Origin of the sequence: Variovorax atrisoli, assembly GCF_014195185.1 — a bacterium.
Lineage (GTDB): Bacteria > Pseudomonadota > Gammaproteobacteria > Burkholderiales > Burkholderiaceae_C > Variovorax > Variovorax atrisoli.
Window position 1 is genome coordinate 1 of sequence record NZ_JACIBG010000004.1, and the last position, 56,533, is coordinate 56,533.

Sequence of the window (56,533 nt, forward strand, 5' to 3'; positions counted from 1 at the left end):
AGCCGTCAGCGTGGTCTTGCCGTGGTCGACGTGACCGATCGTGCCCACGTTCACGTGCGGCTTGGTGCGGGTGAATTTACCTTTTGCCATTTTTCGACTCCGAAAAAAACGTTTCCAACGTATGCAGATGGGTTGCAGTGCAGCTTTTGCAACCCCCAAAAACTGGTGCCCTTTGCGGGAATCGGACCCGCGACCTCTCCCTTACCAAGGGAGTGCTCTACCACTGAGCCAAAAGGGCTTTGTCTAACCATTCGCTTCCGGCGCCGAACCGGGTCTCTGGAGCGGGAGACGGGAATCGAACCCGCGTCATCAGCTTGGAAGGCTGGGGTTCTACCATTGAACTACTCCCGCATCAGGAGCACTCAAGGCACCCAAAGCGCGATATCCAAACGCTCTTAGAAACCAAATTCATCGCTGGTGGAGAGGGCTGGATTCGAACCAGCGTACTCGTAAGAGGGCAGATTTACAGTCTGCTGCCATTAACCACTCGGCCACCTCTCCGGCGAACCTCGAAATATAGCACGGTTTTGTGACTACCCGGAAATCCATGCATCAACGAAGATGCAGAAAAACCGCTCGAGGCGTTAGCCCACGATTATCGCCTAAGTTTTCACCCCTCCGACCGCTGCGCCTCACGCCAGGCACGTGCTTCGCCGAAATGACCGCAGCCGATGAACGGCACAGGCGGTCGCTGGGCCGAGAGAGGAGACGGATGGTTCGACATTAGCACCTTATGGCGCTTAACGTCGATCAACGCACGCTTACTTTGCGCATGCGAGCCCCACAGCATAAAAACAACAGGTTTGGCACCGTTCGAAACATGCTGGATGACGGCATCTGTCAGCACCTCCCAGCCGCGACCGGAATGGCTCGCCGGCTGCGCCTCCTCTACCGTCAGGCAGGTGTTGAGCAGCAAGACGCCATGCGTAGCCCACTTCACCAGGCTGCCGCCCGGATTCGGAAACGGCGGCGGCGCCGTCCCCAGGTCGCGCTGCAGTTCCTTGAAGATGTTGCGCAGCGAGGGCGGCAGCGCCACGCCCGGCGCCACGGAGAACGCCAGACCCTCGGCCTGCCCGCGGCCGTGATACGGATCCTGGCCCAGGATGACGACGCGCACGTCTTCCGGCGGCGTGAGTTCCAGCGCCCTGAGCGGCTGCGGCGGAAAGATCACCGCGCCCGCGTCGAGCCGCTCGCGCAGGAATGCCTGCAGCTTCTGCCCGACGGCGCTGCCGAAGAACTCGTCGACCAGCGGCTGCCAGCCCGGCGCCACCGGCCAGTCGGCGGGGTCGCTGCTCGACAGCTGATCGGGCCGGCTCATTTGAACAATGCGGCGAGGGCCTCGCCGGGTTCCTTGGCGCGCATGAAGGTTTCGCCGACCAGGAAGGCGTGGACGCCCGCTGCCCGCAGGGTAGCCACGTCCTCGCGCGTGCCGATGCCCGACTCCGTCACCGGCAGGCGATCGGCCGGCAGCCTCGGCAGCAGGCCGATGGTCGCCTGGATCGACACCTCGAAATTGCGCAAGTTGCGGTTGTTGACCCCGATCAGCGCCGTCTTCAGCTTGAGCGCGCGATCGAGCTCGGCCGCATCGTGCACCTCCACCAGCACCGCCATGCCCAGGCCGCGCGCGATGGCTTCGTAGTCCTTCATCTGCGCGTCGTCGAGGCAGGCGGCGATCAGCAGGATCGCGTCGGCGCCCATCGCGCGCGATTCGTACACCTGGTAGGCATCGACGATGAAGTCCTTGCGCAGCACCGGTAGCTCGCACGAGGCGCGCGCCTGCTTGAGATAGTCCACGCCGCCCTGGAAGAACTGCCTGTCGGTCAGCACCGAGAGGCAGGCGGCGCTGATCTGGCCGTCGCCTTCGGCGTAGCTCTGCGCGATGTCGGCGGGAATGAAGTCCGCGCGCAGCACGCCCTTGCTCGGACTGGCTTTCTTGACTTCGGCGATCACCGCGGCTTGTCCGGCGGCGATCTTGGTGCGCAGCGCGCCTTCGAAGTCGCGCGTCAGCACGCGGCTCTCTGCATCGAGGCGCACGGCTTCGAGCGGGGTGCGCTTCAGTGCCGCAGCCACTTCCTGGCGCTTGACGGCAACGATCTTGTCGAGGATGTCGGACATGGCTTCTCGGTTTCCTGTTCTCTTGAAGCTCAGACGGTGGCGGAGGCCTTGACCAGCTCGGCCAGCTTGGCCTTCGCGGCGCCTGATGCGATGGCGGCGCGCGAGCGATCGACGCCCGCCTGCACCGAGTCGACCACGTTCGCCGCATAGAGCGCCGCACCGGCATTCAGCAGCACGATGTCGAGCGCGGGGCCGGCCTGATTGTCGAGCACGCCCAGCAGCATTGCCTTCGACTGCTCGGGCGTCTCCACGCGCAGCGTGCGGTTGCTCGACATCTGGAAACCGAAGTCTTCGGGGTGCAGTTCGTACTCGCGGATCTCGCCGTTCTTCAGCTCACCCACCATGGTGGCCGCGCCGAGCGAGATCTCGTCCATGCCGTCGCGTCCGTAGACCACCACCGCATGCTCCGCGCCGAGGCGCTGCAGCGCGCGCACCTGGATGCCCACGAGGTCGGGGTGGAACACGCCCATCAGGATGTTCGGCGCGCCGGCCGGATTGGTCAGCGGCCCAAGGATGTTGAAGATGGTCTTGATGCCCAGTTCCTTGCGCACCGGCGCCACGTTCTTCATTGCCGGATGGTGGTTCGGGGCGAACATGAAGCCGATGCCGCACTCCTCGATGGAGCGCGCGATCTGCTCGGGCTTGAGGTTGATGTTCACCCCCAGCGACTCCAGCACGTCGGCGCTGCCCGACTTGCTCGACACGCTGCGCCCGCCGTGCTTGCTCACCTTGGCGCCCGCGGCGGCGGCCACGAACATCGAGCAGGTCGAGATGTTGAAGGTGTGGGAGCCATCGCCGCCGGTGCCCACGATGTCGACGAGGTTCGTCGTGTCCCTCACCGGCACCTTGGTCGACACCTCGCGCATCACCTGCGCGGCGGCGGTGATCTCGCCGATGGTCTCCTTCTTCACGCGCAGGCCGGTGATCAGCGCGGCCATCATCACGGGCGAGCACTCGCCGCTCATGATGAGCCGCACGATGTGCAGCATCTCGTCGTGGAAGACCTCGCGGTGCTCGATGGTGCGCTGCAGCGCTTCCTGGGGGGTGATCATGGAAAGTCTCCTCGGAAAGAATCAGCGGCCGACGCGGACCGCGGCGGGCGCGTCGGTGAACGCGAGCTTGAGGCCGAAACCGATGAACAGCACGCCGGCGACACGGTCGAGCCAGTGCATGCCCTTGCGCACCGCGCTGCGGCGAGCCATCCAGCCCGCCGCAAGGGCCCATCCCACGTTGACAGGGATGGCATTGACGTTGAACAGCACGCCCAGCAGCACGAAGGCCAGCGCCTTGTTGTCTGTGCCCGGCGCGATGAACTGAGGCACGAAGGCCAGGAAGAACAGCGCCACCTTCGGGTTGAGCACGTTGGTCCAGAAGCCGCCCAGGAAGATCGCCTTGAGGCTGCGCTCCCCGCCCGCCGCCGCGGCGGCCGCGTCCAGGTCGGCGGGCGGCCCCGCCTTCGACACCAGCATGCGCACGCCCAGGTACAACAGGTAAGCCGCGCCGATGTACTTGAGCACCGTGAAGGCCGCGGCCGACGTCGCCATCAGCGTGCCCACGCCGACGGCGGCGGCGAAGATGTGTACGAAGCAGCCGGCCGTGATGCCGAGCCCGGCCACGATGCCGGCGCGAACGCCACAGCGCAGCGAATTGGTCACGACGTAGAGCACGTCGGGCCCCGGTGTGAGATTCAGCAGCCAGCCGGCGGCGATGAATGCGAGCAGATGGGGAAGGTCGGGCATCGCGCGCTCGCGGTTTTCAGGACTTGAAGAAGGCGCGGATCGCCGCGACGGCCCGGTCGACGCCGGCGGCATCGACATCGAGGTGCGTCACGAAACGCAGCCGGTAGAGCCCCGTCGCAAGGATGCCCTGCGCATTGAGGCTCGCCAGCAGCTCCGCAGAGCGCGACTGCGCGGCGCCGACGAGGTCGACGAACACGATGTTCGTCTGCGGCGCCTCAACCTTCAGTCCCTCGATGCCTTCGAGCCCCTGCGCCAGGCGCTGCGCCAGCGCGTGGTCGTCGGCGAGGCGGTCGACATGGTGGTCGAGCGCGTGCGAGGCCGCCGCCGCCAGCAGGCCGGCCTGCCGCATGCCGCCGCCCGCCATCTTGCGGATGCGGTGCGCGCGGGCGATGAACTCGCGCGAACCGACCAGCGCCGAGCCCACCGGTGCACCCAGCCCCTTGCTGAAGCACACCGACACGCTGTCGAAGCACTGCGCGATGCGGCGGGCTTCCGCGCGGATGTCGCTGTGCCTGTTCAGTGCGGCCTGCGCCGTCGCGGCATTGAAGAGCCGCGCACCGTCGAGGTGGCGCTGCAGTCCCTTGCCCTTGGCAAGGTCGGTCGCGGCCTGCACGTATTCGAAAGGCAGCAGCTTGCCGCCCAGCGTGTTCTCCAGCGCCAGCAGCCGGGTGCGCGCGAAGTGCGCGTCGTCGGGCTTGATGGCCGCCTCGATCTGCGCGAGCGGCAGCGTGCCGTCGCCTGCGTGGTCCAGCGGCTGCGGCTGCACGCTGCCGAACACCGCGGCGCCACCGCCTTCCCAGCGGTAGCAGTGCGCCTGCTGGCCGACGATGTACTCGTCGCCGCGGCCGCAGTGCGACAGGATCGCGCACAGGTTGCTCTGTGTGCCTGTGGGCACGAACAGCGCCGCCTCGAAGCCCAGCATGGCCGCGATCTTCTCCTGCAGCGCGTTCACGCTCGGATCGGTGGCGAAGACGTCGTCGCCCAGGGGTGCCGCCATCATGGCCTCGCGCATCGCGGGCGTGGGTTGCGTGACGGTGTCGCTGCGCAGGTCGACGAGGGAATCGGAGGTGGGCATGTCTTTGGGTCCTTAGTGGGAATACCGCGGAACCGGCTCTGCCGGGCCGCCGGTATCGCTCCCGGCGAGGGGGTTGGCAAAGCGACACGAGGTGCGCGAAGCCTGCAGGAGCGCCATGCTATTCCAGGAAGTTCTTGAGCATGGCGTGGCCATGTTCGGTCAGGATCGATTCCGGATGGAACTGCACGCCCTCGATGCGCACGTCGTGCGCGAAGCCGGTGTGCCGCACGCCCATGATCTCGCCGTCGTCGGTCCAGGCCGTGACAGCCAGTTCCTTCGGGCAGCTCTCGCGCTCGATGGACAGCGAGTGGTAGCGGTTGACGACGAAGCGCCTGGGCAGCCCCGCGAACACGCCTTCCTGCGTGGTCGTGATCTCGCTGGTCTTGCCGTGCATGAGCTGCTGCGCGCGCACGATCCTGCCTCCGAAGGCCGCGCCGATGGCCTGGTGGCCGAGGCACACGCCCAGGATCGGCAGCTTGCCCGCGAAGGCCTCGATGGCAGCCACCGAGACGCCAGCCTCCGCCGGCGAGCACGGCCCCGGCGACACCACCAGCCGCGTCACGCCCGAGCCAATCAGCTCGCCGATCTGCTCCACGGTGATCTCGTCGTTGCGATGCACCTGCACGTCCGCACCCAGCTCGCCGAAGTACTGGACGATGTTGTAGGTGAAGGAATCGTAGTTGTCGATCATCAGCAGTTTCATGGCTTGCTCACAATCCGGTGCACGCCCTTGACGACGGGGAACACGTTGAAGTTGATCAGAAGGCCCAGCTTGAGGCCCGAGAGGCGCAGCGCGGCCTGCACCTGCGCGCGATGCAGGTCGGTCAGCACGTCGACCGCCCTGAGTTCGACGATGACCGATTGCTCGACCACGAAGCCCGCGCGGTACACCTCGCCGAGCGAACGGCCCTTGTAGCTGGCGGACAGCGCCACGTCGCGCGCGAAGCCGATCTCGCGCTCCGCGAGCTCGATGGCCAGCGCCGCGGCGTAGGCCGCTTCATCGAGCCCCGTGCCGAGCACGCGCTGCACCTCGACTGCCGCGCCGATGATCTCGTGCGAGAAGTCGCTCTGGGTATCAGGCAGGGCGCTCATTCCAACCCCTCCTCGACCAGTTCGGCCGCGCGCAGCAGCGCCCGCGCCTTGGCCTCGGTTTCCTTCCACTCCAGCTCGGGCACCGAGTCGGCCACCACGCCGGCCGCGGCCTGCACGTGTAGCATCTGGTCCTTCACGATGCCGGTGCGGATGGCGATGGCCACGTCCATGTCGCCCGCGTAGCTGATGTAGCCGCATGCGCCGCCGTACAGGCCGCGCTTGGTGGGCTCGAGCTCATCGATGAGTTCCATCGCATGCACCTTCGGCGCGCCGGTCAGGGTGCCGGCCGGGAAGGTGGCCTTGAGCACGTCGATGGCGGTCATGCCGTCCTTCAGCGTGCCTTCGACGTTGCTCACGATGTGCATCACGTGGCTGTAGCGTTCGACCGCGAAGGCCTCGGTCACCTTCACGGTGCCGGTCTTGGCGATGCGGCCGATGTCGTTGCGCGCGAGGTCGATCAGCATCACGTGCTCGGCGCGCTCCTTGGGGTCGTTGATCAGCTCGATCTCGGCCGCCTTGTCGAGCTCGAGCGACGCGCCGCGCGGGCGGGTGCCGGCCAGCGGGCGGATGGTGATCTTCTGCTCGCCCTCGCCCGTGTTCTCCTGTCGCACCAGGATCTCGGGCGACGCGCCCACCACGTGGAAGTCGCCGAGGTTGTAGTAGTACATGTAGGGCGAGGGGTTCAGCGAGCGCAGCGCGCGGTACAGCGACAGCGGCGACTCGGTGTAGCGCTTGCTGATGCGCTGGCCCACCTGCACCTGCATGAAGTCGCCGGCGGCGATCATTTCCTTGGCGCGCTCCACCGCCGCGAGGTAGTCGGCCTTGGCGAAGCTGCGCTCGGGCGGGTGCGGCTGCGTCGGCTTCACGACGGGCGCGCTCACCGAGTACTTGAGCTTTTCCTTCAGCTCGCGCAGGCGGCGCTTGCCCGTGGCGTAGGCCTCGGGCTGCTTCGGATCGGCATAGACGATGAGGTACAGCTTGCCCGAGAGGTTGTCGATGACGGCCAGTTCCTCGCACTGCAGCAGCAGGATGTCGGGGCAGCCCAGCGCATCGGGGGGGCAGGACTTCTCGAGCTTGCGCTCGATGTGGCGCACGGTGTCGTAGCCGAAGTAGCCGGCAAGGCCGCCGCAGAAGCGCGGCAGGCCCGGCCGCAGCGCCACCTTGAATCGCTTCTGGTACTCGGCCACGAAGTCGAGCGGATTGCCCTTGACGGTCTCGACCACCTGCCCGTCGGTCACCACTTCGGTGAGGGCCTCGGCGCCGAAGCCGCTGGCGCGAAGCAGCGTGCGCGCCGGCAGCCCGATGAAGCTGTAGCGCCCGAAGCGCTCGCCGCCCACCACCGATTCGAGCAGGAAGCTGTGCTTGCCGCCGCCTTGCGAATGGGCCAGCTTGAGGTAGAGGGAAAGGGGAGTCTCGAGGTCGGCGAAGGCCTCGGCCATCAGCGGAATGCGGTTGTAGCCCTGGGCGCTGAGGCTCTTGAATTCAAGTTCGGTGATCACGGATACGTTCTCCAGTTGCCTGCGGCGCTCCTTCGGCCGACGGCAAGGTCATTCACGGGTGGCCTGGTGCCGGCGAGCATGCCGGTCCTGAGCCGCGGGCGCACGGCGTGCGCCGTGCAATCAAACAGTCAGCGAAGTATGGCGACGCCAGGGCCAGGCTCCCCGGCTGCCTTCACCTGTTTGAATGACGTGATGAACGAACATATGAGCTGCGGAGTTTAGCCCACGAAAACGCCAGGACGCGCAATCGCCCGCATCGGCAGCGCTTCAGGGTTCCCCCGAAGCCGGGCAAGTAGAACAAAAAGATACATTCGAACGATCGTTCGCAAAACTCCAAGGAGACAGCGTTGCCCACCCTTTCGTTCACGACCGTGTTCCCTCGCCTCGCCCTGGCAGCCTGCCTCGCCGTCGCCAGTCTCGGTGCCTCGGCCGCGCAGGTCGACGTGGGCGGCGTCAAGCTCGACGACCAGATGGACCTGCGCGGCAACCCCCTGCTGCTCAACGGCGCGGGCATCCGCTACAAGGCCATCTTCAAGGTCTACGCGGCCGGCCTCTACGTGGGCAGGAAGGTCTCGACCCCCGAGGAAGCGCTGGCCGCACCCGGCCCCAAGCGCGTGTCGATCACGATGCTGCGCGACATCGACGCGAACGAGCTCGGCAAGCTCTTCACCAAGGGCGTGGAGGACAACTCGCCCAAGAGCGAGATGGTCAATCTCATCCCGGGCCTTCTGCGCATGGGCCAGATGTTCGCCGACCAGAAGCAGCTGAAGGCCGGCGACACCTTCACCGTCGACTGGCTTCCCGGCACCGGCACGCTGATCACCGTGCGCGGCGTGCCCCAGCCCGATCCGATCAAGGAGCAGGCCTTCTTCAATGCGCTGCTGCGCATCTGGCTGGGACCGAACCCGGCCGACTGGAAGCTCAAGGACGCACTGCTCGGCAAGCAGTAGGCATCGCAGCGGGCCTGCTGGCGTCAGCGCCCCGTGGCCGGCAACAGCTCGGCCAGCGAATCGACGAAGCCGTCAGCATCCACGCCGCGCACCGGCTCGCCGTGGTTGTAGCCGTAGGTCACCAGGATCACCGGGCAGCCGGCCGCACGCGCGGCGCGCGCGTCGTTGCTCGAGTCGCCGATCATCAGCGTGCGCGCGGGCTCGGTGCCCATCGCCTCGCAGGTCTTCAGCAGCGGCAGCGGATCGGGCTTCTTGCGGTCGAAGGCATCGCCGCCGAACACCAGCTCGAAGAAGCCGTCGAGCCCCTTGTCGGCGAGCAGCGGCTTGGCGAACGAGGTCGGCTTGTTGGTGAGACAGGCCAGGCGCAGGCCCTGCGCGCGCAGCGCCTGCAGCCCCTCGATCACGCCGGGGTACACCGCCGAATGCCGGCCGTTGATGGCAAGGTAGTGATGCTGGTAGCGCTCCCAGGCTCGGTCGAACAGCGCTCGCGCCTTCGCATCGGCCTCGGCTTTGGAGAGGGCCGGAGACAGCACGTGCACGAGCGCCGAATGGATCAGGTGCTCCGAGCCCTTGCCCACCATGGTCTCGATGGCGGCGGGCGCCACATGCCCAAGCGAAAGGTCGTCGAGCATGCGGTTCAGCGAGGCGGCGAAGTCGCCCAGCGTGTCGACCATGGTGCCGTCGAGATCGACGATGGCGGCATCGAAAAGGGCTCGGTCAGGGCGTAGGAAGTTCAAGGCAGGCGCGGGTGGTTGTGGAATCGCCCGACACTTTACAGAGCAGCGCCGGTGCTGCAGCCGCACCCGGCGCCGATGAGGCTTTCAAACTGTTTCAAAACCGTCGCCCGCGCGCCTCGGAAACTTTTCGGGGCTTTTTGCACACCTATGCCCCATCGTTTGAAAAACCCAACAACGAGGAATACTCCATGCGTCTCACGACGAAGGGCGGCTTCGCCTTGACGGCCATGATCGATGTCGCGATGCGCGAGCAGGACGGCCCCGTGCCACTGGCGTCGATCAGCAAGCGCCAACACATTGCCCGCTCGTCGCTCGAACTGCTGTTCAGCAAGCTGCGCCAGCACGCGCTGATCAAGGCAACCCGTGGACCGGGCGGCGGCTACACACTGACGCGCAGGGCGTCCGAGATCACGGTGGCGGACATCCTCGCCTCGGTCGACGGCCAACCGCTGTCCGACGCGGAAGACTCGTCGAGAAAGGGCGAGGCCGGCGGCAAGGGCTGCTATTCCACCGAAGCGCTGTGGGCCTCCGCCAAGCACCATGTGATGGAGTTCCTGGGCTCCGTCACGCTGCAAAGCCTGGTCGAGGACCAGTTGGCCAAGGGCGTGCGCGTGGAACACGAACCTTCGCAGCCGAAGAAGAAGGAAACCCCGTTGAGCCCCGCCGCCTTGCCGCTGCGCGTGAACGCACCCAACTCGGTGTTCGCGTGGAACGGCGTCTTCGCAAAGCGCTGAAGAAGAACGCCCGCCTTCCTTTCTCTCTCCTGATGATTCCCCGCTGGCTCCTGTCTCTGCTGCTCGTGTTCGCAGTGGGCTGCCAGAGCTTCGCCGCGCTGGCCAAGTCGCATGACGCGGCCAGGGCACCGGTCGACGCTGCGGGGCTTCATCATCTGTCGAACATCCACTGCGAGGCCCCCGCGGGGCCGTTCACCACACTCGAAGAACGCTCCCCGGCCACCGACCTCGCGCCGGACCTCTCCGAAATCTGCGGACTTCGCAATGCCACGCTGCACCATGCAAGGTGGCATGACGCATCGCCGCCGCAGGACATCCACGCGCCCCCATCGCGCGTGCCACCGGTTCCCCTGAAGCCGCCACGCACGCGCATCGCCGCGTAGGCGAAGGTGCGGGCCCAGCCGCTCGCGGCCGCCCTCCTTCCTCACCTTCTTTCCCGCAATACGCGACGTCGGGCCGCCGTGCCCGCGCGTCGCGTTCGTCGTCGTCCTGCGCGGCCATGGCCGGCGCGGGCGACGGCGCGTCACGCACCCGATTCCCAAATTCATTAGCTCATGAACGAACTCACCTGGATCATCTTCGGCGCCAGCCTTCTGCTGCTGTATCTCGCCTGGCGCGAACGCCTGGTCTCGAACCATCGCGATGCCGGCCTGCTCGCCGGCGTGGCCGCCTGCACGGGCGTGGCCGGCATCGTCTCGCTGGTGGTATGACGGTGCACGAGGCCAGGCGGCGATGGCGCTGGATCGCGGCCGGGCTCGCCATCGCGGCGATGGCGGGCGCCTGCACCGACGGCTATCCGACCAAGGACGCCCCCACCGCCAGCGACATGAGCGCCGCGGAGCACGTACACGCACTCAACGGCATGCTGCGGCACGAGGCGCGCACCCTGGATGCGAGGATGACGCTGGCGACGCCCTGCATCCTGCGGCTCGCGACCACCGCGCATGGCGGGCGCGAGTCCATCGCCTCGCTGCGGCTGGACACGCTGCAGGTCGCCTTCTCGGCCGAGGAGCGCTACCGGGTGAGCGTGGCCCCGGCCGCCGGCATGCCGGCCGCGCCCGACCATCGCTTCGTGGTGGACGGCTGGCAGGACGCGGTCGCCTTCCGCTCGCACCTGCAGCAGCTGCAGATGGCCTGCGTGGCGTCGAAGAGTTGAGGCAGTGGCGCCTTCCGCAGCCGCGCCGCACGGCGGACGGCATGCGGCAGGCGCGGGCCGATCAGGCCTGCTGCGCCTCGGTCAGCGCCTGGGCGGCCACCACCGCCTCGGTGCGGTTGCGCACGTTGAGTGCGCGGAAGATCGCAGCCAGGTGGATCTTCACGGTGCCTTCGCTGATGCCCAGGCTGCGCCCGATCAGCTTGTTGGGCTTGCCTTGCGACAGCAGCTGGAGCACCTCGACCTGCCGCTCGGTGAGCACGCTGCGCAGGTGCTCCAGCGTCTGGCCGCCGCCGCCGCCGCCGGCAGCGCCGCCACGCACGAGCGACTCGGTGCCCGGCTGCTGCGCCATGCCGGCCACGATGCCCGGCGGCACGGCCGTCAGCATCATCGGCGGCACATACACGCCGCCGGCCAGCACCAGCCGCACGGCCGAGAGCATCACGTCGGGCGAATAGGCCTTGGGAATGAACCCGAGCACGCCGCGCTCGAGCGCGCTGCGCATGATGGCCGGGTCTTCGTAGCCCGACAGCACGATCACCGGCACCGCAGGATGGCGCTGGCGGATCTCGTCGATGTGGGCCTGGCCATCGGCGCCGGGCATGTTGAGGTCGATCAGGGCCAGGTCGAGGTCGTCGGTGGCTCCGGCAAGCAATTCGTCGACGCTCATCGCCAGGACGAATTCGATGCCGGGCTCCAGCTCCGAGAGCTTGGCTTTGACCGCCTCGATGACGAGCCGGTGGTCGTCGGCGATCAGTATTTTCATGATGTCTTTTCCCCGTATCCCAGCGTGCAATGCACCGCAGGCGCAGAAGATACCGGCGAAATCCCCGCGCAGCAAGGCCGGCGGCCCCACCAACGGCATAGACCCCAAGCGATATGGCGCCCGCCGCAAGCCCTTTGAAAGAATGGACGCCTACTCGAAGGAACCGGGGACATGGGCATGTGCCATCGCTGCAGACGCCGGTGCAAGGCATCCTTCGCAACGCATGAATGAGCGGGCCCGTTCATGGCCCGCCTCCTCGACTGTTTCTCCAGCTTCATCTCGTCCGGCCTCGCGCTGGATGCGTCCATCGCCTCCGGCGCGCCCCTGCTGCCGCACGACGCGGCGCAGCAGCGGGCCCGCCGGCTGCTCGACGCGGCACGCGCGGGCGCCGAGACCGCCGGCACGCCCGCCGCGCAGATCGAGTCGGCCTCCTTCGCGATGGTCGCCTGGATCGACGAGATCCTCGCGCGCCATCCGGACGCCGCCGGCACCACGGGCACCTCGGGCGCTGGGGGCACCGCGGCCGCGCTGCAGGTGCAGCTCTTCAACTCCAACAACGCGCACAGCGAGTTCTTCCATCACCTCTCGGCGCTGGGCCCCGGGGACGATGCGGTGCGCGAGGTGTACTGGCACGCGCTGGCGCTCGGCTTCAAGGGCCAGTACTACTTCGAGGAAGGCGACCACGGCGAACTCGGCAAGCTGAAGGATCTGCACGGCCGCCAGCTGCTGCTTCGCCCGCTGTCGACCGGCAGCCTGCTGCAGGACCACATCACGCCACAGCCCTACGAGGTGCCGGACCCGCGCGGACCCAACGACACGCGCCGGCGCGACCGCACCCTGCTGCTCGGCGCCGCCGCCCTGGCCCTCGCGCTACCGCTGCTGTACCTGACGTGGCTGTGGCCCGGCCGCCCTCCGGCTGCAGACACAGGCCTGGCGCAGCGCATCGAGCAGCACCTGCAGACCTTCGCCTGCGCCGACCTCACGGCCAGCATCGACCCCGAAGGCGGCACGCGGATCACCGGCTTCGTCTCGCAGCCAGGCGACCTGCCGCGCGTCGAGAGCGAGGTGAGCGCCCTGTCCGGCGTGGGATCGCCGCGCTTCGACATCGGCCTGCGCGTATGGCCGCACTGCGAGGTGTTCGCTATCCTCAAGCCCTACCAGGTGCGCAACGCGGAGAAGTCATACGGCCTGGACGTGGGCTCCCCCACCGCCCATGAAGGCCGCCTGCGCGAGGGCGACAACGTGCGCGTGCAGGTGACCGCGCCGCGGCACGACAGCTACATCTGGGTCGACTACTACACGGCCGACGGCTCCGTCATGCACCTCAACGCCGGGCAGGCGCCCACGCGGCTGCGCGCGGGCGAGACGCTGGAGCTGGGCCGCGACATTCCTTCCAGCTGGCTCGTGAGCCCGCCCTTCGGCAGCGTGCTGATCACCGTGCTCTCGTCGCCCACGCCCCTCACCGAGACCGCCGACAGGCCCCCCTTCGAGCTCGCCTCCGCCTACCTGCTGCGGCTGCGCGAATCGCTCGCGGCCAGCAAGAACAGTGACCGGCTCATCGCCGACTTCGTCTTCCTGGAGACCGTCTCGCGATGAATGCCCTGCTCCTTTCGCCCGCCCACCGCTTCTGGCTGCTGCTGTCGCTGTGCCTGCTGGGCTTCGGCCTGTTGTACGCGGTGGTGCGCGACGCCGGCCGCGGCGCGCGGCGGCGCGGGCTGCAGAAGCGCCTCGCGGCCATGGGCGAGCCTACGGCCGACGCGGGCGCGCCGGCGATCGCCATCGACACGCTCAAGGAAGGCATGGCGCAGGCACAGCAGGCGATGCGCCGCACGCCATGTGCAAGGCCTCCCGTTCCGTGGCTGCTCTTCTTCGGCGACGCATCCGCCAACCTTCGCGGGCTGCTGGAGACCGCGCACGCCGAGCGCGCGGATGACGCATCCCAGGCCGCCTGGTGGCACTGGTGGCTGACCCGACGGCTGGTGGCCATCGAGATCGATCCGGGCGCGGTCGGGGACACCGCAGATACGCCACGGCAGTCGCGCAGCCTGTGGCTGCACTCGCTTCTGGCACTTGCTGAGCGACGAGATCGCTTGCCGCTCAACGGCCTCGTGGTGGCGGTGGCAGCCGGCGAACTGCTCGATGCCGAAGCCTCGCAGCTCAAGTCGCTCGCCGAGCGAACGCGTCGCCTGCTCGACGAAGCCAGCGACGGCCTCCGGCTGCTGATGCCCACCTATCTCGTCGTGACCGGGCTCGAACGGCTTGCGGGCTACGCGACCTTGCGCGGCGCCCTGCCGCCAGAGGTGCTCGCACAGGCGCTGGGACATCGGCTGACCGATCCTTCCGCCTTCATCGAGACTCCTGCGGGCGAGCGGCTCGACGCCGTGTTCGAGCCCATCGCGCAGCAGCTGCACGCGCTGCGCATGTCGCTGTTGCGCGAGCAGCCGGGGCCCACCGGACGGCTCGCGATCCATGAGTTCGTGGAAGCGGTCCGCGCCCTGCAGCCGGGGCTGCGCGAGTTCGCGCAGGTACTGTTCGAGAACCACGGCAAGGGGCTGCAGCGCGCGCCGCGCTGGCGCGGCCTCTATCTCACGGCATCCGCATCGGATGCGGCCGGCGGAGCCTTCGTGCACGACCTCTTCGAGCATTTCCTTCCGGTCGACCAGCCCCTGGTGCGTCCCGGAAGGCCCTCCTGAGCGGGAGCGATAGAGAAGGCGTTACTTCGAGTCGATGCGCATCGCGCGCGCGCCGAGAGTGACGTCCAGCGACTGCGCCTTGCCGGTGACCACCGGACGCACCTCGCGCCAGCGCGCGCGGTCGAGATCGCGATAGGCCGCCATCACGCCCATCGACTTCGCGTCGGGCGGCAGGTTGAAGTCGAGCTTCTTCGTCTCGCCGGGCCGCAGCAGCACTTCCTCGCGTTGCACCAGTTCCGCGCCGAGCGTGGCCTGGTCCTTCTCGAAGAGCGAGAAGAAGTCGGCGCCTTCGAACGGGCCGGGCGACTTCAATGCATATACGCGCACCGTGAGCGGCGATGCGCGGCCGCGCGCATCGGGGTTGGCGTCCGCACCTGCCGTGAGCGTGACGGCCACGGTGGTGACCACGGGCTTCGCCGCGCAGCCCGCAAGCAGAAGACCGGCTCCAGCAAGGCCAAGAACGGCGATGTGGCGCCGCGTTGCTGCGGCAAGGAAGCCCTCATAGGACGAATGGTGTGTACCCAGCGTGCGCATGCTATTCCCTTCGTTGCATTGACCGGTCAAGACGCATCTTTGATTATCACCAGCGAACTCCGATAGGCAACATGCTGACCAACGAACTCGCTGCAACACTGCTCGCGCCCATCGGCGATGCATCGCCTTGCGGCGACGATCTCGAGTACGACGCGGACTTCATGGCGCTGGTCGCGGATGCGCAGGGCAAGCCCGAGCAGCAGTTCGGCGACACGGTGATCCCCGCAGTCGAGCCCGAGTGGCGCGAGGTGGGCGAGAAGGCCGAGAACATCCTTCGCCGCAGCAAGGACGTGCGCGCCGCCGTGCTGCTGCTGCGCGCGTCCACCCGCATGCAGGGCGTGCAGGGCTTCGCCGCCGGGCTGCGGCTGCTCAATGCATTGCTCGACACCTTCTGGGACGGCATACATCCAAAGCTGGATGCCGACGACGACAACGACCCGACGATGCGCCTGAACGCGCTCGCGCCGCTGACCGACGAGGCCACGGGCCTGCGCGACCTCTACGAGGCGCAGGTCGGCAATGCGCGCGGCGTGGGTCCGATTCGCGTGCGCGACATCGCCATCGCGCACAACGCGCTCACCGCCGTGGGCGGCGAGGCCACCTATTCGATGGCGCAGGTGCAGGGCGGGCTGGAGGCGATACAGGCCGAGCGGCCCGATGCCGTCGCGGCCGCGCTCGAGGTGCCTGCGCTGGTGGAGCAGCTGAGGAAGCTCATCGCCGAGCGCACCGGCCGCACCGATGCCGTCGACCTCGACCCGCTGCGCTCCATCGCGCGCGTGCTGCAGAAGGCATGCGCCTCCGCCAGCGGATCGACTGCCGATGGCGCCGCCGCGCAGGACGCGGGCGCGGGCGCCGAAGACACGCAGGCCGGCGGCACGGCATCCGTACGCCCTGCCGCGGCGCGCGGCGAGATCCAGAGCCGCCAGGACGCGGTGCAGATGCTCGACCGGGTGATCCGCTACCTGGAGCAGGCCGAGCCCGGCAATCCGGCGCCGCTGCTGATCGAGCGCGCCAAGAAGCTCATCGGCGTGAGCTTCCTCGAGATCATGGCCAACCTCGCGCCGAACGCGATGGACACCATCGAAACGGTCACGGGCCGACGTCCTTCCGAATAAGCCCCGACCACCCCGCATCCGTCCCCATTCACACCCGCAAGGAGCATCTCCATGGCCAAGAGCAGTCAGAAATTCATCGCCCGCAACCGGGCGCCCCGGGTCCAGATCGAGTACGACGTGGAGCTCTACGGGGCCGAGAAGAAGGTGCAGCTGCCCTTCGTCATGGGCGTGCTGGCGGACCTCTCCGGCAAGCCGGCCGATCCGCTCGCGCCGGTGGCCGACCGCAAGTTCCTGGAGATCGACGTCGACAACTTCGACTCGCGCATGAAGGCCATGAAGCCGCGCGCGGCCTTCGCGGTGGAGAACTCGCTCACCGGCGAGGGCGACCTGAAGGTGGAGCTCACCTTCGAGAACATGGACGACTTCTCGCCCGCCGCGGTGGCGCGCAAGGTCGGCGCGCTCAACAAGCTGCTGGAGGCGCGCACGCAGCTGTCGAACCTCGTCACCTACATGGACGGCAAGGGCGGCGCAGAGGAACTGCTGGCCAAGGTGCTCGAGGACCCGGCCCTGCTGCAGACGCTGGCCGCGAGCAAGAAACCCGAGGACGGCGGCGCACCCGCTGCCTGATTCCGACAACCATCAGAGCACACGAGGAGTAGATCACCATGGCCGAAGCACTCGAACAGAGCGCGCTGAAAGACGTCGAATATGCGGGCAGCGACTTTTCCTCGCTGCTGCAGAAGGAATTCAAGCCGCGCAGCGACGAAGCCAAGAGCGCCGTCGAAGCCGCCGTGCTCACGCTGGCGCAGCAGGCGCTGGCCAACAGCACCGTCATCGGCAAGGACGTGACCAAGTCGATCCAGGCCATGATCGCCGCGATCGACGCCAAGCTCACCGACCAGGTCAACAAGATCATCCACCACCCCGACTACCAGAAGCTCGAGAGTGCGTGGCGCGGCCTGCACTACATGGTGAACAACACCGAGACCGACGAGAACCTCAAGATCCGGGTGATGGACATCTCCAAGCAGGAGCTGGCCAAGAACCTCAAGAAGTTCAAGGGCGCGGCCTGGGACCAGAGCCCGATGTTCAAGAAGATCTACGAGCAGGAGTACGGCCAGTTCGGCGGCGAGCCCTTCGGCGCGCTGGTGGGCGACTACCACTTCGACCAGAGCCCGCCCGACGTGGAACTGCTCGGCGAAATGGCCAAGATCGCCGCGGCCGCGCATGCGCCCTTCATCACCGGCGCGAGCCCGAACCTGATGCAGATGGAGTCTTGGCAGGAGCTCGCGAACCCGCGCGACCTGACCAAGATCTTCTCCACGCCCGAGTACGCCGCTTGGCGCTCGCTGCGCGAGTCGGACGATTCCAAGTACCTCGGCCTGTGCATGCCGCGCTTCCTGGCGCGCACGCCCTATGGCGCCAACACCAATCCGGTGGAGGAGTTCGACTTCGAGGAAGACACCGCCGGCGCCGACCACAACAAGTATTCGTGGGCCAACGCTGCCTACGCGATGGCGACCAACATCAACCGCTCGTACAAGCTCTACGGCTGGGGCTCGCGCATCCGCGGCATCGAGTCGGGCGGCGCGGTGGAGAACCTGCCGCTGCACACCTTCCCGAGCGACGACGGCGGCGTGGACCAGAAGTGCCCCACCGAGATCGCCATCAGCGACCGCCGCGAGGCCGAGCTCTCGAAGGCGGGGCTGCTGTCGATGATCCACCGCAAGAACTCCGACTTCGCGGCCTTCATCGGCGCGCAGTCGCTGAACAAGCCCGCCGAGTACGACGACCCCGACGCCACCGCCAACGCCAACCTGGCGGCGCGCCTGCCCTACCTGTTCGCCTGCAACCGCTTCGCGCACTACCTCAAGTGCATCGTGCGGGACAAGATCGGCAGCTTCAAGGAGCGCGAGGACATGCAGCGCTGGCTCAACAAGTGGATCATGAACTACGTGGACGGCGACCCCGCCAACTCCTCGGAGATCACCAAGGCCCAGAAGCCGCTGGCCGCCGCCGAGGTGATCGTGGAGGAAGTGGAAGGCAACCCGGGCTACTACACCTCCAAGTTCTTCCTGCGCCCGCACTACCAGCTCGAGGGACTCACGGTCTCGCTGCGCCTGGTGTCGAAGCTGCCCTCGGCCAAGGGCGGCGCGTGAAGGCCTGAAAAAACGGGCCGGACTTTCTTGAAATTCCGGCTCCCGTTTCGTTCTATCCACAGCTGCCGGGGACCGGCCCCGCCGACAAGCCACCGGCAGCACAAGCATCCGTCTCGATCATCAACAGCAACTGCCCGAACGCAATCGGGTTCCAAGGAGTAGGAACATGTCTTCTGACTTTCACATCAAGCTCGACGGCGTCAAGGGCGAGTCTTCCCACAAGGACCACAAGGACGAGATCGAGATCTCGTCGTGGACCTGGAACGTCAGCAACGCCTCGGGCGCCGGCTCGGGCGGCGGCTCGGGCAAGGGCAAGGCCACGCCGGGAGAGTTCCACTTCACGCACACCTACGACAAGGCCTCCCCCGTGCTGGCCAAGAACTGCGTGAGCGGCAAGCACTTCAAGGACCTGGTCCTGACCTGCCGCAAGTCGGGCGAAGGCCAGCAGGAGTACCTGAAGGTCACGCTCAAGGAAGTCTTCATCGCCATGGTCGGCCCCGGCGGCGCGCAAGGCGGCGACGTGCAGGAACAGGTCTCCTGCTCGTTCAAGGACATCGAGTTCGCCTACAAGGCCCAGGACGACAAGGGCGCCGCCGGCGGCGAAGTCAAGTTCGGCTGGAACGTGGCCACCACCGAGACCCGCTGACGGACGACGGACCCGCGGGGCACGGCATCGGGCGCGCCTGTGCCCGATGCGGTTTCCATGCGTCCTCACCGGAGCAATGCAATGGCATTCAGCACCCCACTCATCGGCAAGAGCGGCGATCTGCTCACCGCCTACAACATCGACTGGTCGGTCGGCAGGATCGGCTCCAACACGCGTGAAGACGTGATGCTGGTGCAGGCGCTGTTCAAGATCTTCTACTACGAGCTGCTCGGCTTCAACCACGACCTGGACCCGCCCCCGGGCCAGACCGAGGTGATCGTCGTGGACGGCTACTACGGCCCGATCACGCAGAAGCACATCACGCACTTCCAGGCGCAGGCGATCGCGCTCGGACAGAAGGTGCTGCCGGACGGCATCTTCGATCCGTTCCGTGCGCCCGGCGCATCCAGCACGCTGAGCAAGTCGCGCTACGCGCTCGACCTGCTCAACAACGGCTGTGCCAACTGCTGCAAGGAACAGGGCATCGACAACTACACGAACCTGCCCAACCGCGCGGACATGCCCCTGCTGCTGCGCAGCGCGCTGAAGAAGGTCAAGAAGACGGCGAGCAAGTACACCTACGTCGCGCCGCAGACGGTGCCGACCACGGGCGGCGCCTGAACGAAGGACCGAAGGAACAGCCGCACCGGCTGATGCAGAAAGGGCCCGGCGCGATCGCTGCGGGCCCTTTTCCTTTCTGCGCTGGCTTGCCGGCTTCTTTCGCTGCGCAGGCGAGAGGATTCAGGAATCCGTCGGCATCGCGTTCTCCGGCATCAACCGTGTCACGTCGTCCTCGTCGTCCTCGATCACCCACAGCGTGAGCGCCGTGTAGTTGTCGTGGCCCGGCTTGGCATTCGCCTTGACCTGCGCGTCGATCAGCTCGGTCCACTGGCTGGGCGTGCGCGAGGCATGCAGCGTGTCGATCAGGCACTCATCGCCCAGCGGCTCCCACACGCCGTCGCTGCACAGCAGCAGCACGTCGCCCGGCAGCAGGCGCATGCGCTCGGACACGGCGATCTCGGGCTCCTCCTCGATCGAGCCCAACGCCGACAGCAGCATGTTGCGCTGCGGATGCAGCCGCGCGCCCTCCTCGTCGAGCATGCCGCCGGCCACCATCTGCTGCACGAGGCTGTGGTCGGTGGTGCGCGCCACGATGGCGCCGCCGCGGAACAGGTAGGCGCGGCTGTCGCCGCTGTGCACCCAGGCGAGCGCCTGGCTTTCGAGGTCGATGGCCGCGAAGACGATGGTCGAGCGCATGCCCGCGAGCTTGCCGCCCTCGGCCTGGCGCGCGACCACGTCGCGGTTGGCCTGCTCCACCAGGCCGCGCAGCGTGGCTTCGTCGAGCCCCGGCGCGACCGAGAAGCCGCCGAGCATGCTGGCGCGCGCGGTGGCCGCTGCCACGTCGCCGCCGCCATGGCCGCCGGCGCCGTCGGCCACCAGGCAGGCGACGTAGCGCTCGTCGTGCCAATGGCCATGCACGTCCTCGTTGTAGGTGCGGCCCCCCTGGCGGGAGAGCGTGACGATTTCAATTTCCAAGCGGGGTGCCTCGCGGGTGCTGCGGTGGTTGTTGTGCCGTCGTTCGTGCTGCGTGCGTGACTGCCTGCCGTTGCCCTTGCTGTTGCTGCTTGTGCGCCTGTTCCTGTGGCCGGGCGGGTCAGGCGTCGGACTTCAGGCGCGCCATCTGCTCCTCGTAGGCATCGAGGAAGGCCTTGCCGAAGAGGCTGTGGAAGTCGTCTTCCGCCTCGCTCGCGATGCCGCCGTACAGCGACACGAACTGGTCCCACAGCTTGGCCTTGCGGTTGGCGCTGAAGAGCGCGTCGAGCGCGGTCTTCGCGCTGATCTTCTTCTCCAGCTCCGCCGGCTCGAAGCGCGCGATGACATGGGCCAGCGCCGCGCGCATGCCCACCATCACGCCGAACTGGTGCGCGCGCAGGTCGTTGAAGGCATCGCGCATCGCGGCCTCGGGCGGCATGAAGCCGCGCACGCCGGGGCCCAGCAGGTGCGCCAGCGCCACCTCGACCGTGGGCGAGAACTTCAGCGGGTTGTTGGCCTGCGCCGCGATCATCGTGACCTCGGCGCGCACCTCGCGCTTGAACTCCTGGCGCGTGAGCAGCAACTGCAGCGTGCCTTCGGTGGCGCTGCGCAGCATCGAGCCGATGCGCTCCATCAGGCCCGGCGTGAGCATCTCGGGCGGCTGATGCGTGCTTGCGAGGCCACGCAGGAAGGCCGCGAGCAGTTCGTCGTCGCTGGCCATGCGCTCGGGCGGCGGCTGCTGCGCGACCGAGCGGGCAACGGGTGCCGGAGCGGGAGGCTTCAAAGGCTCCAGCGGCCTGCCGGAGCCCTCCGGGCCACTGATGCGGATCGGCTGCCCGGTCATGTCGTCGAACTGCGGCAGCGGCGGCGGTGCGGGCATGGGCGCAGGTGACGGTAACGGTGCGGGCGTCATCACCGGCGGCGGCGCAGGCGGTCTCGGCGGCTCGACCGCCTTGGGCGGCGTGAAGCCGAACTGGTCGATGGGCAGATGGTCGGGGCGCGGCGTGGGCGTGGGAGGCGCAGCCTGCTGCAGGGCCGCCAGCGGATCGGCGTTGGACGCGGTGTTCGGCTGCAGCAGCGGATCGGCCAGCGGCGACAGCGCGAGCGGATCGCCGCCGATGCCGCCGCCACCGCCCATGCCGCCGAAAAGCTCGTCGATGTTCGCCGCCTTCCCGTTCGCAGGCGGCGCACCGAGATCGGAGAAATCGTCGAGCGCGCCGAGGCCCGCCGCCGGCGTCGACGACGGCGCGGGCCCGAGCAGGTTGGCGAAGGGGTCGACCTGCGCGGCCTGCACGTTGCGCGAGCCGCTTTCCATCGGATCGGGAAAGAGCAGCGAATCGGGCAGCGCGGCCGCGGGAGATGCCGCGGCCGGCCTGGAGGGCGCGGCCGGTGCGGCCGGCGCAGGTGGAGGCGCAAGGCCGGCGAGCAGGTCCGCAAAGGGATCGTCGCTCGACGGCGCAGCACCCGAAGGCGCACCCGAGGACGCGCCGAGCACCGTCTCGGGAATGGCCAGCGCGGGCTGCGGCGCGGCACCGGCAGCCGGTGCCGCTGCCGTCACGCGCACCGTGAGTTCGAAGCTGCCCACCACCAGCCGCGCGCCATCGGTCAGCGCCGCCTCCTTGCCCGAGCCCAGCGACACGCCGTTGCACTGCATCGGGTTGCTGCCCCGGTCGATGACGAAGTACTGCCCGTCGCGGCACAGCACCTGCGCATGCACCCGCGACACCGTGCGGTCGGGATCGTCGAGCACCAGCGTGTTGGTATCGGCCCGCCCGATGGTGCCGCCATTGGGGCCGAAGTCCGCGGCGATGGACTGCCCCGCCGGAGCGCCTTGCCGGGTGATGACAGCGATGTGGATCATGAATCGGCCCCCGAAGGCTCTGTGCCTGAATGCGCCCGAACAAACTCGCAGGGAGTATTCATTCCGTGGGGCATGTTGGCAATCTCGCCTTAAGAGGTATGCCATTGCAGCCAGGCTGCGACGGCGGTGAAGATGGCGGCGATGAGGAGCCAGGTGCGGGTGGCGGGGCCGGGGCGCACGAGCGCCGCGGCGAACAACACGGCGGCCAGCGCGGCGAGGATGAACTTCGCGCCCATGTGCGATGCGGCAGCGTCAGTTGTCCTGCGTCTGCGCTATCCAGCGCAACTGCCGCCACGCGGGCGCTTGCGTAGGAAAGAGCTTGCTGCCGGGCCGCAAGAGGCACAGGTGCTCTGCTGCCGCGATACGCTGCCGCTGGAAGCCGCTGCCCAGCACGCCAACGCAATGCGCCCATGACGGCAGCCCCCCCATGAAGTAGCGCTGTCCGGGCTGGAAGCGCTCAGCGTTCGCACGCCACCAATCGCCCAGCTTCGCGGGATCGGGCCACGGCAGGCCGTCGTCCTCGTCCATCGAGACGTCGTCGTGCGCGGGATCGTCGTCGGGACCGGATTCGAAGTCCTGCGGCGGCCTGCATTCGAGATCGAGCCAGGCGAGATCCAGTCCCGTGATGGTGCTGAAGGCTTCGCCCGCGATACGTGCCAAGCCAGGATCGTCCATCAACGAGAGGAGCCACGGCACGATGCGTGGGTCGCCCAGGGCACCCGCGCCGCGCACCGCGTCGCGCAGGCGCGCAGGCTTGCCGCGCATGTCGGCCAGCAGCGGCGCGGCCTGCTCGGCCGTCGCGAGCTTGAACAGCAGCGACAGCGCCTGCAGGCTCTGCGGCGTACCCGGCACCAACGCGGCGTCGAGCAGCGCGCGCACCGGCCGGTGGCGTTCGCCCAGCAGCACGGCCGAACGGGCGGCCCAGAAGCGGCAAGCGGGATCGTTGTCGGCGGTTGCCGCCAGGCATGCGGCAACGAGGTCGATGCGGCCGCATTCACCGGCGGCACGCAGCGCCTGCGCGCGCAGCGTCGCATCGCTGTCCACCACGGCTTCAGCCAACATCGGGCCGGGGTCGACCATGTGGGAATCGCAGGCCGCGATGGCGGTGCTGCGGCGGAACGCCAGAGGCGAATCGAGCAGGTCTTTCGCGAGCCCGCGCAACGAATGGGCGGCCGCCCAGCCGACGGCCAGCGCGCTGGCCTCACGCACCGCCGGCAGCGCCTCGGCCAGTGCCAGCAGGCGGTCGAGCCGGGGAAGATCGTGATTGACGACGGCCAGCACCGTGGCGGCGAACACCTCGCCGCGCCCGGCGTTGCCCAGCGCCGCATCGCAGGCCCTGCTGCCGGCTTCGCCCGCGACAGCCAGGCCGTCGAGGTGGGCCGCGAGCCGGTCGTCCAGACGGCGCAGATGGTGCAGCCGGGCATGCGCAGAGCCGGCTAGAAAGAAGCGCTGATTGCACAGCAGCGCCGACTCCTCGGCATGCCGCATCACGACCAGCCCGACCGGCATGGCAGCGTAGCGAGGAATGGCGTCGGCTGTTTTCACGCAACGGCCCCGTCAGTCGTACTTGCGCCAAGTGGTGCCGTCGAACGACGCCACGTCGGCCTTGCCGACCGACCACATCACGCCCTGTGCCACCGAGAGGTTGTAGCAACTCACGGGCCCCATCGCGCCGAAGTCGACCGGCACCAGGCGATTGGCGTCGAGCGTGTAAAGCCCCGACATGGTGGCCACATAGAGCTCGTCGCGAAACCAGCACAGGTCCCACAGGTCGGCATCGACCTCGTCTTCCCATGCCACGGGCGCCCACGCATCGCCGCGTCCCTTGACGAGTACGCCGCCCTGCCCCGCGACATATACCAGGCCGTCGCCCGCGCAGCAGACGGCCGAGAGGATCACGTTGGTGGGGCTGCCGCACCGGGTCCACGCGGTGCCGTCGTGGCGCCAGATCTCGCCGGCCCAGCCGGCCGCATAGATCTCGTTCCAGCCGTAGCCGTCGATCGCCTCGAAACCGAACACCTCCGTCTGGCCGGCGCGCGGCGCGCTCATGTCTAACCACTGCCCTTCGCCGATACGCCGGAACACCTGGCGCTTGCTGCCGCAGACAAAGACCTCGCCGCCGATCTCGCGCGCATGGCGGACCATGACGGGCCGCGGATCGATGGCTTCGTCTTCGCGCCGACCGCCCACGTAGGTGCTGACCTCGCCGTCCTCGCCGACGAGCACGACCTTCTCAGCCGGCGACTTCGCCACCGCGATGGCCGTGGCGTTCCAGGTGGTGTTGAAGGCGTCGCCCCAGTTGCCCTTGTAGAGGCCGACCAGGCTGACGTGCGCGATGTCCTGCTCGATGAGCGTTTTCATCTGGCTGATGACGTACACGAGGTCCGCCATGCGGGCCGCGCCCCTGACGAACTCGCGTGAAATGGAAACCTTCTCCGGCATATGGAACTCCTTGTGTTCAGGGCAGCGCGGCACCCAGCTTGCCTGCCGTTTCGTTGACCGTCGCCTGCAGCGACGCGTAGTGCGAGATGTCGGTCTTGCCGGTGGATGAATGCTTCACCGGTTTGGATGGGTCGCCCAGCCCCTTGTGGCCTTCCTTGAGCTGGGCCTCCAGGCATTCCTGGCTGCAATGCGGGGCCACGGCCTTGGCGCCCTTGGCGCAGTGCGTGACCTCCTTGTCGAACGGATTCGGTTCTCCATTGGCCACGGGCGACGTGGTCTTGTGGTGTGTGTGGCGCAGGCCGTGCGTGCCCGAACAGCTGCCGCCTTCGGTGCACATGCAGGGCGCCTTGTTCATGTCGTAGGCTTCCCAGCCTTTCATGGGCTTGCCGCCGTAGCGGTCCTGGAAGAACGAACTCTTGGGCACGATGTGGTCGCCCGTCTGCGCCTTGCAACAGCCGCCGATGCCGTCCTCCACGGGCGGCGAGGCCTTGTAGGGCACGAGCCGGCAGCGGCGAGCGGCTGCGCAAGGGTTCTCGCTGGCCTTCTTGGCTGCGCCGCCCAGGTCGCCCTTGATCGAGCCGAAGTCGCCGCCCAACCCGGTTTCGGCGCAGACGTCCTTGCCGTCGGGCTTGGCGGGCTTGTACTCCTGGCAGGCCGACGCCTCACGCGCCTTGTCGCCATCGCACAGCTTCTTGATGTCGCCGTCGGCCATCGAGTCGACGAACGGCCACGGCACCGCTTCGTTGGCCGTCGGGCTGCCATGGTTGTTGGTGGTCTTGTCGAGGTGGCGCACCGCGTTCTCGCCCTCGAACTTCACATCCATCGACCAGTCGATGAAATACACCTTGCCCTTGTTCTTGCTCGACACCACGCCCTTCTTCGCCGCGCATCCGGCCTCGTCGCCCGACGATGTCTTGAAATAGGACTTGTTCTTCAGCATGATTTCCTGGCCGGAAATCTGCACACTCCGGCTTCCCTCCGTGGTGTCGGAAGCCAGGCCGGTGTTCGGGTAGGGAACCGGCACGCCGGGCGGCGTGGCCGGGTTCTCGGGCGGCGTCATGCACACGTCGGGCATGGCGCAGATGGTCTTTCCCGCCCCCGCCTTGCAGGCGATCTCGCGGCCGTTGGCGAACACCTGGTTGGTCATGCGTCAGCCTCGTCCGTCGCACCAGGAAAAGATCATGGACGAGCGCCGCCCGTCCTCGTTGCCCAGGTGCAGCAGCACGTGCTCGCCCTTGGCGTAGGCCTTCTCGCAAGCCGCCTTGAGCACGGCGATCATCACCAGCCCGATGGTCGCACCCACCTCGCCAATGCAGTCCGCCGGATGCCACACGTCGAACTCGGTGCGCTTAGTGCGATCGATGCGCCCAAAGGCAAGGCTTGCCTCCTTGAACGCGTACTGCCCGCCCGAGGCGTCGATGATCTTGAACTGCAAGATGCTCTCGCCGCAGCCGGCTTCCTGCAGCGACTGGCGAATGGCAGCCGTGAGTCCGTCGGCGCGCAGCGGCTCTTCCGAATCGACGTGCGCCTTTTCCACCGCGAAACCGAGCCCGCGACACACAAGTTGTCCGTCGGTGTGCACGCCCATGGCCTCGACCAGCAGCGCGGCTGCCCCCTCGCCCGGAATGAAACCGTCCGAGTTGCCGCTCGTCAGCAGGCGATCGCGCCGCTCGCAGTCGGCCAGCGCCGCACCATCAAGCAGGCTGTCGCTCGCGGCAATCGCGACCTGCGCCGCCCGCCCTTCGCCGATCAACTGGCGCGCCCGCAGCAGCGCGACGCCTGCCGACACGCGCCCGCGCGCGATCACGGAGGAATCGGGATGAAAGCGCATGCCGAGTTCATCCTCGAGCGCCTCGAAGAAGCGCGCATCGTCGTCCACGATCCGGCCGGGCCGGCCGGATTCCGCCAGGCACAGCAGCAGCGGCATGGCTTCGCAACTGTCGCGGTCGAATCCGGCCAGGCATTCGGCAACCGCGCGCGCGGCCATCTTGAGCAGGCGCTTCTCTCCGCGCCACGGCTGTGGGAACGGCACCTCGCAGCCCATGAGCCACTCGCCGTCGCGGTCCCGGAACCGGGTCTGCTGGAAGTTGTCCACGGCGCCCCGGATGGCGGCGCAAGTGGAAGCTGCGTCGAGCCCGACCCCGGTGACGAGCCCGGTACGGCTCACCGTGATCGCGGGTGCCGTCATAGCTGCGGCTCCGTCTCGCCGCGCCGGCTGCGCACCAACTCGCCCAGCGAGGGATGCCACTGCTTGCCAAGCGCGCGGGCGCGCCACCATCCTGCCGACATGCGCCCACCCAGCACGTTCGACACCTCGAAGATGCTCTTCTTCAACGGCATCGTGGCGCGCCAGGCCATGGTAAACAGCATGCGATCGGTGTCGATGGCCAGCGTGTCGAGCGTGCCCTGCACCGTCTCGTGGCCGCCCTTGCGGCGGAAGAACGTGACGGGCACGTCGAGCACTGGCAACGAGAAGCGAAGCTGCCCCGCCGCCGACAGGTTTCCGAGCGCGACCTCTTCGCCGCCGCGCAGGAAGTCCACCTGCTGGTCGGGCGGTGCGGCCTGGTAGTAGGCGTCGTTGAAATCCGCAGGCAGGAAGGGGAAGGTGTTGTCGATCCAGTCCTGGTCGTAGGTGCCGGCATAAGGCAGGCGCTGTGACCAGCCGCGGCCTATGGGCCCGAAGGCCATCGGCGCATAGGTGCCGTCGGGTGCCTCCACGGGCCGGTCGAAAGCTTCGGTTCGCGGCAGCGGCGTGCCATCGAGCAGTGCGGACTGAAGGTTGCAATGCCAGCCGCAGCCGACCGGGTTGGCCATGTAGGCGCCGTGGCGGGCGCGGTCATCATGGCGCTCGTCGACGCCGCCGAACGCGACGTCGTAGCTGATGGCCTGCGTGACGAAAGCTTCGGGTGGCGAGGCGCGCACGCCGGACAGCCCCGCGCTCCAGTGCCGGGCGCCGACGACGGAAAACATCTTCTTCCACCCGCCCACACGCACCCCCACCGGCACGCGCTGCGCCGGTTCGCCATGCGGCGCATGGGCTGTGCCCGTGAGCAGGATGTCGCAGCGCGGCTTGCGCGGCGCATAGTCCACCTCCTGCACGGGCGCCGAATAGCCCGGATCGCCGGTGAAGGTGTCGGCGGTGATGAGCGGCAGCTGCACCGCATGGCGCGGCGCCACGGCACCGTCGCCCGGTATCGCGAATGTGCCCTTCACCACGACGACCAGCAACTCGCGGCCCGACGGCTCCATGCCCATGGTGTATCCGAGGGTCATTCCGGTGGCGTTCACGACTTCCATGACGGCTCCCGGTGTTCGCGCACGCTCAATTGATCTGCACGGCGCCGCCCTTGATGCGGTTCGTGCCCGTGGAACGACTCAGCACATAGCTGCCCTGTATCAGCACCTTGCCCGAGCGCGTCAGCGTGATACTGGCCTTGCCGCAGCGCAGCACCATCTGCTCGCGCGCGCTCACGAGCAGGCGCTCGCCGTCGGCGTCGATCTCGACCTGCGCCGGCTTGCCGTCCGCGGGCCATGCGCCGTCGCCGCGCACCACCCCCATCACGAGCGGCCGCGCCGGGTCGGCGCGCTCGAACATGAGGCTCACCGCCCGGCCCACGTGCGCGCCATGCAGGTCGACGACGCTGCGCGCGGGCACCGCGGCCGTGCCGGGCTGTCCCTCGAACATGACGAGCGGCGTGCGCCCTTCGTCGGCGACGCCCACCAACTCGCCGATCACCATGCCGTTCCATGCACCCGTGTCCAGTGCCTGTGCCAGCTTCGCCTCGATCAAGTCCCTGCCGCTCATGTTCAGCTCCTTCTTGATTGCCTTCAGTTCTGCAAGATCTTCGAACCCTTCATCACGATGTCGCTGCTCGCCTTCTGATTGATCTTTCCGGAAGCATCCATCGTGATGTCCTTCCCCTTGATCACGATGGTCCCGTCCTTCTTCATCGTGATGCTCGCGCTGCCGGTGGTGATGGAAATGGAATCGCCCGCATCGATCACGAGGTTCTTGCCCACGGAAAGCGAGTCGTCCTTGCTCACGCTGGTGGTCCGGCCCGAGCTCACGCTGCGTGACTCATCTGCGCCCACGTTCGTCGACAGGTTCGCCCCAACATCCACCGACCGATTGGCCCCGATGCTGCTCGACTGATTCGCCCCCACGCTGATCGTCTGGCTCGCCCCCACCGTCACCGCCTGCATCGCGCCCACCGTGATCTCCTGCGCCGCCCCCACGGTGATGGTCTCGTTGATCCCCACCGTGTGCGTACGCTGCAGCGCCACGGTGGCCGTCTCGCTCGCGCCGACGGTGATCGTGCGGTTCTGCCCGATGGAGATGGTCTCGTTCTGGTCCACCGTCTCCATGCGGTTCTGGTGGATCGTGATGGTCTCGTTCTTGTCCACCGTTTCCGTGCGCTGGCCGTGCACCGTGATGGTTTCGTTGTTGTCGACCGTCTCGGTGCGGTCGTGCTTCACATGCGTGGTCTCGTCGTGATCGATGGTCTTGGTGCGGTCGTGGCCCACCCAGTGGGTCTCGTCGTTCTCGACCTCGATGTCCTGGTTCTTCTCGGCGTGCAGGTACACCTGCTCCGAGCCCTTCTTGTCCTCGAAGCGCAGTTCGTTGCAGTTGGCCGCGCTGCCCTTGGGCGTCGAGCGCGTGCGGAAGCCGCTCTGCGTGTGGGTGCCGAACGGAATGGGCTGGTCGTCGTTGTAGACGCGGCCCACGATCAGCGGCCGGTCGGGGTCGCCGTTCAGGAAGTCGACGATCACCTCCTGGCCGATGCGCGGGCAGAAGTATCCGCCCCAGCCCTTGCCCGCCCAGGGCTGCGACACGCGCACCCAGCAGGTCGACTTCTCGTTGCTCTTGTCGTAGCGGTCCCAGTGGAAGTGCACCTTCACGCGGCCGAAGTCGTCGGCGTGGATCTCTTCGCCCGACGGGCCCACGACGATGGCCGACTGCGGCCCCGGCATCACCACGCGCGGCGTGAGGCGCGGCGGATGGAAAGGCATGTCGACCGGGAACACCGTGAGCAGGAAGGCGCTGGCGCCCGGACGGCCGGCGTCGAGCGACGGCATGCGCGCGGCGATCGCCTCGAACGCCGGCAGGGTGTCGGCCAGCACGGCATCGTCGGCGAGCGCCTCGCGCAGCAGCCGCGTGGGCGGCACGCGCGGCTCCTCGATGTCCGCGCCTTCATAGCCCGGGTGGCTCGCGACGAAGGTGCAGGCGGCGATCACGTAGTCGCTGTCGCGCGTGCCGTCAGGGTCGTTCTCGAACTTGAAGCTGCGGCCCGCGGCCACGTCGGGCCAAGGTGTGAGCGCCCAGTGGCGCTGGCGGCGCGCGCCGATTTCCTCGCCGCGCAGCTTGCCCTTGTCGTCGGCATCGCCGCCGTTGAAGTAGCCCCCCGCGAATTCGAAGGCCTCGAACTCGGCCAGCTCGTGCTTGTCGGGCGTGCCGCCGGCCGCCTCGAGCTTCTTCTTGATCGCCTTGAAGTCGCTGTCGGTGGAGGCGTATTTGCCGGTGTCGAACTGCCGCTCACTGACCCAGCGCGAGATCTCGTTGAAGCGCGCCTCGGCCGAGTCGCTCGGCACGTAGCGCAGGGTGTCCGCCGCGGGCAGCTTGTCGTGCGCCATGTCGCTGGCATCCGACATGTGCATGGTGCCCGGTGCGTCGTGCGCATCGAACCAGTAATAGATACCTTCGTCTTCCAACAGGCGCGATAGAAACTGATAGTCGCTCTCCTGGTGCTGCACGCAGTAGCGGCGCGGCTTGTGCGTGCCGACCACGTTGTCGGTGCGGGTCTTCTTGAAGCGCTTGATGGGACTGTCCTCGAACACCGCGTCGAGCACTTCGAGCACCTTCTTCTCCTGGTGGATGCGTGAATTGCTGCGCTTGGTGAGCAGCCAGAACCACGAGCGCAGCGTGAAGCGGTATTCGAAGTAGCGCCCGGCATGGCCCGCGCGCACGAAGCGCACCGCATGGCCCTGGCAGTGGCGCTCGTGCGTGCCGCCGTCGGCATCCTCGAAGCCGATGACGACGTCGAAGGCCCGGCCGAGGATGTCCTTCGCATCGATGGCCTTGTTCTCCGACAGCACAGTGAGCTCGTAGATCGACGCGCGCGCCAACGCCTCGTGACCCACGATGCGCCAGAACATGAGCTCGTCCGTGACGGGCGAGTCGCTCTCGATTCGGAACTCCTTGTCTGCCATTTTCGGCTTTCTCCCCCATGCGCCTGTACGGCGGCGCAGCCTCTTTGCTTCGGTTCCTCTATGGCGCCAGCAACAGCACCAACGCCTGGCTCGGCACGACGCGCACGCCGGGGCAGTTGGTGCTGTTCTGCAGCGATACGCTGGTCAGGCGCGTGGCGGGCATGCCGTTGAGCAGCACCGTGAACGCGCCCGTGAGATGGCGCGAGGGCCCCATGACCGAGCCGGAGGCCACGCCCATGTTCACGCCCGCGTTGTCGCCATTGGTCATCGGTATGGTGGTGCCCAGGTTATGCGCCGGCGTGCACATGAAAAGAATGGTCGGGCAGTTCGGAATGGCCATCGGCCCCATCGCGATGTTGGGGTACGGGATGGGCACCGGGCCGGCCGGCGTGGGCGTGAGGCACACGTCGGGAAAGCCCATGTCGGTGCCCATCATCTGCGTGTTGGCGAACATGACGTGCCCCTAGCCCAGGTGGATCTGCGCGCCGCGCGCCTTGACCAGCTTCTCGCCGTCGATCAAGGTGTGTTCGCTGTGGATCTGCAGCAGCTGCTGCGCCTGCAGCTCCATGTGCCCGGCTTGCGTGCGGTCCAGGCCCTCGGTGCTGCGCATGTGCTGCTGGCTGCGGTGCTGCACGCGGTCGAACAGCGTCGATAGCGTTGCGCCGATGGCCTTGACGGCGCTGCCCACGAGGTTGAGGCGCTCGCCCATCGCATCGGCCTGTTCGCAGTTCAGCCGCACCTGGGGCGCAGCCAGCGACAGGGTGTCCCTCGCATCGATGCCGACGCGTTCGGCGTGCAGTTCGAGCGCACCGCGGCTTTGCAGGCGCACGTCCTGCGCGCCGCCGCGCTCGAGCACGGCCATCACCCACCATTGCTGCTGGTCGTCGAGCAGCGCGGCGACGCTGTCTCCCTCCTGCAATGCGACCAGGCAGCTGAAGGCCTGCCGCGCCTGGACCTGCCGCTCGCCGACGCGCAGCGAGACCGCCTGCGGGGAAAGCTCGCGCACCAGGGCGCGGTGCCAGCCAGCCTGGAGGGGGGCGGGCCTGTGCGGCGCGGAGGCCACACGTCGCGTGGAAAGGGTGGTGGTGCTCATGGGATGTGGCTCGAGGTGATCGGTTGCAGACGGTGCGGCCGCTCAGGCGGGCGCCCATTGTTCGGAGCGGGCCAGATCGGCGTCGGTGCCCAGCGCCTGGGTGCGGTCGGTGAACTGCGCGTCCTGCAGCTTCGCGCCATGGAAGACGGTGCGAAACAGCGTCGCCTCCCGCAGGTCGGCGCCCTGCAGGTCCGCATGCTTGAAGTCTGCGTAGGTGCAGTCGGCCTGCACGAACAGCGCGCGCGGCAGCGTGGCCTTCGCGAAGTGGCACTGGTGCAGGCGGGCGGCCGCGAAGTCGGCGCCGGGCAGCACGGCCTGCGTGAAGAGCGCCTGCTGCAGCCGGGCCTTGCGAAACCGCACCGACTCGCCGACGACTTCGCAGAAGACGGCTTGCGGCGCATCCACCTCGCTGAAGTCGCAGCCTTCCAGGGTGCTGCCCTGGAAGTTGCATTGCGCGAGATGGGCGCCAGCGAAGCTGCTGCCGCTCATGTCGCAGCCCGAGAACTGGCACGACGCATAGCTGCCGCCAGCGAATTGCTTGTTCTTAAGGCTCACGTTGGAGAACACGACCCGGGTCATCGGCGCCCCCGTCCACGTCATGCGGTCCAGATCGCACTCGCTCACGACCGTGTGGGTCCAGTGCGACTGGTCGGCGTTGACGTCGATCAGCCTGCTCTTCGACAGCACGGTGGCGTCGAGCTGCGCGCGCTGCATGCCGGCATGGTCGAGCGCGCAGGCGTGCAGCTTGGCCATGCTCATCCATGCATCGCCGAACTGCGCATGCGCGAGGTCGCACTCGTTGAAGGTGGCGGCATGCAGGTTGGCGCCGCGTAAGTCCGCATGGTCCAGCTTGCAGCGGTTGAACACCGCATGGCGCAGGTTGGCGCCGGCAAGGAGGCTGCCTCGCAGGTCGCACTGGTCGAACACGGTCTCGCGCGCGTCGGCTTCGCGCAGGTCGGCGCCGCCCCATGTGCAGCGCGTGAAGATGCCACCGCCAAGAAAGGCCTTGGCATAGTGGCCGCCGCTGAAGTCCTGGGCCTCGAAGGTCTCGCCCAGGCCCGCGCCGAGCGACAGGAGTTCGGCGCTCACTCTCATGGCGCACCTGCGCTTCGGGCTTCGCCGTGGGCCGCGGCGAGTGCCTGCTGCTCGGGCGTGAGCCGCGGCCATGTGCGCGCGCGCGTGATCAGCGCGCCCTCGAACTGGGTGTCGCCGCTCAGGGCCACGCGCGTGAGATCGGCGGCGAACAGGTTGGCCTTGCGGAAGTCCGCACCGATCAGGTCGGCATTCGAGAAGATCGCATCCTGGCAGTTGGTGCCCGCCATGCGAGCGCGAGTGCAGCGCGCCTTGCGAAAGAGCGTGCCCTTGGCGGAGGCCAGCCGCAGGTCGGCGCCCTGCAGGTCGGCCATGCCGAGATTCGCGGCATCGAGCGTGGCCCGGGGGGCGCGCAGCCCCACCGCACTGCACTCCCCGAGGTTGGCACCGCTCATGTCGGCGCCGCCGGCATCCAGCCCGTCGAGCACCGTGCCCTTGGTGAACACCACGCCCCTGGCCTGCGCGCCGACCATGCGCACACCTTGCAGCATGCAGGTGACGAAGCTCGCGGACTGCAGCCTGGCACCGGAGAGATCCACGCCGCGCACATCGCACTCGATGAAGCTCGCCCCGCTCAGGTCGGCTTCTCGCAGGTCGAGCCCCTGCAGGTCCAGCTTGTAGAAGACGGCGCCTGCCAGTTGCGCGCAGCCCCAGTCGGCACTGCCCCATGTGGTTTCGAGCAGGTTCGCGCCGGCCAGGCTGGCGTGGCGCATCTGGGTCTTCGCCATGGCCGTGTGCATCAGCATGGCGCCCCCCAGGTTGGCCCGGTCGAACACCGCGCCGGCCAGCTTCGCACGCCCCAGGTTCGCGCCGGTGAAGTCGGATGCCACCGCGACGCAGTCGCGCATGTCGGCATGGGCCAGCACCGCGCCTGTGAAGTTGCAGGCCGAGATGTTGGCGCCGCGCAGGTTGGTGCTCTCCAGCCATGCGCCGGAAAAGTCGAAGCCGCTGAGGTCCAGCCCCGAGAGGTCGACGCCCGTGAGGTCGATGCACGGCAGGGTACGGTGCCCGTGTTCCGCGAGCCACTGCGCTTCCTGCCTGCGCGCCGCTCCTTGCTCTCCTTTCAGGGGATGCGCGGGCGGCTGCATGTGGGCCGACTGCAGATAGCCCAGGCGCTCGGCGCCCTCCTTCTGCCGCAGCCTGGCCAGCAGCTGCGCCTCGGGCATCGGCAGCCTGCCGCCCTGCGCCTTGAGTTCGGCGAGATGGGCGTCGGCGGTGTAAAGCGGCGGCCCGCGATGCACCAGGTCAGCCAGCTTCACCTGGTGTTCGTCCTCGAAGCGCAGGACCTTCTCGAGCTGGGTGACCATGTCGTCCACCGCGGCCCAGTGCTGCTGGTCGGCCTCCTTCTGCTTGGCCTTGATGTACGCGGGCAGCTCGCCCATGCTCGGCGGCTTTTCGCGCACGGGCGCCTTCAGGCCCATGGCATCGGGGTCCTTGCCGCTGGCGATCACCTTCTCGCGCGCCAGGGCCACGTCGATCTCGGCGCGCCGGAACTGTGCATCGCCCTGCAGGCCGTCCATCTTGAAGACGGCGCTGGCCTGCTCGAAATCGGGGTCGGTGGTATCGATGCCCTCGGGCAGCAGGTCGGCATCGTTCAGGCTCTCGATGCCGCCGTGCACCGGGTCCAGCCGCTTCGCGAGCACTTCGGCGTAGTGGGCGTCGCCGCGCGGCTCGCCCAGGCGCTCGACGGCGCACATCAGGTGCGCGATGTCTGTGCCGTCGTACTCGGCTACTTCGGCCAGGCCGTGCCAGACCAGCACCATGCGCTCGACCTCAGGGAAGAACCACACGGTGGTCAGGCGCATGGGCACTTCCTTGAGCTTGTGCGCATCGGCATGCGCAGCAGCCTGCTCGGGAGGCAGCCGGTAGTTGGCGAACACCCGCACCTTCAGGCCCGGCAGCTTGCCCTGCAGCAAAGGCTTGGCAGGGTGCATGTTCTCCAGCGCGAAGGCTTCGTCGCCGCGCAGGGGCGCATCGAGCCATTGGTCGCGTGGCGCCATGTTGAAGTGGCGCCAGTCGACGTCGGGCGGAAAGCCAGGTGCATGCGTCTTCAGGTAGCTGTCGTCGTAGGTGCCGCGCAGCGCGGCGCGCTGCGGGTGCATCAGGTCCAGCGCGCCGAAGCCCGCGGGCCGCACCACGTCGCCGGGGGCGCTGATGCGCGAATCCGTCAGCTCCAGCAGGGGCAGCAGGTGCACGCCGCCCACGGGCGCCGCGCCCATGCCCTGCATGTTGTCCGCGAAGCCCGGGCCGCCATAGGCGTTGGCCCAGTCCAGCGCCACGGGCCGGTAGGTTTCCGACTGCACGACGCGGTCGCCGTCCCAGTGGCGCGGCGAAAAGGCCAGCACCGACTTGGCCGCAGTGCCGAGCCGCACGCGCGCCACCGCACCCCGCGCCTTCGGATCGGCGGCATGGACGCGTCCGACGACCAGGAACTCGGGCGTCAGCTTGGCGACGCCCTCGTCGATCAGCGGCACGGCCATGAGCTTCGACACGCAGTCCCACATCGACTGCTCGCGCAGCAGGCCGATGGACTCGGACATCGGAACGAACAGCATCGTGCTCAGGCACAGGCCGGCCTTCGACCGGTACTCGATGGGCCTGAAGCTGAGCGCGGCGGTGTTCGGCTTCTGTATGTGCATCTCGCGCGTGCCCCTGCTATTCGGGCGCCGAGGGCAGCGGCTGGCTGCCGGCCGCGGCGGGGGTCGAAACCGGCATCGGCGGCGCCGGCACGGTGCTGCCGGGGGGTGCCGCGGGCCCCGACACCGCATTGACCGGCGCACTCTGCGGATTGCCGTCGGTCGTGAAAGCCGCAGCGCGATCGGCCGGATCGGAATGCAGCCGCATGTTGTCCGGGTTGTACCAGGCCCGGTCGCGCCGCGCGTCGGTGATGGACTTGGCCGCCGCCAGCCGCGCCGACAGGCTGCTGAGCCCGAGGGCCTGCGCCTGTTCGGCGGCCTCGTTCAGCGCCTTCGATGCGTTCTCGTACTGTTCGTAGGTCGCATTGACGTCGACCACCGAGGACACGGCCGAGTACGCCACCGCGCCGATCGCGGCTCCGATGGAAGCGCCCATGGCGAATGCTCCGCCCGCGCCGCCGCCTGCACCACCGCCCGGCATGATGACCTTGGCCTGGCGCTGCTCCACGTCCACCGGGGAGATGCTCAGGTCCACGCCCGCGAAGCCGAGCTTGAGGGCCGCCGCCGTCTCCATCTGCAGGGCCAGGCAGGAAGCCATGCTCAGGCCCATCATGGTGTCGATGGAAAGGCCCATGAAGGTGGAGCGCGCCATGCCCATGTTGGCTTCGCTGTTCACGCCGATGTAGCCGCTGGAGTTGGCGCCCAGCACGGTGGTGTTGGAGCCGGCCGAGGTGGCGTTGATGTTGCCCACGGCGATCAGGTTCAGGTCGGAGTTCGACACCGCCTTGATCGCGTTGGAGAAGATGCTGTGGCTTCCGGCCGATGCGTCGGTTCGGTCGGCGTTGGTGGTCATCTTCATCGCACCGACGGAGGCCATCGCGACACTCGCGCCCGATGTCAGGCTGACCGCCCCCACCGAGTTGATCGTGATCGACTGCGAGGTCTGCGAATACGCGCCCACGCTCGTCAGCGCATACGTGGCGTTGGTGTGCACCGACACAGCGCCGTTGACCACCGTGCTCTGCGTGCCCTTGGTGCCGATGGTCTGGTTGCCCAGGGTGGTGGTGAAGGTGTTGTCGTCGAACTTGTTGGTCTGCGCCTTGACCACGTGGTTCATCTGGGTCTTGAGGACCGTGTAGCTTTCCTTGCCCTCGACGGTGACGGTGCGGTCGTTCTGCACCGTGAGGCTCTGGTCGTTCTCGACCACGGTGCCCATGTTCTTCTCGGCGTGGATGTTCAGGGCCTCGCTGCCCTTCTTGTCCTCGAACATGATCTCGTTGTAGTTGTTCACGCCGCCGCCGGGCGTGGAACGCGTCCTGAAGCCGCTCTGCGTGGGCGACTTGTACGGGATCGGCTGGTCGTCGTTGTAGACCCGCCCCACGATGACCGGCCTGTCGGGGTCGCCGTTGAGGAAGTCGACGATCACCTCCTGCCCGATGCGCGGCGCGAAGTAGCCGCCCCAGCCCTTGCCCGCCCAGGGCTGCGACACGCGCACCCAGCAGGTCGACTTCTCGTTGCTCTCGTCGTAGCGGTCCCACAGGAAGTGCACCTTCACGCGGCCGTGGTCGTCCACGTGCAGCTCGTCGCCCTTGGGGCCGACCACGATGGCGGTCTGCGGGCCGGGCATGGTCACGCGCGGCGTGAGGCGCGGCGTGCGGAACATCCGGTCCGCGGGAATCACCGTGAGCAGGAAGGCGCTGCTGCCGGTCTGCGCGGCATGCAGCGCCGGCGTGACGGCGATCAGTTCCTCCAGCACCTGCAGCGTGTCGGCGTTGACGGCGTCGTCGCGCAGCGCCTCGGCCAGCGCACTGCGCACCGGCTGCGCCACCGTTGCCGCGCTGACGCCTTCGTAGCCCCTGTGGCTGGCGACGAAGGTGCATGCCGCGATGATGTAGTCGCCGTTGCGCGTGCCGTCGGGATCGCCCTCGAACGTGAAGCCGCGGCCCGCGGTGACGTCGGGCCAGGTGGTGATCGCCCAGTGGCGGTCGCGGCGCGCATTGAGCTCGTCGCCGCGCAGCTTGGCGCGGTTCTCGGCATCGTCGCCGGTGAAATAGCCGCCGGGGAACTCGAAGATTTCCAGGCCTGCCAGCTCGTGCGGCGCCGAGGCATCGATGTCCGAGCCCAGCTTCTTCTTGATCGCCTTGAAGTCGCTGTCCCGCGACGAATGCTTGCCGGTATCGAACTGCCGCCCGCTCACCCAGCGCGAGATCTCGTTGAAGCGCGGCTCGGCGGCGTTGAGGGCCATGTGGCGCAGGGTGTCGGCGGCCGGCAGCTTCTCGTGCGCCATGTCGCTGGCGTCCGAGAGATGCATGGTGCCGGGCGCGTCGTGGGCGTCGAACCAGTAGTAGATGCCCTCGTCCTCCAGGAGGCGCGAGAGAAAGCCGTAGTCGCTCTCCTGGTGCTGCACGCAGTAGCGGCGCGGGTTGTGGGTGCCGACCACGTTGTCGGCCTTGGTCTTCTTGAAGCGCTTGATGGGGCTGTCCTCGAACACCGCGTCGAGCACTTCCAGCACCTTCTTCTCCTGCAGGATGCGGGAGTTCCTGCGCTTGGTGAGCAGCCAGAACCAGGAGCGCAGCGTGATGCGGTACTCATAGTGCCGCCCCATGTGGCCCGACCGCACGAAGCGCACCGCATGGCCCTGGCAGTGGCGCTCGTGGCTGCCGCCGTCGGCATCCTTGAACCCGATCACCACGTCGAAGGCATGCCCGAGGATGTCCTTGGCGTCGATGGCCTTGTTCGTCGAGAGCACCGTGAGCTCGTAGGCCGACGGGCGCGCCAGCGCCTCGTGCCCCACGATGCGCCAGAACATCAGGTCGTCCTTGGCGGGTGAATCGCTCTCGATGCGGAACTCGTTGTCGGCCATCTTTTTCTCTTGGGGAGGGATCTCAATCGAAGGCGTAGGTGAAGTCCGCGTCCTTCACATCCAGCGCCACGCGGCGGATCTCGCCGCCCGAGGCCAGCCGCTGCAGGTACTCGACCGAGATCGTCGGCAGCACGGTGTTGGTCAGGATCGCGTCGATCACGCGCCCGCCCGACTCCGGGTCCTGGCAGCGCGCGACCACCTGGTCGACCACCGCGTCGCTGTATTCGAAGGGCACGCCGTGGTTGGTTTCCACGCGCTTCTTGATGCGGCCCAGCTGCAGCCGCACGATCTTCTTCATCATGTCCGGCGACAGCGGGTAGTAGGGAATGGTGACGATGCGGCCCAGCAGCGCGGGCGGGAACACCTTCATCAGCGGCGCCTTCAGCGCATCGGCCAGCGCATTCGGGTCGGGCAGCAGCTCGGGGTCGCGGCACATGCTCATCACCAGCTCGCTTCCGGCGTTGGTGGTCAGCAGGATGATGGTGTTCTTGAAGTCGATCATCCGGCCCTCGCCGTCTTCCATCCAGCCCTTGTCGAAGACCTGGAAGAAGATCTCGTGCACGTCGGGGTGGGCCTTCTCCACCTCGTCGAGCAGCACCACGCTGTACGGGCGGCGGCGCACCGCCTCGGTCAGGATGCCGCCCTCGCCGTAGCCGACGTAGCCCGGCGGCGCGCCCTTGAGCGTGGAGACGGTGTGCGCCTCCTGGAACTCGCTCATGTTGATGGTGATGATGTTCTGCTCGCCGCCGTACAGCGCCTCTGCCAGCGCGAGCGCGGTCTCGGTCTTGCCCACGCCGGAGGTGCCGCAGAGCATGAACACGCCGATGGGCTTCTGCGGGTTGTCCAGCCGCGCGCGCGAGGTCTGGATGCGCCGCGCGATCATCTCCAGTCCGTGCTTCTGGCCGATCACCCGCTGGTTGAGCGTGTCGGCGAGCTTGAGCACCGCCTCGACTTCGTTCTTGACCATGCGGCCGACGGGAATGCCGGTCCAGTCGGCCACGACCGAGGCCACGGCCTGCTCGTCGACCGAAGGCAGGATGAGCGGCGATTCGCCCTGCACCGCGTGGATTTTCGCCTGCAGCTCGTGCAGCTCCGCCAGCAGCGCGGCACGGTCTTCGCCCCCTCCGCCGCTGGGGGAGGATTGGGGCGGGGGCACGTCGGCCTTCGCCCCGCCCTCGGCCTGCGGCGAGTCCACCGGCTTGTTCCCCGCGCGCAGCTTGCTGCGCAGCTCCAGCAGCCGGTCGACCAGCCCCTTCTCTTCCTGCCAGCGCGCGTTCAGCGCATCGAGCTGCACCTTCGATTCGGCCAGCAGCGCGGCCACCTGCGCGGCGCGTTTGGTCACGTCGATGCCGATGGCTTCCTCGCGGCCGATGATCTCCTGCTCCACCGTCAGCCCCTCGATGCGGCGCATGCAGTCCTCCACCTCGGGCGGCGTGGCGTGCTGCGACACGGCCACGCGCGCGCAGGCGGTGTCGAGCAGGCTCACGGCCTTGTCGGGCAGCTGGCGCGCGGGAATGTAGCGGTGGCTCAGCTTCACGGCCGCCTCGATGGCCTCGTCGAGCAGCTGCACGCGGTGGTGCTTCTCGAGCACGCTGGCCACGCCGCGCAGCATCAGGATGGCCTTGGTCTCGTCGGGCTCGGGCACCTGCACCACCTGGAAGCGGCGGGTGAGCGCCGGGTCCTTCTCGATGTACTTCTTGTACTCGGCCCAGGTGGTGGCGCCGATGGTGCGCAGGTTGCCGCGCGCCAACGCCGGCTTGAGCAGGTTGGCCGCGTCACCTGTGCCGGCCGCGCCGCCCGCGCCCACCAGCGTGTGGATCTCGTCGATGAAAAGGATGATGGGCGTGGGCGAGCTCTGCACCTCGTCGATCACCTGGCGCAGGCGCTGCTCGAACTCGCCCTTCATGCTCGCGCCGGCCTGCAGCAGGCCGATGTCGAGGGTGAGCAGCTTCACGTCCTTCAGCTGCGGCGGCACGTCGCCGCGCGCCAGGCGCTGCGCGAAGCCCTCGACCACGGCCGTCTTGCCGACGCCGGCCTCGCCGGTCAGCAGCGGGTTGTTCTGGCGGCGGCGCATGAGGATGTCGACGATCTGGCGGATCTCCTCGTCGCGGCCGGTGACCGGGTCCATCTCGCCCTTCTTCGCCTTCTCGGTGAGGTCGACCGCGAACTTCTTCAGCGCATCGCCCTTGCCCATGGCGGCCGGCGCCATCGCACCGGACTCCTCGCCGGGCGCGCCGCTGCCCATGCCGGTGCCGTCCTGCGCGCGCATCTGCGCCTCGGGCGAGGCGTCGCAGATCTTCGCGAAGTTGTCGGACAGGTCCTCGACCTTGATCTTCTCGAACTGCTTCGACAGGCCGAACAGCGGGTTGCGCAGGCTCTGCGTCTTCAGCATGCCCACCAGCAGGTAGCCGGTGCGCACCTGCGCCTCGCCGAACTGCAGGGTGGCGTAGGTCCATGCGCGCTCGATGGCGTTCTCGATGTGCGGAGAGAAGTCGCTGATGGCGGTGGCACCGCGCGGCAGGCGGTCGAGCGCGGCCGTCATGTCCTTGGCGATGACCGACACGTCGAGGCCGTAGTGCTGGATCACGCGGTGCAGGTCGGAGTCCTGCGCCTGCAGCAGCTGCGCGAACCAGTGCTCCAGCTCCACGTAGGGATTGCCCCGCATCTTGCAGAACACGGTGGCGCCTTCGATGGCCTTGTAGGCCAGCGAGTTGAGCTTGCCGAAAAGGGCGGTGCGGCTGATTTCACTCATGAGGGACTCCGTATCTCTTCTGGACGAATGAAGGTGGGTTTGTTGAAAGACTGGCTGGCGATGCGCACGTCGGCGGCGTCGCGCGAGCGCCTGCGCTCGCCGAGCCACGACACCCAGCCCAGGCGCGGCGCGCTGCCCTTGGCCGCGCCCAGTCGGGTGGCGGGCACCTGCGCCTTCTCGAGCACGAGCTCGGCATCCCACTCGAGCTCGTCGCCGAGCAGCTGCTGCATCCAGCGCTGCAGCACGGGGCGCGCATCGCCGATGGGCAGGAACATGCGGTACTGCTCGATCGTGAGCGGACCGAGATGCAGGCGCACGCGGTGCTGGCGGTCCCATGCGCGGGTGCCGAGCATGGCGCCCATGCCCATGGCGCGCGAGCTCTCGCCCTGCCCCAGCCGCGTGAGCTCGCCTGCGGGCAGGCTCATCCAGTGGCCGACCCAGCGCTCCAGCTTCACCGGCACGCCGAAGTAGCTGCACAGCACCGACTCCACGCTCTCCACGTTGTGCACGCGGCGCGCGAGCCAGCCCGAGAAGTGCAGCCGCGCGTCGTCGTGGATCTCGTCGCGCCCCACGCGCCCCGGTGCACCGATGCCCACCAGCGCGCCAATCTGCAGGCGGAAGCGATCCTCGCCCGGCCTGTCCAGCGCCACCGCGGGCCGCGACTGGGCCCACGCGCGGTAGAAGTGCAGCGAGAAGCGGTGCGAGAAGCTGTCGAGAAAGGCCAGCCACGTCGGGTCGCCATGGTTCAGGCTGCGCTCGCGGATGAAGTCGCTCAGGTGCACCGGCAGAGGCCCGTTGGGGCCGATGTAACCGAAGAACTGCTGGCGCAGGCGCGGCGGCGAATGCGCGGTCGCGGGCTCGAAGCGGCTGAAGCTCGCCGGCGCGAAAGAGAGCGACGGCTCCTGGCCCACGCGCACCGGCTCGGCGCCGGGCAGCAGCGCGCGGCCCCAGCGCGGCGTGGTCCTTGCGACCGATTCGAGCCGGCGCATCACCGCGAAGTAGTCGAAGGCCCAGGGCTCGGCCGACCAGCCGCGCAACGCCGCATCGACGCGGGACTGCACGGTGCCCCCGCCCTGCTCGGGCGCGCGGGCCGTGCCGGGCGCACCGGCAGCGGCAGCGGTCACAGGATCTGCCGCGTCCCGCACAGCGGCCTCCAGCGCATGATCTCGCCCTTGCCCGCGATGCGCAGCACGGTCTCGACGAAATGGTTCACCTCCACGTGGCGCGAGAGAAAACGCGCCAGCACGGCACCGAAGAGGAAGCTGCTGTGGCCGTGGAAGGCGTCCTTGTCGACTTCGAGCGTCACCTCCAGCCCGCGGCCGAAGGCGATCGGCCCCTTCATCGGCAGGCGGCGCGCCACCGGCTTGCACTTCACCGACAGCAGCCCACGCACCTGGCCCTGGCGCATCTCGTCGGCGTGCACCGCGTAGAGCATCAGCGTCTCGCGCAGCGCGGCAGCGCCCTGCTCCGGCGTGCTGTCGGACAGCGACAGGTAGTTGAGCGCGAGGTGGTCGACCACGCGCCAGCCCAGCCCCTGGCTCACCACCGGCGACACCGGCCGCGATGGCCCGCGTACCATGCGCACGCGCTGCACGGGGAAGGAATCGACGCAGTCGAAGTCGTTCTCGCGGCCCAGTGGCATCAGCAGCGGCAGGTCGCGGTTGGTGCACAGCGCGGTCACCGCCAGCTGCCGCAGCGTGGCCGCGTACGGCGCCTGCTGCGGATCGACGATCTGCATGTAGACCTCGGAGCCGATGTGGCTGCTGCGGTGGCCCTCGGTGCGCTGGCGCACCGACAGCATGCGCGGCTCGCGCGTGACCGTGAAGTAGGCCGGATGACTCAGGCGGCTGCCGTGGAAGGCCGAGTAGAAGGGCCGGAACGGCTGCTCGGCCGCCGCCGCATCGGCGCCCGGCGTGCCGTGGCCGATGACCTCGGTGACGGTGTGCACCTCGAAGTCCTGCGGCCGCGTGCGGTCGGGCACCAGGTGGAACTGGCTCACGCCCTCGTTCAGCGGCACGCGGTCGAGCCGCTTGCTGAAGAGGTTCACCGCGGGCACGCAGTGCAGCAGCACGTTGTCCGCGCTCACGAGCTTCTCGAGGGCCGCGTCGCCGCGGGAGAAGAGCAGCACGATCTCGACCTCGCCCACCGGCATCTGCGCCAGCAGCGCCTTGAGCCCGCCGATGCGCACGAACTGGAAGCGCTGCGGGAACGCGAAGTACTCCTGCAGCAGCCTGAAGCCCGAGAAGCCGGTGGCGGTGACTGGCAGCAGCGCCTCGTCGTCCTCGAAACCGACCGCGCCGATGGCGCTCGGCGGCAGACTGCGCGGCGTGCCCTGCAGCGCGCCGCCCGGACCCAGCGGCCGCACCAGCACGCCGATGGGCTGGCCCAGCGCGCACTCGTGCAGTTGCCAGGCCACGTCTTCCGCGCCGCCGAAGTGCAGCACGAGGTCGTCGAGCGCGATCTGGCTGAAGTCCAGTCCGGCGGTGGCGCGCAGCACGATGCGCAGGCCGCCGCGGATCGCGCGCGACTGCGGATGCGTGTTCAGCGGCAGGTCGGGCGCATAGGTGAAGTACTGCGCGCGCTGCACCTCGACGGGCCAGATGCGCAGGGCGCTGGCGGTGCGGAACTCGCAGTGCGTGTTCTGCCCCACCGCCTGCCGCGCGCGCAGCCCGCTGCCGCGCGGCAGGCTCGGGCCGGTGGCGAGGTTGGCGTCGTCAGGGTCGGGCGCGAACGAGACCACCACCATCGCCGGCGTCGGCGCGAGGAAGTGCGGATAGACGATGTCCAGCAGGTGGCCGGTGAAGCGGGGGTATTCGGCATCGAGCTTCAGGCCCACGCGCGCCGAGAGGAAAGCAGTGGCCTCGATCAGCCGCTCCACGTACGGATCGGCCACCTCCTGGCCTTCGATGCCGAGCCGATGCGCGATCTTCGGAAATGCGCGCGCGAACTCCGATGAGCTTTCGCGGAAGTAGCGCAGTTCCTGTTCGTACAGACTCAGCAGTCTGGGGTCCATCACTTCACTCCGGGAAGGCGGCCGCCGCCGGGCCGCCCCAAGGCGGGCCGCGCCTCCCCCTCGGGGGGTGGCGAATTACACGAAGCGCAGCGCAGTGAAAAGCCGGGGGGCTCATAACTTCTGCGCCATGTCCACTATCTCGATGCGACCTTCTTCCAGGTCTACGCGGCTTCGCATCAGGAACTCCAGCGGCACGGGCTGTGCCCACAGCATGCCGCGGATCTGCAGGCCGATGCTGTTGTGCGAGTCAAGTGCCGGGCCCTCCATGATGAGTTCGACTTCGAGTGTTCGGGACAGGATGCGCGGCTCGAACTGCAGGATTGCGTTCTTTAAAGCCTGTTCCATGCTGACACGCTGCACCGACGAGGTGAACTGGCCAGACAGCATAGGCAATCCGTAGTTGATGACCGAGCGCGCCGCATTCGGGTACTGCCTGTCGTCCATCGAGAGGCCGTAGCCGGTGGCGTTGAAGAGCCAGCCCAGGTCGCGCAGCACGGCCTGGCGCAGCGCCTGCTTGGTCAGCGTGCGCTTGTCGTCGCTCTCGCGCTTCTCGTCGGGCGCGTTGTCGACGAGGCGGTCGAGCAGCGAAGGCTGCAGCCGCTCCTGCGCGGTGAGCTCAGCCATCGACGGCACCTTCGGCAGGCACCTGCGCCTCGGCTTCGGCGGGCGTGAACAGGATCTCGCGCACGTCCATCAGCGCGTACTCGTTGCCGTCGCTGCTGCTGAGCACGCGCTGGCCATAGCCGGCCCATACCTCGGGGCGCAGTTCGCGCCACTCGGTCTTGCGTGCGAGGCGCAGTTCGCCGTCTTCCTGCTTCTCGGTGCCCTCGTAGCGCGTGGGAACGAGCGCGAGCGTCTCGCCGCCGTTCTCGAACTGCAGGTGCGCGGGCATCCACACGCAGTCGCGCAGGTCCTCGGGCGGCTCGATCTTGATGTGCGCGAGGCGCGCGTACGGGATCCAGTAGTACTTGCCGTTGACGAAGGCCTCGAGCACCGGGCCCAGGCGCATGTCTGCATCGGCCAGCCACTCGAAGGGCTTGCCGTCGATGGTGCCGCCGATGGCGGGCGCGCCGTCGAAGGCGCGCTGCCGCAGGTCTTCGGCCAGCTCGCTCTCGCCGCGGCCCTGGCGCAGCAGCGACTCGATGAGCAGCGCCAGCCATTCGTCGGGCTGGCCGAAGATCATCGGCGTGCGCGTGCCGGCGAACACCTCGGCGCGCAGGCCCTCGCAGCGCACGGCCTCGCCGTAGACCTGCTTCATGGGCACGGCCAGCGCGTCGAGCTCGGCCGCCACCGTGAGCTGGTTGAGCGCGCGCTCCCACTGCCCCAGCACGCACAGCAGCTGCGCCATGAACACGCGATGCTTGCTGTCCGAGGGCTTGGCGCGCACGTCGTCGCTCAGTGCCTTGAGGGCGGCTGCAGGGTCGGCGGCCTTGAGGAATTCGGCGGCGGTGGTCATGGTGTGCGGCTCCTTGGGGCTGGGCTGATGAACGTGCGGACTGGCGTGCGGACAAGCGTGCGGAGGAAGGGGCGGGGAAAACGGGCGGCTCATGCGCGCGTGAACTGGCATTCGCGCACCGCGCCGCGCAGGCCGGTGGTCTTCTGCGGGGCCGAGCGCACCTTCACCGTTCGGTAGCTGATGGAGATCAGCTCCGAGGGCACGCCCCAGTGGCCGCCCGAGCTCAGAACCAGCCGGCAGATGCGCGCGTTCTCCAGCACCATCTCGAAGGTCGACTGCGCATCGGGCGAGCGTTCGTCGCCGCCGGACTTGAAGGCGCTGATCATCACCTTCAGGTCTTTCTCCTGCGCGCGCAGCAGGCTGGCGATGGTGGCGGTGGCCGCGTCGCTGCGGCGCGCGACGATCAGGTTGTTGGGCACCACCTGGTTCTGGCTGGAAGACTCCGGCACCTGCACCGACCAGTAGTAGCCGCCGATGCTCAGGCGCGCCTTGCCGTCGTCGAAGCTGCGCTCCAGCTCGCCTTCGACGGGCGCGCCCTTGTTCTCGATCAGCATGACCAGGTCGGTCTCGGACGAGCCGGTGCCGATCAGTTCATAGAACTGGCGGGCGTCTTCAGGGCTCCAGGAGCCGTCGTCTAGGAATGCCATTTCTCACCTCCGGAAATCGATGGAACAAAAAAAAATGAACTGAAGACCTCATGGCCTGGCCCCCGCGTCCGCCGTGCCGCTCCTGCGCAGCAGGGCCGCGAACACCTGGCGCTCGGCGCTCTCGGCCGGCGGCTGCCCGCCGCGCACGCGCACTTCCGACACGTCGGCCTGCGCCTGGCCCACGCCGAAGAGGCGCGGCGCGCTGTAGGGCGTGGCGGGCACGGCCATGACCAGCAGGCGCGCGTCGCCCGCCGCATCGAGCCAGGGCAGGTCGAAGCGCTTCACCGAGGGCTGCTCGGGCGTGCCGCGCTTGAAGCGGTTGGTTTCGCCGGACTCGTCGGGGTACACCGACTGCAGGTTGCCGCGCGCATCGATGCCGGCGATGACGAGGTCGAGCGAGCGGCCGCTGGTGTTGCGCACGTTCAGGCGCACGCGCTCGCCGGCGCGCGCGGCGGGCAGCGCGTTGGCCGTTTGCGCAACCGGCACGCTGCGCAGCAGGCGCTCGCCGCTCCAGACCTCCAGCGCGGCATCGAAGCCGTCGAGCTGGCCGTCCTTGCCGTAGCCCTGCAGTTGCGAGAGCCACTTGAGCTGCGCCAGCGCCTGCAGGCGGCGGCGCAGTGCGGCGGTGTCGGGCAGCACCACGGCGGAGACGCTGGCACCGAAGAGCGGCGCGAGCAGTTCGAGGCGCTGGCCCGAGGGGCCGAGGTCGGTCCAGCGCACGTCGGCGGTGGCCGTGTCGTCGGCCGCACGGATCGCGGCCGGGTAGTCGAGGCTGAGGCCGGCGGGCAGCGGCTTGTCGGCGCGCACGCGCAGCGCGGTGGCAGCCGGCTCGCTCATCGGCGTGGCGCTCCAGAAGGCGCTGCCCGGCACGTCCTTCAACGCGGCGGGCACGCCGAGCCATGCGCCGCCGAGCTTGATCTGCGCCACGGTGGCGGTCGCCCCGCGCACGGTGCCGTCGTCGAGCGTCGCGAGCACGCGCAGCTCCTGCTGCTGCGCCAGGCCGTCGAGCAGGCCGGCCTTGATGGCCAGGCTGTCGCCGCTGCGCTGCGCGCGCCACACCGGCCGCGTGGATGCGGGAGCGCCGCTGTTGGCGAACAGCGGCGCGTCGAGGTTGCCTTCGGCCACCGGCGATGGAAGCTCGCGCGTGGGGAAGCGCTGCGACAGCTCGTCGATGACCGGCGGATACAGCGCGAGCACGCCGTCGAAGAGCTCACGCCACGTGGCGGGTCTTCGGGAGAGGGCCTCGACCATCGCCCAGGTCAGCAGTCCCTGCGGCCTGGCGTTGCGCGCCTTGCGCGGCAGGCGCAGCTCCGGCGTGATCTGGTGGCTCTCGGATGCGAAGAAGGCGACGTAGCGTGCGCGCGGCACGGCCTCGGCCGGCAAGGGCGGTGAAAGCTGCCGGGCGGGTGGCGCGCCGCCGACGAGCTGCGTCGCGCGCAATCCACGCCAGCGCACTTCGTCGTCGGGCGGGCCTTCGGCGGTGGGCGGCGCATCGGCGGTGCCGCGCGTCATCGAGTTGGCGGAGCAGGTGTCGAACACCGAGGCCACGAACACGTTCTTCGCGAGGAAGGACTGGATCCACGCATCGAAGTCCACGTCGCGCAGGTCGCCCGCGAGGGCGTTGTCGCTGCCCAGCGTGCCGCGCACGTCGCGCGCGAGGAAGTTCTCCGACAGCCCATCGGGCTCCTGGTAGCGCTTGACGATGTCACGCAGCCGCGTGCCGTGGCCGGAGAAGTACAGCAGCACGAAGTCGCCGCTTCTCGACTGCGCGAGCAGCTTCGCCAGCGCCTCGTGGATGGCCTGCGACTCGGGCAGCGCCGCGCCGCTCACGCCGTCGGCGAGCACGGCGATGTCGGAAGAGCCGAAGCCCTGCTTCAGCAGCGCATCGCGCATCAGCATCACGTCGTTGCGCGGCGCCTGCAGCCACAGCGCCTGCGGCTGGTTGACCAGCTCCGAGACGCCGACGAGCAGCGCGCGCTGCGTGGCGAAGGCGAGGCTGCCGCAAGCGCACAGCCACAGGATGAGCAGCGCCTGCAGCAAGCGCAGTTGCCTCGTGCCTTCCACCATCGAAGGAAGCCTGCGCTGCTGTCTTGCTTCTTTCCACTCCGGGGGACGGTCGGGCTGGCGACATGCAGGGCGCCCGACGCGTACGCCGCGTGCCCCCACCCCTGCCCTCCCCCAGAGCGGGAGGGAGGAAGACGGGCGGGCGCTGCGGGTCATGGCCGCTGCTCCCCGGCAGGCCCGAGCGGCCCTGCCGATTCGACCAGCGGCGAGGCCGCGAGCACGGCCAGGGCCTCGACGGGCTCCGGCACGCGCAGGCGCCATGCACCTTCGCCGCCCGGCCCGCCCACCACGTCGGCCGAGATGGACTGCAGCAGCCGGTCGGCCTCGTCCATGCGCACGCCGGGCTTCCAGCGCACGACGAGGTCGGCGCGCGCCGGCGCGGCCGCGGGCGCCGTGGGCACGGCGCGGAAGCGCACTTCGTCGTCCTCGGGCGCATCTCTCCCGCCGATGAGGCCGACGTTCTGGATCACCACGACCAGCGCCAGCACGGCAAAAGCCGGGCGAGCCCAGCCTTCGGCGCCGAACCAGCGGCGGATGCTGCCCCACCAGCCGCCCTCGGGGCCGGGCTGCGGCCGCGCACGCGGTGGTGAAGGCGAAGAGGAAGTGGCCGAAGCGGAAGGCGAAGCCTCGCCGGCCTGGGGCCGCGTCAGCGCGGTGCCTAGCTCCAGCCCGACGTCGCGGTACAGGTCCTGGTAGTCGGTGCGCGGGTCTTCCGGTCCGAGCGGCGTGCCCGACAGCACCGAGAAGACGCCGCCGCCCACGCCGCGCAGCGCGATGCGCCCGGGCTCCGGCGCGATGGCCGGCGCCGCGCGCGCGGCCCATTCGTCGTGCACCGCGCGGATGGCCGCGAGCCGCGTGGCCGAGATCTCGCCCAGCACGCGCGCGCACAGCTGCGGACTGGATTCGAGCGTGATCACGTTCCATGTCTGGATCACGCCGAACATCGGCTCGAAGGGATCGTCCTCGGGCTCCAGCAGCACGTCGAAGGCACCGGCCCAGTCGGCCTCGCCGGCAGCCATCCAGCCCTGCCAGAGGTCGTCGTGGATGCACCGGTCCAGCAGCACGCCGAGCAGCCGGCCCCGGTAGATCACGCTGACGAGGCGGCCCGGCGCCCAGCGGGCCGGGAAGGCGCGCTGGGCGACCGCCTCGCGGCGCCGGGCCAGTTCGGTGAGGGGCAGGAGCAGGTCGGACGCTGCTGCGGCGGCGGGCACGGCCGTCGTTCCCGGCGGCGACCCGGGCATGGCCACGGTGGCCGCGGCGGGCGCGCCTTCGGGCCCGGCGTCCGGCATCGCGGCCGCGCCGGTCGTTTCCAGCGCGTGGCGTATCACGCTGAGCGGGGGCCAGAGGTCGTGGGTCATGGCGTCTGTTCCTGAATGGCTATGTCTTCAGGCGTAAGACGCTTCAGCACCGAGGATTTTGAAAACCTGCAGGATCGCCGCCATGTTGTCGGGCTCGATGGCGATGCCCAGCGTCTGCTGCAGCCAGCCGCCGAGCCGGGTCTTGGCGTAGTCCGCCGTGAGCCCCTCGCGCTTGTGCACGAGGCCCAGTCGGCCCGCGCGGTAGTGGTAGGAGGCGATGGCATGCCGCGAGGCGATGCCCGAGAGCCCGCCTTCGGCCTCCTTGCCGAAGCCCTCGCACAGCAGCAGCCGCTCGGGCTCGGGCAGCCCGGCGATGAACTCGCGTGCGGCCTGCTGCACGGCCTGCATGCTCAGGCCGTGTTCGGCGAGGCAGCCTTCGAGGTCTTCGTCGGGGCCGATCTCGTCCTCCAGCTGCGCCTCGGTGATCTGATCGCCGATGGAGAGCTTGCGGCGGAAGGCGCTCGCGCGCGTGCAGTCGATGAGGTAGCGGCGGAAGTAGGCGCACAGCGCGAAGGCGGTGGACGGCGCGCTGTGGCCCGCGCGCTCGTCGGCCTCGTCGGGGTCGGCATCGAGCCGCAGCACCTTCACGTAGATGAACTGCGCCACCAGCTCCTGCCGGCCCTCGCCCAGCGCCTGCAACTCGGGCGGGTTGCAGGCCACCAGCGCCCCGCCGACGATGCGGTACATGTCGCCCATCTCGCCGGGCGACAGCGTCTGGCGCCGCCGCCACAGGCGAACGAGCTCGCTGCTCTCCGCGGACGACAGCGTCTCGATCATGGGCTCACCCCCAGGCTGCGCGCACTTCGTGTCGCTTCGCCAACCCCCTTGCAGGGGGCAACACCGGCGGCCCGGCAGAGCCGGTTCCGCGGTGTTCCCCGAACGGGCCTGGCTTCGCCGGCCAGCGGGATGACCATTGGCCAGGGGGCTTGCATCCTTCGATCCTTCAGTCGTCGACGCAGCTGCCTTCGGATGGCACCAGGCACTGCGGCAGGTTCGCGCCCACCGGTCCGCCGCGCGTGCGGATGGTCGAGGACACGGCGGCCTGCGCCACCGCGAGGCCGCGCGGCAGCAATATCCAGAGCTGGCCGCGCTCCTTCATGCGGCGCGCGTTGGTCGCGGCCTGCTGGCCGTTGCCGAAGAAGTAGTCGGCGCGCACCGCGCCGCGGATGGCGCCGCCGGTGTCCTGCGCGATGGTCAGGCGCTGCATCGGCGCACCGCTGCCGGGCGTGCGCGTGGAGACGAACACCGGATAGCCCAGCGGCGTGCTGCGCGGATCGACGGCGATGGAACGCCCCGCCGACAGCGGCACGCCGAAGGCACCCACCGGTCCGCCCACGGGCGAAGGCGATTCCTTGAAGAACACGTAGCTCGGGTCCTTGATGCCCGAGCCGCTCACCGCGCCGGCCGCCGGACGCCGCCCCGGCACCACCACCGGCCCGCTGGCCACCGGCCGCGCGAGCGTGAAGCCGCGCGTGCGAATGGTGCCGTCGGCCACCCCGCCGATGTCGCTGTCGTCGTCGCCGTCGTCGAGCTGCAGTTCGATGGACGAGCCGCGCACCTTCACCGGGCTGCGCGGCTTGCCGTTGGCGGCCTGCGCGAGCGTCGGGCGGAAGGGCTGGCCGTTCTGCTCGGCATAGGCCACGCGCACGATGTCGCCGTTGGCCATGCGGATGCGGCCCGAACCCTGGATCTGCATCTCGTACAGCGCGGTGGCGCTGCTCACGAAGGCCAGCACCTTGGCGTTGGGCGCACCCTTGGTCTCGATCTCCTCGCGCGTGTAGTACGGCAGCAGCTGCTTGCCTTCGATGCGCAGGCGCACCTTGCGGTCGAGCGTGTCGCGCGAGATGGCCGAGAGGTCCAGCGCATAGAGGCCCGGCGCGCCCATGTCGCGCGTGCTCAGGCCGGTCTGCACCACCACGTTGCGGCCTTCGACGCGGGCCGCCACGGTGCCGTTGCCCGGCGGCAGCTTGCGCGCGTCGGCGAAGAGCATGTCCTCGGGCTGGCCGTACACCGGGTAGATGAAGGGTGCGCCGTACTGGCGAGCACCCGCGATCTCGGGCTCGAAGTAGCCGGTGACCACGCCGTCGGGGCGGCGGTCGTCGTCGCGGATCTGGTAGGCCGAGAACTCGCTCTCGAAGAAGCCCCGGATCGCGTTGTTGTTCTTGCCGTCGACCTTCTGCGCGCGGTCGCACACCGACCTCCATTCGGCGCCGCGGCCGTTCAGCACCTTGCAGCTGCCGAGGAAGGCGGGCCAGCTCTCCGAGAAGTCGTCACGCGACCAGCCCGGCACCGAGTCGAAGCTTACCGAGGTGTAGGTGGCGAGCTGCGTCGAGAAGGTGCGGGCCTGGCCGGCCAGGCTCGCGCCGGGAGGCGGGCGCGACGCTGCGGAGTCGGTGCTCGCGGGCGTGGGGGCGGCAGCGGTATCGGTGGCGGCCGGCGGAGGCGCGGCGCAACCGGCCAGCGATGCGATGGCGGCCGCGACGCTCCAGCGGAGCGCGCGGGCGAAATGGTCGCCGCGCCGCCGGGATGGCTGTTGTTGTTCTCGTTGTTGTCGTTGCTGCTGCTTCTGCGGTTGCGATGCGGTCATCATGAAAGCCTCCTTGTCCTGAGAGTCACGGCACGAAGGCCGACGCTCTGCAGACGATTACTTCTCGACGATTTTGAAATTGCCGACGCCGTAGACGTCGTTGCATGGGGTGTTGGGCGCGCACACCGGCTTGCCCAGCAGCGGCGAGGGACCGGTGCCGCGCGTGGCCTCCAGCGCGGCGAGAACGGGCAGCGGGAACACGGGGAACACGCCGTCGTTCTGCACGCCGGCGGCGCTGAAGTCGCGCTCGTGCTCGCTCACCAGCACCGCGAACTGGTCGGTGCCCGCCGGCCCGCCCGCATCCATCGGCCACGAGGCGCGCGGCAGCGACAGCGTGCCGCCCGCGGTGATCTTGTTGTACTTGTCCAGCAGGTTCGGGAACAGCAGGAACATCTCGCCGCCGCTCGAGAGAAGAAACACGTAGACGAAGCCCTCGCGCTTGCTGCGGACCTCGAAGGCGAGCCGGTCCTTGCCGATCGCGACCTCGGCCTTCTTCGGCGTGGCCGTCACGTCGAAGCCCGGCGTGGCGCCGGTCGCGAGCGACTGCAGCGACTCGGCCGGCGTGCGCGGCGCGGGAGGTGGCGCGGGCGCAGGAGGTGGTGGAGGCGGCGGCGGCGATGGCGCCTCCGCGACCTTGGTGTCGGGAGGCGGTGCCGGCGTGCTGGTGACCACCGGCTTGTCGTCCGCGCCGCCGCGCCCCTGGAACCACCACCATCCGCCGCCGGCCGCCACCGCAAGCAGGGCGACGCAGGCCAGGGCGATGGCCGTCTTGCCGCCGCCGCTGCCGCTGCCGGTGTTGCCCTTGCCGCCCTTGTTGCCCGCCGGCGCAGGCGCAGCGGCGGGCGCCTTCGCCCCGCCGCCCGACTTGCCGGCGATGACCGTGGCCGCATCCGCATTCGAGCCCATCGACGTACGTCCGCCCGACGAGGACGAAGGCGGCTGCGTGCGCGGCACCGGCGCGATGCTGTGCCCCACTTCCAGGTCGAGCGCTGCGCGCAGATCCGCCATCGACTGCGGACGCTGCTCTGGCCGCACGCCCAGCCCCGCATCGATCGCCTCCAGCAGCCGCGGGCTGTAGCGCTTGCGCAGGATCTCGTTGCCCGCGAGCGGCACGTAGCTGTCGGACAGCAGGCGCGCCACCGAAGGCGGCGGCGCACGGCCGCACACCGCCACGTGCATCACCGCCGCGAGCGCGTACACGTCGGTCCATGCGCCCTGCGACATGTCGGGCATCTCGGCGTACTGCTCGATCGGCGCGTAGCCCGGCTTCAGGATCACCGTGATCGCCTGCGTCTTGTCGGTGATCACGCGCCGCGCCGCGCCGAAGTCCAGCACCACCGGCCGGCCCGAGCCTTCCAACAGGATGATGTTGTCGGGCGCGATGTCTCGGTGGTAGCAGTTGGCGTTGTGCATCACCGCGAGCGCCTGCGTCACGCCGTCCATGATGCGGATCAGCCAGGCCTCGTCGACGCCCGCGGGGATCGACACAAGCGCCTCGCGCAGCGTCTCGCCGCGGTAGAAGGGCATGACCATGTAGGTCGTGCCCTTTTCCTGCCAGAAGCGGTAGACCTTCAGCAGCGACGGGTGGTCGAACTGGGCCAGCAGGCGGGCTTCGTTGATGAAGCTGCGCATGCCGAGGTCGAAGGTTTCGCGGTGTCTTTCCGATAGCGGAACTACGGTGCCGTCGCTCTGCCTTGCCGACAACGAAGTCGGGAGGTATTCCTTGATCGCTACGACGCGCTCCAGGGTGTGGTCCCAGGCTTCGTAGACGACGCCGAAGCCACCCTGGCCGATGACTCTTGTGATCTCGAATTCGGCCAGGCGGCTGCCTACGGGGAGGAGGCCTGCCTCCGTTGCGCCGGTCGCTGGGCTGGTTACCGGGGTCGAGCCTGGCCTGCTCGTGGGGGCGCCTGCCGTGATTACTGTGGCTGAGGTGTCGCCTGTTGTCGTTGGCTGCGACGGCGGGGTTGATTTGGGGACTACGCGGGTGCGGTCGTCTTCGTTGGAGTCGGTCATTGACTGGCTCCTTCTTTGGTTGCTTGTTGGGTGGCTTGTCGTGTTTGCTTCCCGGGGCCAGGTCTCGGCCCGGCGGCCGACTCACTTTCTTTTGCTTCGCCAAAAGAAAGTAAGCAAAGAAAAGGCGACCCCGCTGTCTGCGACCCCTTCGCTGCGCTACGGGGCAACCTGCGGTGCTCGCGTTTCGCGGGGTCTCGCCCAAACTCGCTTCGCTCAGACAAGGGCGAGCCCTGATCCGCGAAACGCTGCGCTCCTCGGCGCAGCCAGAGGGGATTGCAGACCTGCGGGCCATCGCTGCGCTCGGCCTCCAAGGCACTGCAGGCGCTGCGCGCCTGCAGTGCTTGGAATGAGGAGGTGGCGCAGTTTGGATTGCGAGGGCTGTCAGCACCGCTCGTGCTGCTGGTCCTGTGTATCCCGTTGATGCCGCTCGTGCCGTCGATGCCGATGGTGCTGCTGATGCCGCTGCCCCCGCTAGCGCGACCAACATCAGCCCCGCCCCTCCATCCCCCGCCGAGCGAAGCAAAGGCCCGTCCAGGCAATCCAAGGGCCGAGCGAAGCGATGGCCCGCCCCACTCCCTTCTGGCTGTGCCGAGGAGCGCAGGCGCAGGAGGGATCAGGGCCGCAGCTGTTTGAGCGAAGCGAGTTCTGCGGACCCCCTCCTGCGCCGAGCACCGCAGGTTGCCCGTAGCGAAGCGAAGGGACACAGACAGCAGGGTCGCCTTTTCTTTGCCTACTTTCTTTTGGCGAAGCAAAAGAAAGTAGGTCGCCCGCCGGGGCGAGACCCGGCTCCGAAACCCAAAAAAAGAAGAGGCGTACATCTCACCCCTCCTCGGCAAAGCCCAGAAACAGAGCTTCAAACTGCTCATCCCGAGGCAACCCGGTACTGAGCATCCTGACCCCGTTCTCGACAGAAGGATCGCCAAGCCACAACGATGTCCCCGCAAGCGGCAAATCGAGAGACTCCACGCCCCCTTCCCGAACATCGGAAGAAGCACCGGAATCCGCAGCGAACAACCGCTGCAGCACGGCATCGAACCGCACCGCATCCAGATCCCCATCCAGCCCTTCCAAAGCGGCCTGCGTCGCAAAAGCCCACCACCTCAACGCAGCAGCGAGCGCCTCACCCTGCAAGCACCCAGGCAGCGAGGCATCCAGCTCGACGGCAAGGGCAAAGGGAAAGTACCGTCCCACCCCATCCACGGAAGGCATGAGCACCCCGATCCACGCCTGGTCGCCAGCCACCTGCCGCCCCAGCGCAAAGCACCAGATGGGCGCTTCGAGATACCGCTCGGTCCAATCCGCCCGATCCCGCAGCCGCGACATGCCCCGCTGCAGCCACTGGTCCCACACGGCACGGAAAGCCTCAGGCAGCCGCCGATGCGCGAAATCCCCCATGCCAGGCAATTTCCCGAACCACCCGGGCAGCGCAGTGGCGGAAGCAAGCAGCGATGACGAAGAGGACTCGACGCTCACAGCCCCTCCGGACATGAGAACTCGCGCAGCTCGCGCAGTCGGATCGGGTGCTGCACGCTGTTGGTCGTCACCTCGAAGCGTGTCTTGCGCGCGCCGACCTGGAAGGTGATGAAGAACTTCTCGGGCGCGTCGCCCGCTTCGAGCTGGCCGTCGTCGAGCGTGCGGAAGAGAGCCCACGGGCCGTCCACCGCGGAGCCGGAGCTGCCGGTGGTCGAGGGCGGGCTGACCTGGATGCGCACCTGGTTGCTGCCCTTGGGGCCGGGCCACTGCACGGCCATGGGCACGACGGGGCCGTGCGCGTATTTCACGAGCTGGCCGTCGACGTCGAGGATGAACTGGGTGATGCCCGCATCCATCTCCACCGGCTTGAAGTCCAGCCGCATCGACGGGCCCCGGCCGCCGCCGCGGAAGAAGATCTCCTTGATGCGCGCGGCGCGCTCGAACTGCGCGATCGCCTGGGTGGTGATGGCGCCGCGCTCGGCCACGGGCTTGT

The 56,533-nt window shown here is 68.6% G+C and carries 52 protein-coding genes and 3 tRNA genes (1 of these 55 cut by a window edge); 12 read left to right on the forward strand and 43 right to left on the reverse strand.

The features are described 5' to 3' along the window. From FHY06_RS15250 to trpE, 12 genes are all read right to left on the reverse strand, one after another. The coding region (locus FHY06_RS15250) for a GTP-binding protein (protein ID WP_038111923.1) at positions 1-90 on the reverse strand (90 nt) is incomplete at its 3' end. A 73-nt stretch (positions 91-163) separates the two neighbouring features. Continuing rightward, positions 164-238, reverse strand: a tRNA-Thr gene (locus FHY06_RS15255). A 39-nt stretch (positions 239-277) separates the two neighbouring features. After that, positions 278-351, reverse strand: a tRNA-Gly gene (locus FHY06_RS15260). A gap of 64 nt (positions 352-415) precedes the next feature. Further along, positions 416-501 (reverse strand) — tRNA-Tyr (locus FHY06_RS15265). Positions 502-610: 109 nt separating this feature from the next. Beyond that, positions 611-1,318, reverse strand: coding sequence for a uracil-DNA glycosylase (locus FHY06_RS15270; protein WP_184605689.1), 708 nt, complete (start codon positions 1,316-1,318; stop codon positions 611-613). Continuing rightward, positions 1,315-2,115, reverse strand: coding sequence for an indole-3-glycerol phosphate synthase TrpC (gene trpC / locus FHY06_RS15275; RefSeq protein WP_184605690.1), 801 nt, complete (start codon positions 2,113-2,115; stop codon positions 1,315-1,317). Before trpC ends, FHY06_RS15270 begins: the two co-directional genes overlap by 4 nt. Before the next feature lie 29 nt (positions 2,116-2,144). After that, the gene (trpD, locus tag FHY06_RS15280) at positions 2,145-3,167 is read right to left on the reverse strand and encodes an anthranilate phosphoribosyltransferase (protein WP_184605691.1); all 1,023 of its coding nucleotides are present in this window, start codon (positions 3,165-3,167) and stop codon (positions 2,145-2,147) included. A 21-nt stretch (positions 3,168-3,188) separates the two neighbouring features. After that, positions 3,189-3,854, reverse strand: a complete 666-nt coding sequence (locus FHY06_RS15285) for a LysE family translocator (protein ID WP_184605692.1) — start codon at positions 3,852-3,854, stop codon at positions 3,189-3,191. 16 nt (positions 3,855-3,870) lie between these two features. Then, positions 3,871-4,929, reverse strand: a complete 1,059-nt coding sequence (gene ltaE / locus FHY06_RS15290) for a low-specificity L-threonine aldolase (RefSeq protein WP_019655728.1) — start codon at positions 4,927-4,929, stop codon at positions 3,871-3,873. 118 nt (positions 4,930-5,047) lie between these two features. After that, complete coding sequence (locus FHY06_RS15295; protein WP_019655727.1) at positions 5,048-5,632, reverse strand: aminodeoxychorismate/anthranilate synthase component II; 585 nt, start codon at positions 5,630-5,632, stop codon at positions 5,048-5,050. Continuing rightward, positions 5,629-6,021: a GxxExxY protein gene (locus FHY06_RS15300; protein ID WP_126183909.1), complete on the reverse strand. Its 393-nt coding sequence runs from the start codon at positions 6,019-6,021 to the stop codon at positions 5,629-5,631. The genes FHY06_RS15295 and FHY06_RS15300 overlap by 4 nt, the downstream gene beginning before the upstream one ends. After that, a complete protein-coding gene (gene trpE / locus FHY06_RS15305; RefSeq protein ID WP_019655725.1) occupies positions 6,018-7,520 on the reverse strand; it encodes an anthranilate synthase component I in 1,503 nt (500 codons plus the stop codon). Before trpE ends, FHY06_RS15300 begins: the two co-directional genes overlap by 4 nt. Positions 7,521-7,867: 347 nt before the next feature. Here trpE and FHY06_RS15310 point away from each other — a divergent pair, with 347 nt between their 5' ends. Then, entirely contained in the window at positions 7,868-8,470 is a 603-nt protein-coding gene (locus FHY06_RS15310; RefSeq protein ID WP_126183911.1) for a chalcone isomerase family protein, read from the forward strand. A 23-nt stretch (positions 8,471-8,493) separates the two neighbouring features. On the opposite strand, the gene FHY06_RS15315 is transcribed toward FHY06_RS15310, so the two are convergent. Next, positions 8,494-9,207 carry a phosphoglycolate phosphatase gene (locus tag FHY06_RS15315; protein WP_184605693.1) on the reverse strand — a complete coding sequence of 238 codons (714 nt, stop codon included), beginning with the start codon at positions 9,205-9,207 and terminating at the stop codon, positions 8,494-8,496. A gap of 188 nt (positions 9,208-9,395) precedes the next feature. On the opposite strand from FHY06_RS15315, the gene FHY06_RS15320 reads away from it, so the two are divergent. The 4 genes from FHY06_RS15320 to FHY06_RS15335 all read left to right on the forward strand — a co-directional run bounded on the left by FHY06_RS15320 (position 9,396) and on the right by FHY06_RS15335 (position 11,097). Further along, positions 9,396-9,941 (forward strand): Rrf2 family transcriptional regulator, encoded by a 546-nt coding sequence (locus FHY06_RS15320; protein ID WP_019655722.1) that lies wholly within the window; start codon positions 9,396-9,398, stop codon positions 9,939-9,941. A 32-nt stretch (positions 9,942-9,973) separates the two neighbouring features. After that, positions 9,974-10,324 carry a hypothetical protein gene (locus tag FHY06_RS15325; RefSeq protein WP_184605694.1) on the forward strand — a complete coding sequence of 117 codons (351 nt, stop codon included), beginning with the start codon at positions 9,974-9,976 and terminating at the stop codon, positions 10,322-10,324. A 171-nt stretch (positions 10,325-10,495) separates the two neighbouring features. After that, a complete protein-coding gene (locus FHY06_RS15330) occupies positions 10,496-10,651 on the forward strand; it encodes a hypothetical protein (RefSeq protein WP_019655720.1) in 156 nt (51 codons plus the stop codon). After that, positions 10,648-11,097 (forward strand): hypothetical protein, encoded by a 450-nt coding sequence (locus FHY06_RS15335; RefSeq protein ID WP_132752077.1) that lies wholly within the window; start codon positions 10,648-10,650, stop codon positions 11,095-11,097. Before FHY06_RS15330 ends, FHY06_RS15335 begins: the two co-directional genes overlap by 4 nt. 61 nt (positions 11,098-11,158) lie before the next feature. On the opposite strand, the gene FHY06_RS15340 is transcribed toward FHY06_RS15335, so the two are convergent. Next, entirely contained in the window at positions 11,159-11,860 is a 702-nt protein-coding gene (locus FHY06_RS15340; protein WP_184605695.1) for a response regulator transcription factor, read from the reverse strand. Positions 11,861-12,103: 243 nt separating this feature from the next. On the opposite strand from FHY06_RS15340, the gene FHY06_RS15345 reads away from it, so the two are divergent. Then, the gene (locus tag FHY06_RS15345; protein ID WP_184605696.1) at positions 12,104-13,456 is read left to right on the forward strand and encodes a DotU family type IV/VI secretion system protein; all 1,353 of its coding nucleotides are present in this window, start codon (positions 12,104-12,106) and stop codon (positions 13,454-13,456) included. Next, on the forward strand, positions 13,453-14,553 hold the full coding sequence (locus FHY06_RS15350; protein WP_184605697.1) for a type VI secretion system protein: 1,101 nt from the start codon (positions 13,453-13,455) through the stop codon (positions 14,551-14,553). Before FHY06_RS15345 ends, FHY06_RS15350 begins: the two co-directional genes overlap by 4 nt. Positions 14,554-14,574: 21 nt before the next feature. Here the strand turns inward: FHY06_RS15350 and tssJ are convergent, their stop codons facing one another. Further along, the gene (gene tssJ, locus FHY06_RS15355; protein WP_184605698.1) at positions 14,575-15,087 is read right to left on the reverse strand and encodes a type VI secretion system lipoprotein TssJ; all 513 of its coding nucleotides are present in this window, start codon (positions 15,085-15,087) and stop codon (positions 14,575-14,577) included. Between the two features lie 71 nt (positions 15,088-15,158). Between tssJ and tssA the strand changes: the two genes are divergently transcribed. From tssA to FHY06_RS15380, 5 genes are all read left to right on the forward strand, one after another. After that, positions 15,159-16,202, forward strand: coding sequence for a type VI secretion system protein TssA (gene tssA, locus FHY06_RS15360; protein WP_184605699.1), 1,044 nt, complete (start codon positions 15,159-15,161; stop codon positions 16,200-16,202). Between the two features lie 51 nt (positions 16,203-16,253). Continuing rightward, positions 16,254-16,769 (forward strand): type VI secretion system contractile sheath small subunit, encoded by a 516-nt coding sequence (gene tssB / locus FHY06_RS15365; RefSeq protein ID WP_019655714.1) that lies wholly within the window; start codon positions 16,254-16,256, stop codon positions 16,767-16,769. Between the two features lie 38 nt (positions 16,770-16,807). Continuing rightward, complete coding sequence (gene tssC / locus FHY06_RS15370; RefSeq protein ID WP_019655713.1) at positions 16,808-18,301, forward strand: type VI secretion system contractile sheath large subunit; 1,494 nt, start codon at positions 16,808-16,810, stop codon at positions 18,299-18,301. Between the two features lie 166 nt (positions 18,302-18,467). Next, positions 18,468-18,947 (forward strand): Hcp family type VI secretion system effector, encoded by a 480-nt coding sequence (locus tag FHY06_RS15375; RefSeq protein ID WP_019655712.1) that lies wholly within the window; start codon positions 18,468-18,470, stop codon positions 18,945-18,947. 81 nt (positions 18,948-19,028) lie between these two features. Then, positions 19,029-19,568 carry a peptidoglycan-binding domain-containing protein gene (locus tag FHY06_RS15380; RefSeq protein WP_019655711.1) on the forward strand — a complete coding sequence of 180 codons (540 nt, stop codon included), beginning with the start codon at positions 19,029-19,031 and terminating at the stop codon, positions 19,566-19,568. Between the two features lie 120 nt (positions 19,569-19,688). Here FHY06_RS15380 and FHY06_RS15385 read toward each other — a convergent pair whose 3' ends face one another. The 28 genes from FHY06_RS15385 to tssM form a co-directional block, all read right to left on the reverse strand. Continuing rightward, the gene (locus FHY06_RS15385; protein WP_019655710.1) at positions 19,689-20,483 is read right to left on the reverse strand and encodes a PP2C family protein-serine/threonine phosphatase; all 795 of its coding nucleotides are present in this window, start codon (positions 20,481-20,483) and stop codon (positions 19,689-19,691) included. Positions 20,484-20,601: 118 nt separating this feature from the next. After that, positions 20,602-22,341 (reverse strand): type VI secretion system-associated FHA domain protein TagH, encoded by a 1,740-nt coding sequence (tagH, locus tag FHY06_RS15390; RefSeq protein WP_184605700.1) that lies wholly within the window; start codon positions 22,339-22,341, stop codon positions 20,602-20,604. 89 nt (positions 22,342-22,430) lie between these two features. Beyond that, positions 22,431-22,577, reverse strand: coding sequence for a hypothetical protein (locus tag FHY06_RS15395; RefSeq protein WP_184605701.1), 147 nt, complete (start codon positions 22,575-22,577; stop codon positions 22,431-22,433). A gap of 16 nt (positions 22,578-22,593) precedes the next feature. Next, positions 22,594-23,886, reverse strand: a complete 1,293-nt coding sequence (locus tag FHY06_RS15400) for a TIGR02270 family protein (protein WP_311733698.1) — start codon at positions 23,884-23,886, stop codon at positions 22,594-22,596. Between the two features lie 12 nt (positions 23,887-23,898). Next, complete coding sequence (locus tag FHY06_RS15405) at positions 23,899-24,783, reverse strand: beta propeller repeat protein (protein ID WP_260310457.1); 885 nt, start codon at positions 24,781-24,783, stop codon at positions 23,899-23,901. A 16-nt stretch (positions 24,784-24,799) separates the two neighbouring features. Beyond that, positions 24,800-25,930 carry a PAAR-like domain-containing protein gene (locus FHY06_RS15410; protein WP_184605702.1) on the reverse strand — a complete coding sequence of 377 codons (1,131 nt, stop codon included), beginning with the start codon at positions 25,928-25,930 and terminating at the stop codon, positions 24,800-24,802. A 3-nt stretch (positions 25,931-25,933) separates the two neighbouring features. Then, positions 25,934-26,971: a hypothetical protein gene (locus FHY06_RS15415; RefSeq protein WP_184605703.1), complete on the reverse strand. Its 1,038-nt coding sequence runs from the start codon at positions 26,969-26,971 to the stop codon at positions 25,934-25,936. Then, positions 26,968-28,080: a DUF2169 family type VI secretion system accessory protein gene (locus FHY06_RS15420; protein WP_184605704.1), complete on the reverse strand. Its 1,113-nt coding sequence runs from the start codon at positions 28,078-28,080 to the stop codon at positions 26,968-26,970. The genes FHY06_RS15415 and FHY06_RS15420 overlap by 4 nt, the downstream gene beginning before the upstream one ends. Before the next feature lie 25 nt (positions 28,081-28,105). After that, positions 28,106-28,588, reverse strand: coding sequence for a DUF6484 domain-containing protein (locus FHY06_RS15425; RefSeq protein ID WP_184605705.1), 483 nt, complete (start codon positions 28,586-28,588; stop codon positions 28,106-28,108). 23 nt (positions 28,589-28,611) lie between these two features. Then, positions 28,612-30,990 carry a type VI secretion system Vgr family protein gene (locus FHY06_RS15430; RefSeq protein ID WP_184605706.1) on the reverse strand — a complete coding sequence of 793 codons (2,379 nt, stop codon included), beginning with the start codon at positions 30,988-30,990 and terminating at the stop codon, positions 28,612-28,614. A 58-nt stretch (positions 30,991-31,048) separates the two neighbouring features. Then, entirely contained in the window at positions 31,049-31,444 is a 396-nt protein-coding gene (locus tag FHY06_RS15435; protein WP_019655699.1) for a DUF4150 domain-containing protein, read from the reverse strand. Positions 31,445-31,453: 9 nt separating this feature from the next. Continuing rightward, entirely contained in the window at positions 31,454-32,083 is a 630-nt protein-coding gene (locus tag FHY06_RS15440) for a DUF3540 domain-containing protein (protein ID WP_184605707.1), read from the reverse strand. A gap of 42 nt (positions 32,084-32,125) precedes the next feature. Beyond that, a complete protein-coding gene (locus FHY06_RS15445; protein ID WP_019655697.1) occupies positions 32,126-33,172 on the reverse strand; it encodes a pentapeptide repeat-containing protein in 1,047 nt (348 codons plus the stop codon). Between the two features lie 2 nt (positions 33,173-33,174). Continuing rightward, a complete protein-coding gene (locus FHY06_RS15450; protein WP_184605708.1) occupies positions 33,175-35,814 on the reverse strand; it encodes a DUF2169 family type VI secretion system accessory protein in 2,640 nt (879 codons plus the stop codon). A gap of 16 nt (positions 35,815-35,830) precedes the next feature. Next, entirely contained in the window at positions 35,831-38,674 is a 2,844-nt protein-coding gene (locus FHY06_RS35050; RefSeq protein WP_184605709.1) for a type VI secretion system Vgr family protein, read from the reverse strand. Positions 38,675-38,696: 22 nt separating this feature from the next. Beyond that, entirely contained in the window at positions 38,697-41,426 is a 2,730-nt protein-coding gene (gene tssH / locus FHY06_RS15460; protein ID WP_126183929.1) for a type VI secretion system ATPase TssH, read from the reverse strand. Further along, on the reverse strand, positions 41,423-42,550 hold the full coding sequence (tssG, locus tag FHY06_RS15465) for a type VI secretion system baseplate subunit TssG (RefSeq protein ID WP_311733699.1): 1,128 nt from the start codon (positions 42,548-42,550) through the stop codon (positions 41,423-41,425). Before tssG ends, tssH begins: the two co-directional genes overlap by 4 nt. Then, positions 42,547-44,439: a type VI secretion system baseplate subunit TssF gene (gene tssF / locus FHY06_RS15470; protein WP_184605710.1), complete on the reverse strand. Its 1,893-nt coding sequence runs from the start codon at positions 44,437-44,439 to the stop codon at positions 42,547-42,549. Before tssF ends, tssG begins: the two co-directional genes overlap by 4 nt. Before the next feature lie 111 nt (positions 44,440-44,550). Beyond that, positions 44,551-45,063 carry a type VI secretion system baseplate subunit TssE gene (gene tssE / locus FHY06_RS15475; protein ID WP_019655691.1) on the reverse strand — a complete coding sequence of 171 codons (513 nt, stop codon included), beginning with the start codon at positions 45,061-45,063 and terminating at the stop codon, positions 44,551-44,553. Then, the gene (locus FHY06_RS15480) at positions 45,056-45,895 is read right to left on the reverse strand and encodes a type VI secretion system accessory protein TagJ (RefSeq protein ID WP_126183931.1); all 840 of its coding nucleotides are present in this window, start codon (positions 45,893-45,895) and stop codon (positions 45,056-45,058) included. Before FHY06_RS15480 ends, tssE begins: the two co-directional genes overlap by 8 nt. 89 nt (positions 45,896-45,984) lie before the next feature. Beyond that, positions 45,985-46,542 carry a type VI secretion system tube protein Hcp gene (locus FHY06_RS15485; protein ID WP_019655689.1) on the reverse strand — a complete coding sequence of 186 codons (558 nt, stop codon included), beginning with the start codon at positions 46,540-46,542 and terminating at the stop codon, positions 45,985-45,987. 48 nt (positions 46,543-46,590) lie between these two features. Then, a complete protein-coding gene (locus tag FHY06_RS15490; RefSeq protein ID WP_184605711.1) occupies positions 46,591-48,609 on the reverse strand; it encodes a caspase family protein in 2,019 nt (672 codons plus the stop codon). A gap of 149 nt (positions 48,610-48,758) precedes the next feature. Further along, positions 48,759-49,964: a hypothetical protein gene (locus FHY06_RS15495; protein ID WP_184605712.1), complete on the reverse strand. Its 1,206-nt coding sequence runs from the start codon at positions 49,962-49,964 to the stop codon at positions 48,759-48,761. 27 nt (positions 49,965-49,991) lie between these two features. Then, complete coding sequence (locus FHY06_RS15500) at positions 49,992-50,741, reverse strand: hypothetical protein (RefSeq protein ID WP_126183934.1); 750 nt, start codon at positions 50,739-50,741, stop codon at positions 49,992-49,994. Positions 50,742-50,907: 166 nt separating this feature from the next. Further along, entirely contained in the window at positions 50,908-52,554 is a 1,647-nt protein-coding gene (gene mltA, locus FHY06_RS15505) for a murein transglycosylase A (protein WP_184605713.1), read from the reverse strand. A gap of 54 nt (positions 52,555-52,608) precedes the next feature. After that, positions 52,609-54,567 carry a serine/threonine-protein kinase gene (locus tag FHY06_RS15510; protein ID WP_184605714.1) on the reverse strand — a complete coding sequence of 653 codons (1,959 nt, stop codon included), beginning with the start codon at positions 54,565-54,567 and terminating at the stop codon, positions 52,609-52,611. 819 nt (positions 54,568-55,386) lie between these two features. Beyond that, positions 55,387-56,040, reverse strand: a complete 654-nt coding sequence (tagF, locus tag FHY06_RS15515; protein WP_184605715.1) for a type VI secretion system-associated protein TagF — start codon at positions 56,038-56,040, stop codon at positions 55,387-55,389. After that, a protein-coding gene (gene tssM / locus FHY06_RS15520) for a type VI secretion system membrane subunit TssM (RefSeq protein WP_184605716.1) crosses the window boundary here: on the reverse strand, positions 56,037-56,533 show its final stretch. It continues 3,106 nt past the right edge of the window; the window shows 497 of its 3,603 coding nt (coding positions 3,107-3,603); its start codon lies beyond the right edge, outside the window; its stop codon occupies positions 56,037-56,039. The genes tagF and tssM overlap by 4 nt, the downstream gene beginning before the upstream one ends.

What these genes read in the sequence shown, in the direction of transcription:
- FHY06_RS15270 (WP_184605689.1), bottom strand. Translation starts at nt 1,318, where the DNA reads ATGAGCCGGCCCGATCAGCTGTCGAGCAGCGACCCCGCCGACTGGCCG.
- trpC (WP_184605690.1), bottom strand. Translation starts at nt 2,115, where the DNA reads ATGTCCGACATCCTCGACAAGATCGTTGCCGTCAAGCGCCAGGAAGTG.
- trpD (WP_184605691.1), bottom strand. Translation starts at nt 3,167, where the DNA reads ATGATCACCCCCCAGGAAGCGCTGCAGCGCACCATCGAGCACCGCGAG.
- FHY06_RS15285 (WP_184605692.1), bottom strand. Translation starts at nt 3,854, where the DNA reads ATGCCCGACCTTCCCCATCTGCTCGCATTCATCGCCGCCGGCTGGCTG.
- ltaE (WP_019655728.1), bottom strand. Translation starts at nt 4,929, where the DNA reads ATGCCCACCTCCGATTCCCTCGTCGACCTGCGCAGCGACACCGTCACG.
- FHY06_RS15295 (WP_019655727.1), bottom strand. Translation starts at nt 5,632, where the DNA reads ATGAAACTGCTGATGATCGACAACTACGATTCCTTCACCTACAACATC.
- FHY06_RS15300 (WP_126183909.1), bottom strand. Translation starts at nt 6,021, where the DNA reads ATGAGCGCCCTGCCTGATACCCAGAGCGACTTCTCGCACGAGATCATC.
- FHY06_RS15320 (WP_019655722.1), top strand. Translation starts at nt 9,396, where the DNA reads ATGCGTCTCACGACGAAGGGCGGCTTCGCCTTGACGGCCATGATCGAT.
- FHY06_RS15325 (WP_184605694.1), top strand. Translation starts at nt 9,974, where the DNA reads ATGATTCCCCGCTGGCTCCTGTCTCTGCTGCTCGTGTTCGCAGTGGGC.
- FHY06_RS15330 (WP_019655720.1), top strand. Translation starts at nt 10,496, where the DNA reads ATGAACGAACTCACCTGGATCATCTTCGGCGCCAGCCTTCTGCTGCTG.
- FHY06_RS15335 (WP_132752077.1), top strand. Translation starts at nt 10,648, where the DNA reads ATGACGGTGCACGAGGCCAGGCGGCGATGGCGCTGGATCGCGGCCGGG.
- FHY06_RS15340 (WP_184605695.1), bottom strand. Translation starts at nt 11,860, where the DNA reads ATGAAAATACTGATCGCCGACGACCACCGGCTCGTCATCGAGGCGGTC.
- FHY06_RS15345 (WP_184605696.1), top strand. Translation starts at nt 12,104, where the DNA reads ATGGCCCGCCTCCTCGACTGTTTCTCCAGCTTCATCTCGTCCGGCCTC.
- FHY06_RS15350 (WP_184605697.1), top strand. Translation starts at nt 13,453, where the DNA reads ATGAATGCCCTGCTCCTTTCGCCCGCCCACCGCTTCTGGCTGCTGCTG.
- tssJ (WP_184605698.1), bottom strand. Translation starts at nt 15,087, where the DNA reads ATGCGCACGCTGGGTACACACCATTCGTCCTATGAGGGCTTCCTTGCC.
- tssA (WP_184605699.1), top strand. Translation starts at nt 15,159, where the DNA reads ATGCTGACCAACGAACTCGCTGCAACACTGCTCGCGCCCATCGGCGAT.
- tssB (WP_019655714.1), top strand. Translation starts at nt 16,254, where the DNA reads ATGGCCAAGAGCAGTCAGAAATTCATCGCCCGCAACCGGGCGCCCCGG.
- tssC (WP_019655713.1), top strand. Translation starts at nt 16,808, where the DNA reads ATGGCCGAAGCACTCGAACAGAGCGCGCTGAAAGACGTCGAATATGCG.
- FHY06_RS15375 (WP_019655712.1), top strand. Translation starts at nt 18,468, where the DNA reads ATGTCTTCTGACTTTCACATCAAGCTCGACGGCGTCAAGGGCGAGTCT.
- FHY06_RS15380 (WP_019655711.1), top strand. Translation starts at nt 19,029, where the DNA reads ATGGCATTCAGCACCCCACTCATCGGCAAGAGCGGCGATCTGCTCACC.
- tagH (WP_184605700.1), bottom strand. Translation starts at nt 22,341, where the DNA reads ATGATCCACATCGCTGTCATCACCCGGCAAGGCGCTCCGGCGGGGCAG.
- FHY06_RS15395 (WP_184605701.1), bottom strand. Translation starts at nt 22,577, where the DNA reads ATGGGCGCGAAGTTCATCCTCGCCGCGCTGGCCGCCGTGTTGTTCGCC.
- FHY06_RS15405 (WP_260310457.1), bottom strand. Translation starts at nt 24,783, where the DNA reads ATGCCGGAGAAGGTTTCCATTTCACGCGAGTTCGTCAGGGGCGCGGCC.
- FHY06_RS15410 (WP_184605702.1), bottom strand. Translation starts at nt 25,930, where the DNA reads ATGACCAACCAGGTGTTCGCCAACGGCCGCGAGATCGCCTGCAAGGCG.
- FHY06_RS15415 (WP_184605703.1), bottom strand. Translation starts at nt 26,971, where the DNA reads ATGACGGCACCCGCGATCACGGTGAGCCGTACCGGGCTCGTCACCGGG.
- FHY06_RS15420 (WP_184605704.1), bottom strand. Translation starts at nt 28,080, where the DNA reads ATGGAAGTCGTGAACGCCACCGGAATGACCCTCGGATACACCATGGGC.
- FHY06_RS15425 (WP_184605705.1), bottom strand. Translation starts at nt 28,588, where the DNA reads ATGAGCGGCAGGGACTTGATCGAGGCGAAGCTGGCACAGGCACTGGAC.
- FHY06_RS15430 (WP_184605706.1), bottom strand. Translation starts at nt 30,990, where the DNA reads ATGGCAGACAAGGAGTTCCGAATCGAGAGCGACTCGCCCGTCACGGAC.
- FHY06_RS15435 (WP_019655699.1), bottom strand. Translation starts at nt 31,444, where the DNA reads ATGTTCGCCAACACGCAGATGATGGGCACCGACATGGGCTTTCCCGAC.
- FHY06_RS15440 (WP_184605707.1), bottom strand. Translation starts at nt 32,083, where the DNA reads ATGAGCACCACCACCCTTTCCACGCGACGTGTGGCCTCCGCGCCGCAC.
- FHY06_RS15450 (WP_184605708.1), bottom strand. Translation starts at nt 35,814, where the DNA reads ATGCACATACAGAAGCCGAACACCGCCGCGCTCAGCTTCAGGCCCATC.
- FHY06_RS35050 (WP_184605709.1), bottom strand. Translation starts at nt 38,674, where the DNA reads ATGGCCGACAACGAGTTCCGCATCGAGAGCGATTCACCCGCCAAGGAC.
- tssH (WP_126183929.1), bottom strand. Translation starts at nt 41,426, where the DNA reads ATGAGTGAAATCAGCCGCACCGCCCTTTTCGGCAAGCTCAACTCGCTG.
- tssF (WP_184605710.1), bottom strand. Translation starts at nt 44,439, where the DNA reads ATGGACCCCAGACTGCTGAGTCTGTACGAACAGGAACTGCGCTACTTC.
- tssE (WP_019655691.1), bottom strand. Translation starts at nt 45,063, where the DNA reads ATGGCTGAGCTCACCGCGCAGGAGCGGCTGCAGCCTTCGCTGCTCGAC.
- FHY06_RS15480 (WP_126183931.1), bottom strand. Translation starts at nt 45,895, where the DNA reads ATGACCACCGCCGCCGAATTCCTCAAGGCCGCCGACCCTGCAGCCGCC.
- FHY06_RS15485 (WP_019655689.1), bottom strand. Translation starts at nt 46,542, where the DNA reads ATGGCATTCCTAGACGACGGCTCCTGGAGCCCTGAAGACGCCCGCCAG.
- FHY06_RS15490 (WP_184605711.1), bottom strand. Translation starts at nt 48,609, where the DNA reads ATGGTGGAAGGCACGAGGCAACTGCGCTTGCTGCAGGCGCTGCTCATC.
- FHY06_RS15495 (WP_184605712.1), bottom strand. Translation starts at nt 49,964, where the DNA reads ATGACCCACGACCTCTGGCCCCCGCTCAGCGTGATACGCCACGCGCTG.
- FHY06_RS15500 (WP_126183934.1), bottom strand. Translation starts at nt 50,741, where the DNA reads ATGATCGAGACGCTGTCGTCCGCGGAGAGCAGCGAGCTCGTTCGCCTG.
- mltA (WP_184605713.1), bottom strand. Translation starts at nt 52,554, where the DNA reads ATGATGACCGCATCGCAACCGCAGAAGCAGCAGCAACGACAACAACGA.
- FHY06_RS15510 (WP_184605714.1), bottom strand. Translation starts at nt 54,567, where the DNA reads ATGACCGACTCCAACGAAGACGACCGCACCCGCGTAGTCCCCAAATCA.